We start from the raw sequence: 57,671 nt of genomic DNA, 5'->3' as shown, positions 1-57,671 counted from the left end.
GTAAGGCCACTTGGTTTAATTTAAGTAAAAAATCAAAAACCTTTTGTGGAGTTTCAGCCATACGGTTAGATAAAATAAATTCGGCATAGTCTTTAAAGCCCAGAATTTGTGCTTTTTGTTTTCTTAGGTTCACCATATTTTTTATGGTCTCTTGGTTGTCAAATTGATCTTTGTACGCACGATGAGCCATAGCCATAAATAGTTTCTGGCGGATCTCACGATTTTTAGCATACTTCATATAAGGGGAGTAACTAGGAAAATCTAACGTGACGACATATTGTCCTTGCAGACCACGGCTCTCGGCTTCAGCGGCTGCGGCTTCAATGGCGGACTCAGGAAGTCCTTCTAGGTCTTCTTTGTTTAAAGTCAGCACAAAAGCGTTTGTGGCATCTAAAACATTTTTTGAAAATTTAGGGCTCAGTTCAGAAAGATCACGGTCGATCTTTTTAAGCTCTTCTTTTTTTTCTGCACTTAAAAGTGCGCCGTTACGTACAAAGTCGTCATAAGATTTCTTAAGAAGCTGTTTCTGTTCGGCGTTGAGATTAAGGCTACCTTGGCTTTCATACAAAAACTTAACTCGTTTAAAGAGTTCGTCGCTTAAAGTGATGGAGTTCGAATATTCAGACAACAATGGCGAATACTCTTCCACAAGCTTTTGAATGTCATCACTGGTGTTCGCACTAAAGAAGTTGAAAACCACAGCAAGGACTTTTTCTAAATCCTCACCACAACTCTCAAGAGTTCCCATGGTGTTATCCCAACGGATTTCTGTTTGAGGCGCAATCAAAGCATCTCTTTGTTTTAAAGCCTTCTCAAAACTTTGTTTGAGGGACCCTGCTAAGTCTTTAGCTGTGAACTTGCTAAAATTAATGGCTTGGTCAAAAAGACTGGAATTTAAAATCGGATCAGACATGGGGCCTCCTAAAGAAAGGAAAATTATAGTATTGAATATGTGCCCTGCCAACGCTTTGACAAGTCCAGCATGGGGATTTTCCCTAGAGTTTTTCTTATTATTCACCTATCCATATAGAAGCAGACGCGCCCATCCATGGGCTCTGCCAGCATTTGCTCTTCGAGCAAAACGCGTCCCGCTTGCTGGAGGTCTGTTTCTATATGCCCGCTCACCCCCCTCCACCCCCCCCCAGGTGAATAATAAGAAAAACTCTAGGGAAAATCCCCATGCTGGACTTATAAAAAAAGCCCTCCAGAACCAAGGGGGGGAGGGAGAATTCTGGAAGGCTAGGGAACCAAAATAAAATGTGTTGCGGAACTTAGAGCGGATTAGGGATACAGCGTTTATCTCCAGCAAAAGCACCAGCACAGTTGCTGCTATTATGATGTTGGAAAAACACGTAATCCACATAAGAGCCACCAATATTGTCACAACGAGTATGAATCAGATTACCTTGGATGTGTTCGTAAACAGGCATTTGTCCTGGGGGACAAGCGTCGTTGTACTGAAGTCCAAAGTCGATTTCAAAACCTGCATTAAAATTGATCTGAGCAAAAGCCTCAACTTGGCCATTGATAGCCTGTCCTTGGTAAGGGCAATGAGGATTTCCTGGAATACCTACAAAAAACTGATTTTGCTGTTGGTATCTGCACGCCTCAATAGTACCCGCAGGTGGCAAATGAGGATGTTGGCTTGCGCTAAGTCCGCCTCCACCATCATCACAGGCAGTTAAAGATACGAATGATAAGACACATACAAGCTTTAAAAATAAAGATGCTGTCTTGCTTATACCTAGAGTTTTCATTGTCAAACCCTCCACAACATAGACATATCAAAAGCTAGGCCAACTTTTCGCCTAAAAATAAGGGGGCAAACTGTTTAACAAATTTATAGCAAAGCCCAAAAACGTCCCAGAAGCCCCTTCCGCCATTTTATATAGGGTTTTCTTATTTATTCCCTTTCTATATAGAAACAGACACGCCCATCCATGGGCTCTGCCAGCATTTGCTCTTCGAGCAAAACGCGTCCCGCTTGCTGGAGGTCTATCTCTATATAGAAAGGGAATAAATAAGAAAACCCTATATAAAATGGCGGAAGGGACGAGCCCTAGACCTGTTCGAGGCGGGCGTATTTGGTGACAAATTTACGGATGACATTGTCGTTAAAGAGGACACTGACCTTTTCAGAATCTCCCGCCCCCTCTATGTCATAGATAGAACCAAAGCCAAAGGTAGGATGTTTGACTCGCATGCCTTTTTTGTAGGAACTAGATGAGGACACATAACCACTGTCGCCACTTTCATAGTCAGGGAAAGGGTTATAGGAGGCCTTGGAAGGGGAGGCCCCTGCTTTTCTGGTGATAGACTTACGCCCATAAGCTACGCTGGATTTGCTATTTGCCGATTTCCCATACGAAGAGGACCCATACCCAGAAGATGAGGATTTGCCACCATAGTCCGAAGAGTAGGACCCCGAAGCACTACCGTAGCCAGCTTCAGAGCCATAACTCCCACTTCCATATTGATCCATAAACTTAGGTCGTAAACCTAATGAGGCTTTATTGGTAAACTCATCAGGGACTTCCGATAAAAAGCGGCTAGGGGGATGGAATTGATCCTGACCCCACACCTTACGTGTACGAGCGTGAAGCATAAAGAGCCTTTCACGAGCCCGAGTCATCCCCACATAACAAAGACGACGTTCTTCTTCCATTTCTGTGTCATCCGCGTCGTTGATCTTTTGATGTCCAGGAAAAAGCCCCTCTTCCATGCCGACAAGAAAGACGACAGGGAATTCTAATCCTTTTGAAATGTGTAATGTCATTAAGGTGACCGAGTTCCATTGGTCATCCACTTCGTCGATGTCAGACACCAGTGCCATTTCTTCTAAGAAGGTTTGCAAACTGGCTTCGCTTTGACGTTCTTTGCAGAACTGCACAATGGCGTTATTAAGTTCTTCTAAGTTCTCAATGCGACTTTTAGATTCTAGGGTGTTCTCTTCACGCAGTTTTTGAATGTAAAGGGTATCATCTAAAACAAGATGGTAGAGTTCATCTAAAGGCAGATCTTTTTTGTCTTGCAAACGCACAATAAGATTTAAAAAGCCTTCCAGCTTTTTTTGTGTTCCAGAATTAAAAACTTTATTTGTGATGCTAGTTTGCAGAGCTTTGATAAAAGAGCACTGATCTTGCACGGCTAAGTTTTCAATTTTTTGTAAAGTGGTCTTACCAATTCCTCTGGCTGGCACATTGATGATTCTTTTAATTGCAATGTCGTCCTCAGGATTCACGAGTGCTTTTAAGTAAGCAATGATGTCCTTGATCTCTTTACGTTCGTAGAACTTAGTGCCTCCCACAATCTTGTAGGGGATAGATTTTAAGCGCAGTTGCTCTTCGATCACACGAGATTGGGCGTTGGTTCTGTAAAACACAGCAATATCACTAGGGCTATAACTGGAGTTTAAAAACTTTTCCACATGATTAGCCACAAAGCGAGCCTCATCATACTCGGTATTAGACTCCGCAATGGTGATCTTTTCCCCTTCAGGGTTATCCGTAAATAGAGTTTTACTTTTGCGATAAGTGTTATTGGAGATCACGGCATTGGCCGCATTCACAATATTGGCTGAAGAGCGATAATTTTTTTCAAGCTTAACCACAGCCCCTTCAAAATCATTTTCAAAATCTAAAATGTTACGAATGTCTGCTCCACGCCAGCTATAAATGGACTGATCTTCATCCCCCACCACACAAAGATTACCAGACTTCGCCGCAAGCATTTTGATCAGCATATACTGAATACGATTGGTGTCTTGATACTCATCAACATGAATGTACTGAAAGCGATCTTGGTATTGGGATAAAATCTGTGGAAAGTTTTTAAACAGCTCGTAGGTCTTTAGCAGCAGGTCAGAAAAGTCTAAAGCGTTGGCCTGCTTCATAGAGCGTTCGTAGTTTTCATACACATCTAGGGTTCTGTCATCATAGCCGCCATAGTTGGCCTGTTTGGCTAAATCATCAGGGCTGAGCATTTGAGTTTTGGCATTGTTGATCTTGGATGCAAAACCTTTAGCAGGATAAATCTTGTCGTTGATATTGAGCTGGGTAAGAACCTGCTTGATCATCTTAAGCTGATCGTCACTGTCATAAATAGAAAATCCAGGTTGGTAACCTAAAAGAGGTAAATGCTGGCGCAGAATTCTTACTGCCATCGAGTGAAACGTGCTGACCCAAGGTTCAGAATAAATAGGAATCTCCAACTGAGTTAAAAGCTTCTGAATTCGTGCTCCCATTTCTTTGGCGGCCTTATTGGTAAAGGTCACTGCCAAAATTCCGTCAGGACTAGCCAGACCGCTGGAAATGATATGCGCAATACGGTGAGTGATCACACGGGTTTTGCCCGACCCCGCACCCGCTAGGATCAGTAAAGGCCCTTCAGTTTTAAGTACGGCTTCTTTTTGTTGGGGATTTAGTCCCTGAGTAAGATCAATTCCAGACATAGTTTAAAGTTTTTTAACAAAAGCTCCTTTAAACTTTTGCCCGATGCCACGACTTTGTTTAAAGGTAGCAGCAGCACCAGGTGAGTCAAAGGGACCGACATTCACGCGGTACCATGTATTGCCATTGATTTCTGTTTGATAAACAAAGTGAGGGTAGCGATTCTTCTCAAGGTCTAAAGCCAGACGCTGAGCCTCTTCATCAGTGCGAAATGCACCCACTTGAATACACCAGCCTTTTGGAGTGGTTGTTGTAGACGCTTTCTTCGAAGGTGAGGCTGTTTTTGGTACAGTAGAAGATACCGCCTTTGGAGGAGTAGAACTTGCTTTCGGAGCGTCAGACATCTTGGGCGCTGTCTTTGTTGCGTTCTTTTGTGGGGTGGGTGATTTCTTTTCACTCCCTTGTGATGTCGACTTTAATTTCTCTGTAGGTTTATTTTTGGATGAGGTCTGTGCTTTCTTTTCTTTAGCGAGCATCTCTGCAAATGTCAGATTCTCTTCGTCGACATCTGCCTCATCAGCAATGTCAGAGGTCTCTTCTTCTGTGGTTTCGTCGGCTAAATCCGTTTGAGTTTTCACTTCCACTTCTTCACCCGCAGTTAATTTTTGTATCAGAGCTTGCAGTTTTTGTGGAACTTCCACTTGTGGGGCAAAGTGATCAAAGGCGAAAATGCCAATAGAAAATATAAGAAGCAGAGAAAAAAGAGTTAAAAAGAATTTGGCCATGTCATAAAATCTATGGATATCAATATGAAGTCAAGCCCTTAGACTCGTCAGAATTCCGTCGATTTTACGACCTTGTACGTCAAAGCCTTGTCTCCTAGGACTCGCTCTTGGTGTGGATTTTGGGGGATTATCTTAGACTAAAGTGTCCGAAAAATTGACCATGGTCTGCTTGGCATCTCAATTGCTTTAACTAGGTTGTGTCAAAGTACAAAGCCTTACCACTTTATATCTTCAACTCGGCCATCTGCACACTAATTATGCTTGCGGGTTGCTCTCAGCAATCTCAAAAAGAAGCCGCGATACAGGCAACAGTAGAAGATGCACAAGATGTAAAACGCGCCACAGTCACTTTGAATCCTATCTATCTTAAAACAGGCACCACCCATGAAGAGATACTGCCTCTTCACATTGAGCTTTCTGTACAAGAAGCCACAAAGCCCTATGTTGAAGATCAATTAGATGAAATCAAAAGAATTCTGATCGTGTATTTTGCCGACAAAGATTTAAAAGACGTAAAAAACTCAACTCAGTTTTTGGCAGACAAAGATTTAACCGTCACTATCAATGATTTTTTAAAAAGCGGACATATTGAAGCATCAAGATACAAAGTGTCTACAGAGGTTTTATGAAGATTAAAGCAAGAGTGAAAGAAGTGGTTTTAGAGTGTGAATCCGAACAGCAAGCCCGCGAACTTTTTGAATCTTACAGAAAGCAAAATTTTCATTTAGTGAGCAAAAAGGTGTTAGATCCAAAAACAAACTCTATGGTGGTGAAATTGATTCGTTTTGCCGATGCCAAGCCTGATGAAAATTTAGATACAGTATGGGAGAACTTTGTCACTCAAATGCGTGAGATAGGCTTTTCAAGCCCGTACATCACTACAGTTTTAGAAAGCATTAAAGCTAAAGATGAGTTTTGGAAGACACACCCCGAAGACCATTTGCACAATGTGATCTTTGACATCACACGTTTCCAAGCTGCAAGTGAACTTTCACAAAGACTGTGCATGATTGCCAATCAAGAACCTTCAGAGTCCTTTTGGTGCAGCTTGCAAAAATCCTTAAAGTACTACGTGAAAGAAAAAGGCTTTTTTGTAATTGCTCCTGAAGGATGGGTGTCCAATATCAAAGACCTTAGTGTATCTGATAAAATTGTTGTTCAAGGCTACAATCCTGAAGATTTAAGTCTACAAAAACTCAGCTCTACGCTAGAGGGCGAAAGTGGCATTTGGTTGATTCCGCCAGATCAAGCTTTAGAACTGGGAGCCGACTTTATCAATGGAGTCACGTCCGCTTTTGATTTCAGTGTGCTTTTAGACAGTGCTTTGGATTTGGATCAGTTTAAAGATTTTTATGATATCCCATGCAGTCTGGTGGGGGAGTATAGAGAGGGCTATCTGGGGTTGATACATACCCTGGAAGAGTCTTACTTCAGACAATTACCTATTAGTTTTTTTTGGAATGGCGAAGCTTTAGGAGAGGTTCAAAACCCAGAAAGGCAGACTATTTTAGCGCTTGAAGAGGTCTTTGATGACCTTCATCACACTATAGCAACAGTTGCATAACTTTTTAACAGGTCTAATGGGTAGGGACTAAAATCGTCGTTTTTTGAGAAAAATAAGGGATTTAGGGAGTTTAAAGTTTAAAATTACAAAACAAGTTTAAAAAAATATAGGGGAAAAATTTTTTTAAACTATCTCGATTTGATAAACTTAAAGATGGCACAGGGGAGGGGTCTTAATGTCAGAACAATCAATGGTAAAAAAGTTAAAAACGGAAAATAAAGTCTTAACTCTAGAGCAAAAGAGTCGGCTCATCACAGAATATGCACCTTTGATTAAATTTATTGCTCAAAAAATTGCAATTCGTTTGCCCGCCAATATTGAATTGGATGATCTCATTTCAAGTGGTGTGATCGGGTTGATGGATGCTATTGATAAATATGATCCTACCCGTGATAACAAATTTAAAACTTACGCAGAGTTTAGAATTCGTGGAGCGATCCTAGATGAATTGCGTGCTCAAGACTGGGTTCCTAGATCAGTCAGAGACAAGTCTAAAAAACTAGACAGAACCGTCAGTCGTTTAGAATCAGAGTTAGGCCGCAGCCCCACAGAAGAAGAAGTAGCTAAAGAACTTGAGATCTCAATGGATGAATACCACTCTTTAGTCAACCAAGTGAAACCTGTAAGCATCTTATCTGTTGATGAGCAGGCCACTTATAATAATGTGGACAAAAAATCCTTATTAAATATTTTGGATGCGTCTAAGACAAACAATCCCTTTGTGCAACTGAATGTGAAGAAAGTAAAAAAGACGATCGCTAAGTGCATTGAGTCTTTGCCAGAACGACAACGTTTGGTTCTTTCTTTATACTATTACGAGGACTTAAACTTAAAAGAGATTGGTAAAATTCTAAGAGTGACAGAAAGTCGTATTTCTCAACTTCATGCTCAAGCTGTGAACAAGCTAAAACAAAAACTACAACAGAAGTTCGACGAAGAAGAACTGCTCGCAGGGTAGTAAATTCTTAACCTAAATCTTAAATTCACGTGCGCCTTTAGAGTTATCTAAGGGCGTAAAACATTTGAAACATGGAACTCGTATTTGCAGTTTGAGTAGTAAAAAAGAGTTTCTAAATTTTTAGCTAAGATTCCAAAAAGGCTTTCTTGATCTTTTCAATCAGGCGGGTCTCGGCCTGTCTAGCGGCTTCTCTAGTCACACCCCACTTGTCACCCAGAGATTTGAGTGTGACGGGTTCGTCGTTTAAGAGCCGCTCGTTTAAAAGCTCGATCTCTCTTTCATTAAGCTCAGGCATCAAGCCGTCAATCTTTTCTTTAAGAAGAGAAAGCTGTTCGGCATTGATGAAACTTTCATCTAAGGATTCGCTATCATTTTCAGTTTGTCGGTCCAACCAGCTTTGATCATTATCTTCAGAAATCTTCTGATCTAAACTGAGATCGCCTCTTTCCAGCCGCTGTTCCATCTCGACCACATCTTTTTCGGTGACATCAAGGCGTTGGCTTAAAAGCTTAGGTGTGGAGTCTAAACCTTCTTGTAAGAGTCGATTTTTTTCTTTTTCCAGTTGGTAGAAAAGTTTGCGTTGCTTTTGATTGGTGCCAATTTTTACGATGGACTGCTGTTTCATTAAGTAGTCTTGAATGTACCCACGAATCCACCACACCGCATAGCTGATCAGACGCACACCTTTGTAAGGGTTGTACTCACGAACGGCGTGCATCAGCCCCATGTTGCCCTCTTGAATCAGGTCAATCACACGTGAGCCGAATTTCGAGTACTCCAATGCAATTTTAACCACAAATCTCAGGTTGGACTTCACCAAAGTCTCTGCAGCCTTGGCGTCGTTGTCCTCGTAGTACTTTTGGGCCAACGCTAGCTCTTGCTCTCGGGACAGCACGGGGTACTGACGAATCTGTTGTAAATACAAACTCAAGGTGTCTTTGGGGGACACCTCTTCGGTACTCCCTGTTCTTTCGATACTCCCTGAAGTCTTGGGCGTAAGAACCGCAGAAGAGGTTTTAGAATGTTTAGAGGGCAAAGCTTTTGTCGGGGGCATTTCTGAATCGGGAGTCAGGATTTCCACCTGCACAGGTGTTTCAGCTTTAAGGTCAGAAGGCAGTGCCTTCGCCTTAGACCTAGCGGTCTTTCTTAAGCTTTCGGGAGGTCCAGACTTTGACGTCGTTTTCTGAGTTTTTTTTGCACCTGTCGTCTTTGTCTTAGCCGTTGGGGTTTTCTTCCTGCTCTTAGACATGGGCGATTTCTAACATATTTTATCTAAATTTGCTTCAAGTTTTGATTGCACCAAGGATTTAAAGGGCGCCAGAGTCCATGGCAGGTCAAGTTCAAGCACGATATGGCATCCAGAACCGCTTTCTTGGACTTTGACGCTACCGCTTAGCTTTTTACCTTGCGCGGTGATGGTGCGGTTCCCATTATTCACATCCACTTGCAGGTTGGGCTCGACTTGTTTGAGGTCTTTGGAGTTGCGAAGCAGAGTTTCAATCTGCTTAAGGACATCGTCGGGTTTTAAAGAAAAATCTTTTTCAATCTTCACTTGTGGCATGAAAGTATTTAATATAAATATTCAGACTTTGTCTAGCCGTATAGGCAAAGATCTCAATCTCGCACGATATTGTATGAAGCCCTAGAATCAGGAGTCTAAAATATCGGCGTAGTCTCTCAACAAGAGCGGAAAATAGGAGCAAAAAAATGAGTCAAGTCGTCAATAGTTTAGATCAAACAAGAACCGATTATTGTGGTCGCATAGGTTTGAACTATAAAGATCAAGATGTAGTGGTCATGGGTTGGATTGACACTCGTCGCGATCATGGTGGACTTGTCTTTGTGGATTTGCGTGACCGCGAAGGTATTGTGCAGGCGGTTTTAGATCCCAAAGTGCTTGAGGCTGCAAAAAATATTAAAAATGAATATGTCGTGAGCATCAAAGGACAAGTCAAAGAACGTCCTGAAAATATGAAAAATCCTAAGGTCAGCACAGGGGACATAGAAATTCATGCTACCGAGCTTAGAATTTTATCCGAAGCAGAAACCTTACCTTTTTTACCTGAAGAAAAGAATGTCTCAGAATCTTTACGTCTAAAGTATCGCTATTTGGAGATGCGTTCAGCTCATCTGACAAACTTAATGAGACTGAGACACAAGGTCAGTCAAAAGCTGAGAGCGTTTTTAACAGACAACGACTTTTTTGAAGTGGAAACGCCTATTCTTTATAAAAGCACGCCCGAAGGCGCGCGGGACTTTCTAGTTCCCTCACGTATGCACCAGGGGCATTTCTATGCTTTGCCTCAAAGCCCTCAGACTTTAAAGCAACTTTTAATGGTGGGTGGAATTGACAGATACTTCCAGATTGCCAGATGTTTTCGTGATGAAGATTTAAGAGCTGACCGTCAACCAGAGTTCACTCAACTGGATATTGAAATGAGCTTCATCACACGAAAAGAGATCATGGCTCTGACAGAAAAACTGGCTCAAGCCATTTGGAAAGAGTTTCGTGGACAAGACGTGGGCGTGGTTCCTGTTTTGACTTATCAAGAGGCCATGGATCAATACGGTAACGATAAACCTGATTTACGTATTCCCAATAAAATTGTGGACATTTCAGATTTTGCGACGGAATTGGACTTCAATGTGTTCAAACAAGCCGTAGAGCAGGGTGGTGTGGTTAGAAGTTTAGGCTACTCAGGTGTTGAGTCTTTTTCACGCTCACGCTTAGACAAACTGACAGAACAAGTAAAGCGTCACGGAGTGAAAGGTTTAGTTTGGATTAAAATTGACGAGAAGGGTGATGTACAAAGCCCTATCAAAAAGTTTGTAACCGAGGAGTTCATAAGCAAGTTGCGCGCAGCTCACGGTCTTACTCAAGGTGCTGTTACATTTTTTGTGATCGCTGATGAGTGGAGGCTCACATGTGACAGCTTGGCTGGGTTACGACTGACTCTAGGTAAAGAAGAGGGCCTCATTGATGAGACCACAGATAAATTCTGTTGGGTTGTGGACTTCCCACTTCTTGAGTTTGATGCCAAAGAAGGGCGTTGGTTCAGTGTTCACCATCCCTTCACAGCTCCTCATGACACAGGATTTGCCATCTTGTCTGAAGGCCGAGAAAAAGAGTACGGTAAGGTTTTATCTCAAGCCTATGACTTTGTTTGCAACGGCAACGAAGTTGCGGGTGGCAGTTTAAGAATCTTTAATCCTAAAATTCAAAAGCAAGTGTTTAAAGCTCTTAATATTTCTGATGAAGAGGTGAAAGCTCGTTTTGGATTTTTTAACGATGCTCTGAAGTACGGAACTCCACCTCATGGGGGCATTGCTTGGGGACTTGATCGTTTGGTGATGATTTTGGGTCGCACCGAAGCCATTAGGGATGTGATTGCCTTTCCTAAAACAGCGCGTGGAAATTGCATGATGTCCGAAGCTCCAAGTTATGTCGACAACGAACAGTTGATCGAGTTAGGCATTAAACTTCGCAGTTCTGTCAAAGCTCAACAAGATTCTCCAGAAGGTACAGAAGCTTCTTTAAAGTAGTAGCGACTCTAAAGAAATATGTCCTTCTTCTAAACAGCTGACACGTTGGATATCTTGAACATGACGGCGACCTGTAATGTCTTTATTCAGTTGGATGACATAGTCTATACTTGAGTGCATCAGTTGGTGCACCACCTTTGTGGACCATTCGGGAGCCCCTTGTAAGATCAAACATTCTAAACGCAGTAAGGCTTCTTGCGGATGGGCGGCATGAATCGAAGCGATGCAGCCTCTGTGACCCGTGCTAAGAGCTTGAATGTAATCTTTGGCCTCTGATCCCCTGGCTTCCCCTAAAATCAATCGATCGGGACGCATACGCAAGGACTCTTTGACAAGGTCACTCATAGACATCGAAAGGCCGTACTGCTCTTCGCGAGTGGGGCACAGGAGGCGAGTGCTAAATGTATTGGGAAGGTCTAACTCTTGCGCGTCTTCAATAATCAAACAACGATCATGATTTAAGGTGTTTAACATACACTGGATGAATGTGGTTTTACCTGAGCTGGTGGCTCCAGAAACTAGGATGTTCTTTTTTTCCACTAAAAGCTGCTGTAAAACTTCAGACTGTGGGGGAGTCAGGGCTTGTCTTTCGATCAGCTGCTCTAATGATTTTATTTTTGTCGCCCCTTTTTTTCTAAGGGACAAATTGTAAACAGGTGACAGAGGTGGAGCAATGATGTGCACACGGTAGTGGTCCCAGTGGCCGTTGCCTGTAGGGTTTTCATAAGAGATGGCTTTAAAAAAAGATTTTGAGACCACATCCAGCACGCGCATAAAACTTCTCTCGCTTAAAAAAATATCAGAATGTGGATATAGAACTCCTTGTGCCTCATAGATGATCTTGTCGTGTCCCATCACAATGATCTCATCAATGTCAGGACGTTGCAGTAAGGACTCTAGGGGCCCCATACCGTTGAACTCACTCAGAATGCGGTTTTGCAGCTCTGGGGATTCTCCTTCTAAGGCGAGGGGGATCAGTTCTGCCACCTCAAGAGTCTTCCTCTCGGAGGAATAGAATTCATTTCTTGTTCCTAAAAAATCAGTGAATTTTTGATAGGCATGGGTATAGCCTATTGTGACATTTTCAAGCATTAAAAGGACTCCTTGATTAAAGCGGGGTATCAGTCAGAGTGAGGACAAGTACCAAGTCAGAATCCCCCGTGTTTTTACTTCGTCCTTGAAATAAAAACTTCAGCAGTGGGATGTATTTAAAGATGGAACTTCCTTGTTGTCCATGCAGGTGATGTTTAGTGAAACCACTTTTTAAAATGTAAGTGTGATTTTTTAAAATCCTAATCTTTTGCACCCAGCTGTCACTGGTTAGACTGGGGATCGAGCTTTCATTACTGCTGCTGACCACCATGGAAAGTTTAAAATTTAAATCTAAGATGCTGCTGGTTTCATCAAGGTCTTTACCAATAACATCTAAAAAAAGACCAAACTGTTTCCACGACACGTCCGACCGATGAAAGCTTTGATTCAGAATCGGAAATTCACCCCCTGAATGAATTTTAGCGGTCTGCTGATCAAAAAGTAAAATTTCTGTTTGGCTTCCTACACTGGAAAACAAGTGCTCGTTGGTGTGTTTGTATTCAGAGGTCAAAAGCTGTTCCAGAGCCAGAGGTTTAAGGGGATGAGTGGAGTTAAGGATAGGGGAAATCTGCTCCAGTTTATTCTTTTTTACTTCGGCAAAATAAATTTTTAATCGCCCCATGGGTTGAATGTCTACTTCGTCATAGGTGAATTTAAGATCAAACTGTTTCAGCCAAGCTCTGGCTTCTTTATTTGGTGGCGCTTTAAGTTTAAGAGATTCAATGGGACCTGTGGGCAGAGTCACAGCTTGTTTGAGTCTTTGCGAAAAGAGCACGCTGACTTCTGCCGTTAGAAACTCGGGACAAGTCACTTGCAAAACAACAGGTAACCCGAAGAGGAAAGCGTCTCGCCAGGTAAAAATATTTTCAAAGTCAAAGGCACTCAAGGCCTCTCCACGGATCAGAAGCCCCTCGTTATTAAGGTGAATGTGAATAGAAGGATGTTTAGAAAAAGTATTTTGCAAAGCTAAAAAAGAGGTACGGTCTTCTTCTGTCAGAACGAGGATCAGATGACTTTGTTCATCAACTTTCACAAGGGTCTGTCCTTGGTGTGTGGCAGTCAAAACCAGCCGACTTCCTGTTGTTTTAGGATTTAAAATTCGCTTTTGAATATAGATCTGCGACTGAGGCGTGACATCTAAAGTGGTACTTTCTCCGACAGTCAGAACAATAGGCGAAGGCAACGCTGTCGAAGCCGCACGTGCCTCAACAGTTGTATAAAGGAGTAGCCCTAAGGACCAGTAAATTAAAGAATTATAAATCCATAAGAGAATGAAGTTTTGCATAAAACGACGTATGCAAGCTCATGTCCGATTTTTATGGGTCAAAAATTGAGTTTAGCTGAAGTTGAGCTTTGAGGCGTCCATGTGAAGCGGACGCTTTCGGACAACAAATCTTGCGGTGAATCGTCCTTTATCGTAAGACAGCTCCAAGCTGCTCCCCACTTTTTTAAGTAAAACTTGAACGATAGGAAGACCTAGACCCAAGCCACCAGAGTGGTTCATAATATCACGATTAAGTTCAAAGGGTTCCGTGATTCGTTTTAAGTCCTTTTCATCAATAGGATCACTGAAGTTGCTGATCTCAAACAGTAAACCTTCGCCTTTATCGTGAATGCTTAAGTCCACCTGTCCTTGAGATTTAAATCGCAACGCATTTTGTGTGAGACGTTCGACCACATTTTTGAGAACCTTTTCGGCCATAGCAACCACACTCTCTTCGGTCTTGAGTGTCACCTTAAAGTTTTCATCTTGACGGTAGGGTCTGACAAGATCACTTAAATTGGTTTCTGCTAAGCCGTGATTGATGCGATTTAGAACTTCATTGTTGTCGCTCAGCAAGTACATCACTTCGTTAGTCAAAAACTTAAGCCTTGAGCAGCCTTCTTCAATTCTGGATAAATACTTTTTAGGTAAAACTCCAAGATCCTCTTCTTCTTTTAAAAGTTCTAAATAGCTAGAAATCGCTGTCAGAGGGGTTTTAAGCTCGTGATTGATCAAGACCATAAAATTAGTTTTGATTTTATCCATGGCCTGCACATCCACCAGAGCCTTTTCTAAAAGTTCATTTTTTTGTCGTAGTTCCAAAGACAGCTTGTATTTTTCAAAGCCTTCTTTAACCGTTAAAAGTAAATCCGCAGGCTCCCAAGGTTTGGTTAGATAGCGATAAATATGGGCTTTGTTGATCGCCTCAATGGTCACTTCAATATTGGAATATCCTGTAAAAAGAATACGTGCTGGCAGAGGATTGATTTCAATGGTTTTTTCTAAAAACTCAATACCACTGATCTCTGGCATGCGTTGGTCGCTAATAATAACAGAGTATTCATAGGGTGTTTTTTTTAAATGCTCTAGGGCTTGCAAACCAGACCTAAAGGGCTGAACATGGAAGTCGCGGCCCAATATAGTGGCCACGGCGTCCAAGTTGTCGCTGTCGTCATCAACGCATATTACCTTAGGTTTATCCATACAGGGGCCTTTCGGTTGTTTTAAAGGATTTGTTGGCTCTGCTAAAGTCCTGATTCTGCAACGAAAAAGTAAAGTTTTAAGCCTTCAGTGTCGAAAACATAATAGACTATAGGGGATGAGGCGCTTGGAAGTATTTATGAAAAGAATAATTTTATTTCTGATGGTTATGGCGATTGCACCCGTGGGGATGGCGCAAATGTATAACGCCAATATGTATGGGACAGGGCTCTCGGCAGCGTATCCACCGTGCTCTTACGAGCAGACCTCCATTGCTGGCAAAGTCACTAAAAAGAGTGAAAGATTTGAGGCGGCAGCCGCTAAAGTCCGACGAGAGCTTAAATCTATCCAGAAAAAATTAGATAAGTTAAGCACAGACAATTCTATTTCTAGTTGTGAAAGAGTCGTAAGTGCCGCCGTCAGAGGATATTGTGCAACAGGTTCTTCTGATAACGAAAAAAGAATCTCAGGTTCTAAAGCGTGGAATGACTTTAAAAATCACATGACAGGATCACCTGTTTTTGTGGGTGCAGGTATGAGTTTCACTCAAGAGTATTTATATACTATGAATGGCTTGTACAAAGAATTAGGTATGCAAAATCCCTATAGAATGCTTGCGAGCGCTGATGGTGGCGGTCCTGCGGATGCGACTCCTCTTACTCCAGGTTTTCAATCTTGTGACAACTATGCGGCTTCAGGAGGGGGAATTGATTCTACCTTGTGTGAGGCTGCCGCAAGAGGTGGGCATATTGCACAAAACGCTTATGAGCAGTGTGACGGTTGTCTTCGGGCAACACCCTCAAATCCCAGAGGAAGATACCCTTCTTTGGTTCGTGAAGTGTATGAACTTCAACAAAAAGAAGCTCAATATAAAAAAGACTTGGAAATCGCAGAGGCCAAAGTGGCTTGTGCGCAATCTTATATTGATGGCGAGATGGCCAACAAAAATAGTGAATTCAGAGAATGTATTTTGGATGCAGATGAGTACGCTACAGCTGCAGACTACTGTTTAACATGTGATGAGTCAGGTAAAGAGAAAAAGTCATCAGGTGTGGAGTGGAGCAAATGGTTGCCAGGTCTATTGACGGCAGGTCTTTGGACAGCGGGTGGAATCTTTGCTTACAATCAAATGGAAAAGACTCGTGAAGGAAATTGGGAAGCGGGTTACCCCAGCGATGATCGTCAGCCATGGGTGATGACTAATTATGTGATGAACGGTGCAAGCCAAGTGATAGACACCTTTAAGGCTTCGGGGGCTTTTGGTTGTGCTCCAACAGGTGGACTTAACGGCCAAGGTGTTTTAGGTGCCACAAATGTCGGTCCTTACGGGCAATATCAGTTTAACGGAAGCCCATTCTTAAATGTGGGCGGAGCTTTAGGCTATCCTCAAAATATGATTGTAGGTCCAAACGGTCAGTTGATGGTCGGTGGTGGTCTATATGCAAATAATCCTATGGGAATGCACGCTGGCGGTAATTTGCAAGCTCAACAAGCTGCTTTACAGCAGCAACAGCTGATTCTCCAAAACGCGATTGCGCAGGGTAACAGAGACCTTGCTACCTTACAGGCTGTGGCTCAGCTAGATGTGCAGTTGGCTCAAATCAATGCCCAAAGACAACAGATCTTTGCCTCTAATCCTGGCTTTGGCACAAGCTATGGGACTTACGGAGCGTACGGCACCTATGGCACTTCGGCGTATGGTGGTGGAACAAGTCTTTTTGGTTCTATACAAGGTAATATCAGTATAGGGGCCGTCGGCAGCTATGGTGCATACGGCACAACATACGGCACTCCTTATGGGACCACTTATGGAGCCTCTTATGGATATCCAGTGGTACCGCCTTATACTGGAGCAACGGTGCCCACGACTGGAACCACTGTGCCTTCAACAGGTACTACAGTGCCCAGCACAGGTGGAAACACGGGAAACGCAGTTCCTTCATTGGGTTTATAAGATCAAAGCTTAAGACCACACATTTGAATAAAGATATAAACAAGGCCCAGCTCACTGTGGCCTTTTTGCTTTTTGTGCAGGTGATGTGAACTTTACAGAAAAAAAGACGATCGTAGCTAAGCGGTTACCAAGGCGGAGTGATGAGCTGTGAAAGGAAAGTCTAGACTATTTTAAGAATGAAAAACTTTTTGAGCATAAATGCTAATACAAGGTTCATCGCCGCGCACCTCTTTAGCATGTCTAGTGTTAGAAGGAATTAGAATGCGATCTCCTGCACGGAGTAGGAGTTTATTGCCCGCAATGTTCATCAAAAGTTCCCCGCTAACAATCATGCGGACTTCGTCAAAGGGCTGCTTATGCTCTGTCACAGTCTGTTTGGGGAGATAGATCTCCTCTTCTGGCTGTAAGCCTTCTACTCGAAATATATGCACAATTTGCTCTTTTGTGGGCACCACAGGAGCCTGCCATCTAGTAACAATCATGCCTCCACACTAGGGCCAGCTCAGCACTTTCGCAACAGATTTTTATTTTGAGACACAAAAGTAGGGATTTGCCAGAATGTGTCTAAGTTTATCACAGGACAATCTGCCAAAAATTATTGAAAACCTAAATGTTTTCCCTGCTTTGGCGAAAAGCTATTAAAGAATGAGATAGGGCCGAATGGATTAACAAAGGTTCTTTTAAGGAAGCAGATGGGAAGTTTGGAAGATATCAAAATATTTTTGGAAACCGAGGGCAGTGGCCTACAATTGATCCATTCAATCAAAGGCGAGCACGTCTTAGTTCAAAAGACCGATGGCAAAACTTTAAAACTTAAACCTGAAACCGTAGAGGCCGTATTGAATCGCCAAGATTCTGAAGGCAACCCCTTTTTACAAGTGAACTTTTTGGATGGCCACAAAGTCCTTTTAACCAAACACCTTATTGGTTTTAAACCTTCTAGGGTTTATGGTCTAGATGACCAAAGATTACCTAAGGTTGTAACCACCCCCGATCTATTAAGCATCATTGATGTGATCACTGACGAAGACCACTTAGACACCCAAGAGTTTGATGTTCTGAGAAAGGTCTATCTGTCCATCGTTGACGGAGGGGAAGCCGTAGGCTTTGACCTTTCCAAAGAAAGAGAATGGCTAGCCCAAATGACTCTTTTCGCCGCCAACGCTTAATATTCATCTCACTTAAAAACAAAAACTGCATACTCTTTAAGCTGCAAAACATAGCCCCCCCTTAGAGGTGGGCTTTTTGTTCGTTAGGGGTGGCACTTTGGCGGCAATCCATAGAAAATAATCTTGACCTTTATCTAAAATTCAATGAAAAATAACGCTTCGACCTTTAGTGGGGGCATAGCTCAGCTGGGAGAGCATCTGATTTGCATTCAGAAGGTCGCAGGTTCGATCCCTGTTGCCTCCACCAATTTAATCCATCATTGATATGAGTAGTAAAAGCCGAGCCGTATGTAGATTTTTTTGAATTTAACGTACAATCTGTAACTCTGCTTTGACCGAATCCGAGCGCCCCAAATCATCAATAACAGTAAAAGTGTGTGTCCCTGATTTTAAGGCTTTATAAAGTAAGGGCTCACGGCTTTTGCTTTTGCCAATAAAACTTTTATCTATAAACCAATAAAGTTCAGAGCTATCACTGTCCGCAGTGGCTTCAAGGGTGAGGGTGTTCTGCCCTTCGGCGGTGGTTAAACTTTTTAAATACGTGATGTCTTTTTGCGGAGATGTGATCTGAGGTTTTTTACCCAAGTGAGCCGTATCACTCAACCCACATTCAGGAGAAAAAGCAGGTGCCAGTTTGCGATGTATCCCCGCTTGTTTAAAAAGTCTTTGCAAGTCTGTGGGCCAGAACTCATACACTTTGATTTCTGTTTGTGAGGTCATGCCCGTACAGCTTCTAAGTCCCGTGATGCGATCAATGGGTACAGGTCGATGCACGTCACAAGATGTGATCGGCGAAACTCCTGATTGAAACCATGTTGGGGTGGTATGGGGGCAGTGCTCATGCGGCAGATGCCCCGAGACCGAACAGACCTCGGCTCTTTGCAGATCCAAACCCGTGGGATTATTCCAAAAAGGCTTTTGAAAGTCAGTCTGGCTTAAACCGTCGGCAATCTGAAAAAACAGAGGTGCAGCCAGCTCAATCCCCACAAAGGCAGGATTAGGTGTGTTATCAAAGTTTCCTAACCACACCACAATTGTATAAGGCCCCATAACTCCCGCAGTCCATGCGTCCCTAAAACCAGGAGAGGTTCCCGTCTTCCACGCCACAGGAATGGGGTCAGACACCCACTGGGCTTGATAATTCTGATAAGGCTTAGGTGTACCTGCTAGAATGTCTAAGGTCACAAAACTGCTCTCTTCAGAAAGCAAAGTTTGAACTCTAGAACTTTGAGAAGTAGCAGAGGAATATACCTGGGTGGTCTTCTCGTCGGAGGTGGAGAGCCGTGAAGCATCTTCAAGGGGGGATGCCACTACGGTCTGTGCGTGTAAGGGGTTAGATGATGCGAAACTCTGCTCACCTTCCATGTCCCAGCGCAAAGGGGACCACTGCCCAAGGTTTGCCAGCATGCTGTACAGATGGGCCATCTCCCAAGGGGACACTTCGGTGCCACCTAAGACCAAACTTAAGCCATAGTGCTTTTCATCATAAGGAAAATGAATGTGCGCCTTTTTTAAAAACTGATACAGGTTGGGGTCCACAAGACGTTGATTCAGACTCACAGCAGGAATATTACGACTGAGCCTCAGAGCCTGCTCGGCGGTGATCGGTCCTAAAAATTTTTGGTCAAAGTTTTCAGGATGATAAGAGGCAAACACCGAGGGCGTATCTTTTAATAAAGTCCTTGGATGGATGAGCCCTTGTTCAAAAGCTAGGGCATACACAAAAGGTTTAAGGGTAGAACCAGGAGAACGTTTGGCCAGCACACCGTTGACCTGCCCTCCAATCTCATCATTAAAAAAATCTTTAGAGCCCACATAGGCAAGCACCTCTTGGGTTTCATGGTGAATCACCAAAGCCACAGCATTCTGCACCCCTAAAGCACTTTTGGAGTTTACAAAGTGACTTAACTTTTTTTCCACCAGTCTTTGAATTTGAAAATCTAGAGTGCTTTTCACCACAAGTTTTTCTGATTCCGATAAAACCATATTGGTAAAATGCGGCGCTAAGAAAGGGAGTTTTTTTAAACGAGTAACCATGTTGGGAATGTCTGGCAAGGTCGCCCATTCTTGGTCTTGCGGATGTTTTTCCAACCACATTTTAGAAAGTTTGGTGAAGGCCTGTTTTAAAACAGGGGACTGGGACGTTTTGTTTGCAAGTCGCCCTCTTTGTGTCGGATTTTGAGGAATAAGTGTCAGCCATAAACTTTCAGAAAGGTGCAGGTCTTTAGGAGCTTTGCCAAATAGCACACGGCTGGCGCTCCCAACGCCCTCTATAGGGCCCCCAAAGGGAATCAGGTTCAAATAGGTTTCTAAAATTTCTTTTTTGGAATGCTGAGCTTCTAATCTTAGTGCATATAAAATTTGTTTGATTTTTCCTTTAAGAGTTTGGGTTTTTAACCCGTATTTAATGCGGGCCAGCTGCATGGTGATGGTCGAAGCCCCTGGGCCTTTGGTGTTTTGCGTATAACTGAAGGCGGCTTTGAGAAGTGAAACGGGATTGACTCCAATATGGTAAAAGAAATATCGGTCCTCATAAAGTAAGACCGACTCCACATATTGGGGATGGATATCTTCTAAAGGAGTCCAAATGCGATACTTCTCATCACCAGACAGAGTCAAGCGCAGCAGTCGACCCTGCCGATCGTAAACTTCTCTGGAAAAAGAAATATGATCGCGCAAAGGGGAGGCAAGCCATCGCCCGCCTCCCACAGTCACAGCCAAGAGGATAAAAAACAAAAAAGCGATCTTATAAAACTTCAATCGTTTCACTCACTCCTCTGTACTGAATGCTCTTGTCATAAAGTGACTCGCCAAAAATAGCTGGCAAATTAAATTTACCTCTATGAGTGGCTCGCAGCTCGTATGTGGTTTGCCCCATCTCGGCGTTGGCATAACCATAAATCACCAAACGATCTTCACGTTTATCAATGTAGTCCACATAAGAGGCAGAGTTTTGATTGACACTTGAACTGACCAATTCAAATCCCGCAGGGAAAAGATCAACAATCACTAGGTGGGGGACTCCTTCGGACTTCAGTGTGCGCCAGCGCACCTTAATATAGATATTATCCCCCATTTTGACTTGTTTGATAGGTGTGCCACTTTGATTTTCCACCACACGACTGATTTCAATGCGCTTTTTGACTTCTTGAGTGGGCAATTCAGCGTCAAATCCACTTTGAGTTAAGCTATAAAAAAGAGGAGTTGGCGCAGTTCCTTTAAGTTGTAGCTTGGTGACACCTAAATCAATTTGAGTTTTAGACACCAACCCCGAAGCCAAGGTCAACTCGCTGGTCTTTCCATCTTGGAAGGTTTGCTCAGTTTTAAGTCCTTGAGGAAATCCATCCTTATTCTTTTCATTATCCAAAGAACTGAATGCCAATAGAATATGAGCTGCAGAGTTTGTATTGTACTGACCATTAAGAAGTGGGTTTAAAAGAGACTTCCATGTTTCATGGTTCAACACAGAAGCTAGTCGTTCTGGAAAATGTTGAGCAATGATTCTAAGATAAACTCCATTACGAATCGCAGAATCGTAGTAGTATTCATAATTACTGCTGATCTTCTCATTCATCTTAACACGTTTTAGAATATCCCACCCTTTGTTTTTATTTTGAATGATTTGATACAGGCCCGCCAGATATATGGCTGTTACATCTTGCTCCCACTGACCTTTAAAGTTCTTTTCTAAAAGTTGTTCTAGGTACACCAAGTCTGATTTTGGGTTTTCACCATAGCGTGCTCGCAGATAAAGCGATTGAGTGAACATGCGAACCTGATGGACATTGCCAAAGGCTCTGAGGTCTTGTGAATTTAAATACTCTTTAAGCTGTTCCTGCATCTCTTCTGGAACTTCAAGATTGTGCTTTTGGGCCTCTTGTAAGTAGGTGATCGCGTACAGAGTGGCTGGAGTGTGTGACGACCCCGAGCCTTCGTACAAAGCAAAACCGCCATCAGTTTTTTGTCGACGCTGTAGCATCGAGATCACGTGAGCATGGGTCGTAGAAGCGCGCTCAGTTCCTACGTCATAGGCATAGGTCAGTAATAAAGGCACAGCTTTAGAAACGATCTGCTCTGTGCATCCGTACGGGAAGCTCTCTAGGTACTGCACCAGTGCTGTGCCAATAGATAAAGGTAAGAAGGATAAACTTAAAGATTGAGAAGCCAGCTCAGGAGCTAAAACTCTTGGGTTTGCAATCGTAAGAGGTAAAGAGTCCTGAATGCCCGCTTGAATGGTCGTGATATAAGGTGTGGCGGGCCTGACACTGAGTTCGTGAGAGTACTTGGCACTTTCAGTTCCATTATGGACTTCAAACTTTAAGTTTGCGGCTCCAAACTCTCTACGGGCTTTGAATTTAAAAGATGTTCCTTCTTCTCTACCCACGGGTACATTAAGAGTCTGTTCCGAAGCCCCCGAGACACTCAGATGAGAAGAACTTACGACTTTCACAGTCAGTGAAGACGAGGCATTCGGATTTTCACTTTGATTAGAAACATTCACACCTACTTCAATTTCATCATCTGGGGTGACAAAGACAGGTGTAGTTGGAGAAATAATAAAATCCCCTCTAGAAATAGAGCCTGTTTCGCTAGCTCCTAAACCTTGTTTAGAACTTGCGACCGCCATTATTTTAATAGAGCCATTAAAATAATCAGGCACTTCGTAACTGAAAGTTTGTGGTTTTTGAGAGGCACTTAGCACTCCAGACCAAAAGACCACGGGCTTGAGGGACTTGGCTTTAAAGGGATTTAAGTTGCGTTGTAAGGCTTCGTTAAAATCATCACCTCCAGGAGAGGACGTGTTTTTAAGTACAGAGTACTCAGGCAGCAGTAAATCTAAAAGTTGAAAGGTTCTTACTTGTAAGGCCTGCTTTTTAAAAAAGTGTAAAATAGGGTTAGGCAGTGTGTACTTGGCCACCTGTAAAATACCCTCATCTGCCCCATATAAAATCAGTGAGGTCGGTCGGCTGGCAGAGTACTGAATGTTAAGAGCCTGTCCTGGTTTTACTTTTTCTGGTGCCTGTAAATTCACCTGAGTTTTATATTTATCAAGACTGATCGAAAAAGGCTGCACACCATAGCTTAAGGGACTGGTGTAAATTTCTGAAGAATCTATGGCTCGCAAGAAAGTGACATTGACATAGGCATTCCCAGATACGGTATTAGGAATGCGTATGCGCTCTATCGTAGTGTTTGATTGGGTGGTGAACCACTTTTGAGCAAAGACATTTTCTCTTTCAATGGTGATAAGACCCGAACCTTTATAAGGGGCAAGAATTTGCAGTTCAATCTCTTCCCCAGGCTGGTAGTCCTCTTTGTTTAACACAATTTGCAGTTCGGCATTTCTATCTAATGAACGGGTCAAATTGGTCGTACCCATCACTTTGAATTCAATGCGATTGATCTCTTGCCCCTCTTTATTTTTAACCAGATAAACAAAGTCCCCAGCTTTATCCGTGGGCAAGGTCAGTTTCAGGCCCGACGCAGGAATATTTTTTTGATCTTCGTTCAGAAGAACTTCTTTTTTGATGGACTGATATCGGTAGGTGCCATCGTTTTGTTTCATCAGTGCGGACACATACTGTGTCTCATGCAATTGCAAAGTGACATCCTCCGCCGAAGGCACAAGATCAGAGTTTAAGGCCACCAAATTGATACTTCGTGCAGAGTCTCTTTTAATATAGTTTAAAGACCCGTCCGTCTTATATCCCACAATGGTCTTCCAAGTGCTGGCAAAGACGGAAGCTGAAGCCTCCACACTGCGCCCAGCTCCTGTTTCATAACCTTGGGTACGCAAGATCACAGAGTAAAAGCCTTCGTATTTTTCAAGATCAATATCAAACTCTACTTCTCCATTTTTATCCGTGGTTTTATCCACCAAGTTTTCTTTTACAGTCTGTAAATGCTCTCGGGAGTATTTAAAGATGTAGTCACGGTATTTTTCTGTTCGTGGCACAGTGGGGATCAATTCCAGCTCGCTTTTAATCATTCGATTTTCAGCTGCGGTTCCAAATAAGTTCTTCAGACTGACGCGTGCAGTGAGTTTGGTCAGTGGCACCCAGCCCACAGTTTTAGCAGGGGTGAGCTGTGTATGAATCTTTAGTTTGTCAGGTTGAAACTCTTCAAGCACAACTTGAGTTGAAGAGATCAGCTGATCATAAGTGTAATTGTTGTTGGTCTTGGTCACATACAGTTGGACAACATAAGTTCCTGTAGGGCTGGTTTCTTGAGTGGTAAAGTGAAAGTCTTTTAAACCAAACAGAGGGATTTTTTGTTTTTCTTGTTTGATGTAGTTTCCTCTAGGATCAAGGACCTTCACAACAAGAGGAAGTTTTTCGATCTCAGAAGTGTTCTCCAGATGTGAGCGTAGGATCATTCCAATGTTGACCGTTTCTCCAGGGCGATAAAGTCCTCTATCCGAAAATAACATCGCCGAAAGCTCTTCAGATTGGGAAGGCTTGTGAATGCCTCCTGTATTAAATCTGGAATAGGCCAACTCACGATTGGGAATTTGATAAGGAAGATAAGAGACATCTGCTCCAGACCTTGCCACAATGGCCAAAGGTTTTTTCTCTCTTTGGAAATTAAATTTAGGGAAAACTACATGACCTTGGCTGTCCGTCATCTTGGTCAAAACTGGAATACCGTTTTGCCCCAAGATGTCCACTTTAGCTTGAGCCATAGGTTGACCTGTACGCAAATTTTGCACATACACATACAGTTCTTGGTCGGCGGTGTGTTTGGCAATCATGCCCAGATCAGTGATCAAAATCAGTCGTTCTGTGGAGGGCAGTTGGTAGTAACTGTTTCGCCCTTTTTGAACCCCTCCTGCTTGTAAAGCTTTGGACCTGACATACAGAAATCCAGATCGGGCCTTATGGCTTTTTAGATCCAGAGAAAAATATTGAGTTTCGGTTTCAGAATGAAAAGGAATATTTTGTTTTTCGACTTTTCTTTCTGAAATAAAATCCTCAATGTCTTGATGATAGGGATGGGTAAAGGAATTATTATAAACCATCCTGGAAATTAAAAAGTTAATATGCTCAGGAAGAACTCTGGATATCTCAAACTCCACTTGCTTTACGTTCCTAGCCAGCAAAGGCAGTTTACCGTCCCCTGACAAAGAAAGAATGGCCCCGTCGCTCATAAACATCAGCTCAGGAGTATAATTAGGAGAATAAACAACGTGCTGTACATCCTTCCCCAGTTCGTAATCTCCCATTGCTTTAATGCCTTTGGATAAAGAGAAGTACAAATAACGGTCTACTGGTACAATGATTTTAAAACTGTGAGTTTGGCTGTAGGGCGTAGGGGTGGGAATCGCAATGGGCGTGAGCACCTCGGCGTTATTGAGGGCCGTGCTGTTGATGTCTGATTCGTACCATTCTCGCACATCCTTAGCTGTCACTGTAGCTCCATGCTGCACTTGACGTACTCGATCGTGAGTTTCAGGCAACAAGTACAGCTTTAAGGACTTCAAAAGGTCTTCGGATTTTACTCCCACCTTAGTTTCTAGGGTGATGATCTGTTCAGGCTCAAACTTTTCATTGCGCGCAAAAATGATTTGAGGTTTTTCGACTTTAAAAGCACTGAATTTACCTGGTACATCGACGCTGGCACTTAAACTTTCTGTAGAACCTTGTCCTCCTCGTAAAGATTGTAGATTCTTTTCCAGCTTAAGTTCCACTTGCCTATCGGGCCCCACCATATCCAAGGCAGGAGATTCAATATAAGCTTGGGTGAGTTCGGGATTAAAAGATATGGTAGGTGTTAGACTTTGTGATCCCTTACCTATTAAAGCATTCTCTTTGGTACTAATTTTAAGAGAAACTTTCTTTTTAAAATCTTCAGCATCTAAAGGAATACTGCTGGTCACAGTAAACAGAGCCTTTCTGATTTTATTATTGTTAGGATGAATATAAAACTCACTATTCGTAGTTCTGGGGAAGAGGGCCGCCGTATTAAATTCATATTTGGTTTTTGAAAACAAAAGGTGAGAAGGAAACAGTTTAGTATTTAAAGAGACAGTATAGGTGCTTCCCACTAACCAGTCATTTTGAAAGGCGACAAGGTCTGCTTGGGGCGTAAACACCAAGGACTTATCACTTTCCCAATGCCACGTTCCAGAAAGTGCTGGGGATAGAGTAGGTGCATTTTCAGTGACCTCTTTGCCGATTTGATCCATTGGAGCCGCTGACTTTGAAAAATGAATGCGTAACCCATGAATCTCTTTGGTTTCAGGATTAGTATTTTGAGGGGCAGAGATGCTGACCCCTACATAATCGGGTTTAGGTAAGGACTCGAGGTACTTTTGGTACGCCGAATACCCCGCAACCAGCAGACCACTTAACACCATAGCTCCTAACCCCAAAAAGGCTAGGTATCTGGGTTGGGACAGTTTTGAAGACTGAGCTTTATTTTTAACATTGGCACAAGCGCGGCCTAAAAACGATGAGGTCAATTTATTACAAAGTTTGCTCAGCCAAGCAGGCTTGTCCCACGACAATGCCAACCTCCACTTCCCAAAGATCGCACGAAAAAAACTTAGGATGAACTTTAAAACACGCTTCACGTTTGCCCCCACAACTCTACTTATAGTTATATTTATAAATACGAATAAAGATAATGTTAGAACGCGAAACCCCAAGAGTCCAACAGCAATGCACAAGCATAAGAACTCCAACTTATAATGAATCCAATGCAAATGGCATAAAGTTCACGTACAGGTCTAATCAAAGACGCAAACAAGTTCGCGAACAAGTCTGATGAAAAGCATAAACAAGTTTATGCACTGAAGGAAACAAAATATCTCGTAAACAAAGAGTGTAAATATAAAACAGTTTCTACATAGAGGGAGCGGTAGTGTCTTTGTTAGTTTTTCGTTAAGCCATCAGTTCAACTTTAAGCCTTTTATCACATAAGAGAGGGGGAATGAGCTAATTAGAACCATCTTCCTTGCGTAGGCACATATGGAATGGTCTTTAAACGGAGATAAGGAGGGAGTAAAGCCCAGCAGATCGGGCTTTTTATTCAAAAACAGGTCAAAAAACAGACAAAATGATGTTCTTTTGATCTTTTTTAAAAAAAAGTTTGCTTATCTGGAAATACCAACGTACAAGCTGATCTCACTGAGTTGTGGTGGTTTTGACGATCGAAGGTAACTTCCCGAAATTGTTCAAAAAATAAGCTAAGGCTTTGGTCAAAAAGAAAAATGAAAAAAAAGTTCTTTTTCTTGTTTTTTTCTGTTGACCAAAAAGTTTTTGAGCCTTAGAACCATCCTTCTTGAGTTAATGTTCTTTGAAAACTGAATAGCGTATGGTTTTTGTGCCAAACCCGAAGAAATTTATTTCTTTGGATTTAACAATGATAATTTTAATGATTTTTTATAAAGATCAACTTTTCAATTTAAACTGAAGAGTTTGATTCTGGCTCAGAGCTAACGCTGGCGGCGTGCCTAATACATGCAAGTCGAACGAGGAAAGTACTTCGGTACGAGTATGAGTGGCGCACGGGTGAGTAACGCGTGGATAATCTGCCCTCTAGCGGGGAATAACTTACCGAAAGGTAAGCTAATACCGCATAAGACCACAGTTTCTGCGGAAACAGGGGTCAAAGATTTATCACTAGAGGATGAGTCCGCGTGAGATTAGCTAGTTGGTGGGGTAAAGGCCTACCAAGGCAACGATCTCTAACTGGTCTGAGAGGATGACCAGTCACACTGGGACTGAGACACGGCCCAGACTCCTACGGGAGGCAGCAGTAGGGAATATTGCACAATGGGGGAAACCCTGATGCAGCGACGCCGCGTGAGTGATGAAGGCCTTCGGGTCGTAAAACTCTGTCGTAAGGGAATAACAAAATGAACGTACCTTACAAGAAAGGACCGGCTAACTTCGTGCCAGCAGCCGCGGTAATACGAGGGGTCCTAGCGTTGCTCGGAATCATTGGGCGTAAAGCGGATGTAGGCGGACTGCCAAGTCAGATGTGAAAGCCCCGGGCTCAACCCGGGAAGTGCATTTGATACTAGCGGTCTTGAGTATAGTAGAGGAAGGTAGAATTCCAAGTGTAGTGGTGAAATACGTAGATATTTGGAGGAACACCGGTGGCGAAGGCGGCCTTCTGGACTATTACTGACGCTCAGATCCGAAAGCGTGGGGATCAAACAGGATTAGATACCCTGGTAGTCCACGCCGTAAACGATGGATACTTGGTGTTGGAGGTATTGACCCCTTCAGTGCCGAAGCTAACGCGTTAAGTATCCCGCCTGGGGAGTACGGTCGCAAGATTAAAACTCAAAGAAATTGACGGGGGCCCGCACAAGCGGTGGAGCATGTGGTTTAATTCGATGCAACGCGAAAAACCTTACCTGGGTTCGAAATGTACAGGAAGTCGCCAGAGATGGTGACGCCTTCGGGTCTGTATATAGGTGCTGCATGGCTGTCGTCAGCTCGTGTCGTGAGATGTTGGGTTAAGTCCCGCAACGAGCGCAACCCTTGCCTTTAGTTGCCAGCATTAAGTTGGGCACTCTAGAGGGACTGCCGACGTTAAGTCGGAGGAAGGCGGGGATGACGTCAAGTCCTCATGGCCCTTATGCCCAGGGCTACACACGTGCTACAATGGAGAGTACAGAAAGCTGCTTGACCGCAAGGTTTGGCTAATCTTTTAAAGCTCTTCTCAGTTCGGATTGGAGTCTGCAACTCGACTCCATGAAGCTGGAATCGCTAGTAATCGCGGATCAGCATGCCGCGGTGAATACGTTCCCGGGCCTTGTACACACCGCCCGTCACACCATGAAAGTTGGTTATACCAGAAGCCGCTGAGCTAACTTCGGAGGCAAGCGTCCAAGGTATGGTCGATGATTGGGGTGAAGTCGTAACAAGGTAGCCGTAGGGGAACCTGCGGCTGGATCACCTCCTTTCTAAGGATGATATTTCTGAAACCAATAAAATAACTGCGAAGTTAAATTATGGTGAATGAACATTCTAGGTCTTTCACAAAAACCAAGCTATTCAGCTTTGAAAGAGCGTAAGCTCAATCAAGGCGAGAGGGCCTGTAGCTCAGTTGGTTAGAGCACACGCTTGATAAGCGTGGGGTCGGAAGTTCAAGTCTTCCCAGGCCCACCAACTGTTACAAAGCTCTCGCTATGAAGTTGTTCTTTGAAAATTGAATAAAAGCTCTTACAAATATGTAAGATAAATTATTTTTAATAGTTTATTTTTATGTTTGTAATTGAAAGGTAAAATTTAATTTGAAATAGCCTAAATTTTTTTAACTGTAGTACAAAATGAAATAAAAAAATGCGGTTGTTTCGCTGGATTAAATTTTTACAATGACTGAATTTATGAAAATAAAATGTAAGCATTGTAAGCAATTAAAAATGTATCGATGAAAATCGATATACTTGAGAGAGAACATATCATTTAAGTAAAATTAAATGATTTTTCAAATTTGTTGAGTTGATTCTTAGCAGAGTTTAAGAATACCAATTTAAAGTTTTTAAGAGCTTACGGTGGATGCCTTGGCATCAAGAAGCGATGAAAGACGTGATAAGCTGCGATAAGCTTCGGGGAGTGGCACATACACTATGATCCGGAGATGTCTGAATGGGGAAACCCACCTGTTTTACAGGTATTTCTAAGTGAATACATAGCTTAGAAAAGCGAACCAGGAGAACTGAAACATCTAAGTACCCTGAGGAAAAGAAATCAAAAGAGATTCCCTTAGTAGTGGCGAGCGAACGGGGAAGAGCCCAAACCTAATTTATTTATTTGAATTAGGGGTTGTAGGACTCCAATGTGAGATTCATGATTGTTAGTAGAATAGTTTGAATGACTAGCCAAAGAAGGTGAAAGCCCTGTAAACGAAAACAAGAGTGACTCTAGGAGTATCCTGAGTACCATCGGACACGAGAAATCCGTTGGGAATCTGGGGAGACCACTCTCCAAGGCTAAATATTCCTTGATGACCGATAGTGAACTAGTACAGTGATGGAAAGGTGAAAAGAACCCCGGGAGGGGAGTGAAATAGAATCTGAAACCGTAAGCTTACAAGCAGTGGGAGCACTATTCTAAATGTGTGACCGCGTACCTTTTGCATAATGAGTCAGCGAGTTATCTTTGCAAGCAAGGTTAAGCCGTTAGGTGGAGCCGTAGCGAAAGCGAGTCTGAATAGGGCGATTTAGTTTGCAGGGATAGACCCGAAACCTGGTGATCTATCCATGGCCAGGGTGAAGCGGAGGTAACACTTCGTGGAGGCCCGAACAAGTGTGTGTTGAAAAATACTTTGATGAGCTGTGGATAGGGGTGAAAGGCCAATCAAACTGGGTGATAGCTGGTTCTCCCCGAAATATATTTAGGTATAGTCTCGGATAAATTGTATCATGGAGGTAGAGCACTGAATGGGCTAGGGGTCCTTACCGGATTACCAAACCCAATCAAACTCCGAATGCCATTGATATCTACTCCGGGAAACAGACTATGGGTGATAAGGTCCATAGTCGAGAGGGAAAGAGCCCAGACCGTCGTCTAAGGTCCCTAAATTTAAGCTAAGTGGAAAACGTTGTGAAGCTACTGAGACAACCAGGAGGTTGGCTTAGAAGCAGCAATCCTTTAAAGAAAGCGTAATAGCTCACTGGTCTAGTGGATTTGCGCGGAAGATTTAACGGGGCTAAAGCTTAATACCGAAGACACGGCTGTATAGAGTAATCTATACGGGGTAGGGGAGCGTTCTTATTGGGGTGAAGGTCGAACGTGAGTACGGCTGGACTGATAAGAAGTGATCATGCTGACACAAGTAGCGTGTTAATGTAGGTGAAAAACCTGCACGCCGTAAACTCAAGGGTTCCTGGGCCACGGTAATCGTCCCAGGGTTAGTCGGGTCCTAAGGCGAGGCCAATAGGCGTAGTCGATGGATAAAAGGTTAATATTCCTTTACCTTTCTTTATTTAAGCATAGGAGAGACGAATTAGGATATGCCAGCCTCTTATTGGATTGAGGTGTAAGCAAGTAGGTGGTGTAGTAGGTAAATCCGCTACACTTAACACTGAGATGCGAATGCGAGGGAATTTATTCCCAGAAGTGGCAGACTCCATGGTTCCAAGAAAATCTTCGATGTGTTGTAAAGAAAGCCCGTACCGTAAACCAACTCAGGTGAGTAGGATGAGTATTCTAAGGCGATTGGGTTAAACTTGGTTAAGGAACTCGGCAACTTGACACCGTAACTTCGGGATAAGGTGTGCCTTTGAGGGTGTAATCCTTGCGGATGAAGCCTTTGGAGGTCGCAGTGAAATGGGAGTAGCGACTGTTTATCAAAAACACAGGGCTGTGCTAAGTCACAAGACGACGTATACAGCCTGACGCCTGCCCGGTGCTGGAAGGTTAAGAGGATTTGTTAGCGCAAGCGAAGCTGAGAATCGAAGCCCCAGTAAACGGCGGCCGTAACTATAACGGTCCTAAGGTAGCGAAATTCCTTGTCGGGTAAGTTCCGACCTGCACGAATGGCGTAACGACTTCTCCGGTGTCTCAACCAAGTGCCCAGCGAAACTGAATTCTCGGTGAAAATGCCGGGTACCCGCAGAAGGACGGAAAGACCCCGTGAACCTTTACTCTAGCTTGGCAGTGATCTTTGAGGCAGCATGTGTAGGATAGGTGGGAGACTTTGAAGTTGGGACGCTAGTTCTGATGGAGTCATCCTTGAAATACCACCCTTGTTGTCTTAGAGATCTAACCTGCGCTCATTATCTGGGCGAGGGACACTGTCTGGTGGGGAGTTTGACTGGGGCGGTCGCCTCCTAAAAAGTAACGGAGGCGTGCGAAGGTTCCCTCAGCCTGATTGGAAACCAGGCGTCGAGTGCATTGGCATAAGGGAGCTTAACTGCAAGACCTACAAGTCGAGCAGGTGCGAAAGCAGGTCAAAGTGATCCGGTGGTCCCGCGTGGAAGGGCCATCGCTCAACGGATAAAAGGTACTCCGGGGATAACAGGCTGATACCCCCCAAGAGTTCACATCGACGGGGGTGTTTGGCACCTCGATGTCGGCTCATCTCATCCTGGGGCTGGAGCAGGTCCCAAGGGTTTGGCTGTTCGCCAATTAAAGAGGTACGCGAGCTGGGTTCAGAACGTCGTGAGACAGTTTGGTCCTTATCCTCTGTGGGCGTAGGAAAATTGAGTGGAGCTGTCCCTAGTACGAGAGGACCGGGATGGACAAACCTCTGGTGTTTCTGTTGTCGCGCCAGCGGCATTGCAGAGTAGCTATGTTTGGAACGGATAACCGCTGAAAGCATCTAAGCGGGAAGCCGACCACAAGATTAGTTTTCCCTTAAGACTCCTTCTAGACTAGGAGGTTGATAGGTTGGAGGTGTAAGTGTAGCAATACATTTAGCTGACCAATACTAATATGTCGTTTGACTTTAAATGTGGAGCAATTTTTAGACTTAAATTTTTAGCTTTGCTAAATCAGTGAACTAAAAATTCTATTCTTAAATTCCTCTGCTAAGAATGATTTGAACAAATTTAGAATTTGTTGGATCTCAAAATTTAATTGTCAATTTAATACGCGAAACAAATCGTAATCGTACAATGAGCTTACTTGATCTTTAAGTAGATCTGTATCACTCAAATTAAATTTACACTTCAAGGCTTAGAAGCTTTTAAGCGACTAGGTTGAGCTTTTATTCAAATTGTTTTAATGGCGTTGATAGCGACGGGGATACACCTGATTCCATTCCGAACTCAGCAGTTAAGTCCGTCAGCGGCGATGGTAATGCGGCTTGTCCGTGTGAGAGTAGCACGACGCCAACTTTTATTTTTAAACCTGATAAGGCAACTTATCAGGTTTTTTTTTGCCTTTTTATTCCGTAGCTTTTTAATTTTGAGAAACTTCTTATAGACTTCATTGTTGTATTAGTGTTTCTATGTGTGTGCTTGGGTGCACAGTTCATTAACCTAAACAGGAGTCATAAATCATGAGATTTCTAGTACTATTACTTTCAACACTATTGGTTTCAATCACAGCATGGGCGGGTGGTGTCTCTTTAGATGTGAATAATAAATCTCTTTCGACACAGATGAAGCTTTTAACAAAGATTTATAATAAGCCTGTTGTTGTGGCTTCTGGACTTTCCAATAAAACAATAAACATAAAAGCTGAAGATGTTAATGCAGATGCCGCTAAACATATTATTGCCAAAGCCTTATCTTTAGAAGGTGTTGCGGTGATTGAAACAGAAACTGAAGTGTCTTTAGTGGCGGCAAAAGAAGCTCTAAAATCTGGAATAGAAACTATCTATGATACAAAATTTTCTACAACACCAGAACGATTTGCCACTTTAGTTTTAAATGTTCCAAAGGGTAAAGCCTTCGATATGGAAAAGAGTATTCGTGCGCTTTATTCTCGTGATGGTGCAGTTGCCGTGTCTTCAGCTGGAGATAAATTGATCATCTCTGACTGGACTTCTAATTTGAGCCGCTTGCAACAAGTGATTCAGACTTTAAAATAAGATTGCGGTTACGCTAGTTTTCTTTTTGAGATGAAGTTTGCTTTTGCGCAATCAATGGGTAGTTTCTGTTTAACTCCCATACGGTGTTCTCGTGTTCGACGTCTAAGAGGTTATGTTGAAAGATCACATAGGTGTTGCCGTCATCACCGATGTGAGCCATGAGGGTCACCTCAAGAATATATCCACCATCAGCCTTTACGATAAGTGGAGGAATCAGTTTATCCACCAATTTGACTAAGGGTTTATCTAAAGGGATGAACCTTACTTCTCTTACTGAGCCCCATGCCTTTGGGATTTCGCCATCTTTAACAAGCTCTTCAAAGTCTTTTCTCCATCGGATATTCAAATCAAAAGGAGCAACAAATTCAGCTTTTTTATTTCCAAAGACAATTTTGGTTTTTGCTGTCTTTTTGCTATTCAGTGCACCACCTTGAAGAAGAGCAAATAAACCAAAAGCTGAAAGACCAATAATTAAAATACCAACGATTTTTTGTAACATTCCAAAATTCTAACTTAAAATTTAAAGTTTCCCTAGGAGATTTAGGCAAAGTTTGAGTGAAGTCAGACTTCAGTCCCAGTATTTAGGCTTAAGAAAGCTACAGGTACTAGGTCGATGTGATTTCCAGAAGGTAGAGGTGTGGTTTTGCTACTGTGTGTGGCAGAGGGAGGGAGAAGCGTTTGGGATAATCTTTAGAAACGGTGTGTGAGGGGCGCTTGGTCCGCAGGTTGGGCGTAAATTGTCACTGCTGTATTTTAGTTTATCAGTTTGGCCTTTTAGATAGGGGTTTCTGGATCATAAAAAAGACAAGTAAAATCAAATAGTTAGAGTTGGCATGGGAAAGGGCGTTTTACGGCATAAGTATTGGATTATCAGTGGTTAAGAGGAGAAGGTTATGGAAAAGTTAATAGTTGTTTTCCAAATCGTAGTTTTAGCTGCAATCGCATCAGTGGGTTGTACTGAGACTGAATTTTCACAAAAGCCACCTCGTACGGTAAAGCAAGAAGTGAACTCGGGAAAAGTAGATATTTTATTTGTAGTGGACAACTCAGGGTCCATGTATGTGGAGCAGACCAAAATGGCTGCCGCATTTCCTACTTTAGTGCACGGTTTAGACATCGCAGGGCTAGATTATAGAATCGGTATTACCACAACAGATGTGACATCCAGTCTTAATCCACAAAAGAGTTTAGGTGGATTAGAAAAAGGGGCCCTACAAGACGGAAGATTGATTAAATTTGGTAACGGTAAGTTGTATTTAGATAATACAGACTATGATAATGGAAATATTCAAGGGCTTTTTGCTAGCCGTATCCAACGTCAAGAGACTTTGGACTGTGAGGCGGCAGGGTTTGTGGAGTCTAAATGCCCATCAGGGGATGAGCGCGGGATTTATGCGGCTTTAAAAACGGTGGATCGTAATGAAGGTAAATTCTTTAGAACGGGAAGCCATATTGCTTTTATCTTTTTGACAGATGAAGATGTAAGAGGAAAAGGTTTAGCGGCTTTTAATATTCCTGGTTACCCAAGCAGTTTATTGCCTACTCGTGGGGATTATCCTGCCACTTTGATTGAATATGTTTTAGGACGCTTAGGTGACACTCACACTATGAGTGCCCATGCGATTGTGACAGATACAGCTCAATGTCGTTCGCAACAAGTAGGACAGAATAACAACTCTTATATAGATGCTAACATTGGTTACTTCTATATGGAGATGACAAATCCTAGTTCGCCAGCACGTGTGAGCCAAGAGACTTTGAGCCAAATTGCTAAAGGTAAGCTCATGGTGGGAACTGTGGGAAGCATCTGTTCTGCTAATTATACAACTCAAGCTGGTAATATTAAAAATGTGGTCAACCAAGCTTCATTCCGACATGTGGCGGTTCAAGATCTTGAGTGTGTTCCTGAGTCTGGTACATTCCAAATGGATTATATTCCTGCAGGAATCTCTTGGTCGTTTTCAGCTTCGCAAAATCAAATTGTATTTTCACCAGCACTACAAGCGCACCAAAAAGCTAAGTTCTCATATCTATGTCAATAGGGGTTTTAGGCGGATTGCTTTTGCTCTTCGCCGAACTCTTGTAGAGTGGCAGAGCTGAGCATGTAGCCTTTGCCGTAGATGTTCACTAGGGCTGGGCCGAGTTCAGGCACGATCTTTTTAAGTTTAGAAATATGAGCATCAATAGAACGATGAGAGATAGGGTTATCTTCCCAAATGTTTTCCTGTAGCCATTCTCGACTGAGTAGCTCATCGGTCTTGGTGAAAAATGAAAGCAAAAGTTTAAATTGAATAGGTGTGGTCTTTAAAGCTTTGCCGTGAGCGTGCACCAAGTAATCGTTAGGAAAGATTTCAATGGGGCCTAGAGTAATACGCGCTCGAGTGTCTTTTCTTGCTTCATTTTTGCGTTGATCTAGAGCTTGAGTGCGATCCAATCTCTTCTTTAATGCAAAGAGAGTAAGTTTAAGGCGAGGCTCAACGTTGCTGTTTCGATATTCGTAGTAATCACAGCCTGCTCTAAAAGCTTGTTCGATGGCTGATTTAGAAGGTTGGCCACATCCAATAAGAGCAATGTCATAACCAAAAGATTTTCTTAAAGTCTGAACGACGTTACCAATAGGTGTGTCAAAATCCACTAGGATTAAACGGATATTTGCTTCGCGAATAAGGAAGAAGGCCACTTGTTCGGAGTTTGCTCGTTGGATTTCAAAGCTCTGATTCAAATCAGATTGGATCTCACTTAAAAAGTGATTATTCAAAGACACAATGAGTAATTTCTCTTTATTTGGCCACATCAAAGTATCTATCGACATAAGCTCTTAAAGCTTTAACGCCCAAATTTGTTATGCACCGTCTTTTAGACCTTAGAAGTGATTGAATATCGAGGAAATAAAATTAAAATACTGGATTATGCCTATTTTAAACCAGAGCTTTTCATCTCTCGAATCTATGGTCCAAGAAGTGTTTCATACTGAGACAGCCATGCCCTTATTCATTATGCCTAGCCTGGAGTTTAAAAAGAGTATGGTGGAAAAACTGGCTTTACGGTTTGGAACAGTTCCCGACCAGAGCATTCTTAGGCTCAATGAGTTCTTTTCCAGACAGGTGCAAGAGCTAGCCCCTGAGATACAATTTTTAGATAAAGACCTTTTGAGCTTGGTGCTTAAGATGAATCTAAGCTCGCAAGGGGAGTTCAAAAAGTACACAGCATTTATTGATGTGGCACTAGATTATATCAGCATCTTTGCACCTATTTTGGGTCGGGATGTGTACCGAGAGGCCTTGGAAGAGTTTATACAGAACGATGATCTTTTTTTGAAAAACTATGGTGACATTTACGGTTTCTTAACTAGCGTTTGGGATAATCTTCTGCAAACCAAACAGGTGTTACCTGCGTGGTCGTTGGGGTGGCTGTTTCTGAATTTACCTGAGCTAGAGAAGCAGAATAAAACTCTGTACATTGTGGGTTATAAAAATCTTAAGGATATAGAAAAGGAGTTTTTTTCTGAGCTTGCTCACGCATGGACTATTGTAGATTTGGAATTTGAGAGTGATTTTTTGCATGTAAATCCTCCTTCTGAGTTTGCGTCAACACAGGTGCAGGTAGATGCACTGGCGCAAGTGCAAACGGAAAATAGAAATGCAATCGTTAAAGTGGTGAGTCCTATTGATGAGATTAAGGTGTGTTTGCAGATTTATAAGAAGAGTTTAGATTCACAGAGTATCAACATTGTCGCTCCTAAAACGAAATGGTTTTATAAAGATATTTTAGAAATTTTTTTTGAGTCAGAATTTAAATCTACGGCTACAGACGAAGAGAGTTTTAGAGAGCAAGTGAATGCGTTTTTAAGTCCTCTTAGGTTGCAAGAAGGTAGTTTTGAGCAGTCTGATGTGCAAAGAATTTGGAGTGATGAAAAAGACAAATTTAAAAACGAGGTGGAGTTCCAAAGAGCCACTTCAGAACTTTTTGACAGTCAAAAACTTTTAGAACTCAATGAGCACTTGCGGAGTTTTATGGTTCCAGAGACGGCAATTGGTTTTTTGACATTTTTGGATGTCACCCTATCCTCACACAAAGATCCAGATCGTTTCAGTAAGGTTCTTCGAAAGCTCTATCCCATTGCCTTACAAATACCTAAAAATATAAAAATGGATGTAAGTTCATGGTTGCAATTTGTTTCTTTGAAGCTAGATAAGGTCTCTCCTGAGCTACGGAGTCAGAAGATCAACTTCTACACTCTAGAGGAAGCCAGATGGGTACAAGGAGAAACAAATATATTTTTAAGTTGTACAAGGCAAGATTACGATAAATCTTTATTTGCGTATCTTTCTGATTATGAGGTGGAGAAGATTTATTCTGACTTAGGATTTAACTTAGAAGGTATGAGTCCTATGAAGGCCTTTGAGGAAGCCCTACGAACTCATGCACACAAAGGATTAACGAATTATTTTATGGTTCCAGAATTTGATTTTATTGGTACCTCTCAGCAGCCTTCTCAGATCATTCAAAATTTGGAAAAACAAGGTGCTAGAGTGCAAAGTCTGAATGATTTGGAAGTGCAGAATCCAAAAGTTGTCGACACACGTAGGGAAGTCAACTTATGTAAGATGACAAGCTTTAAACTTAAGAGTCTGTCGGCCTCTTCTTTGGAAATGTATATAGAGAGACCCTATGAGTACTTTTTATCTTATGTGCTAGGAATCAAAGATGAAGATCCTTTGGGAGTGGACCCTTCGCCCAAACATTCAGGAATTGTTTTCCATGAAATTTTAGCTAAGTTTTTGGATCAGAAAAATATTACGAAAGAGACCATTCAAAGCCTTATTGAAGAAAAATCTAAGGATGAGTACCAGTACTGGTCTAACACCAAGGCAGTGGAATTACAGATTGCCAGATATGCCGAAGACATCTGTACGTATATTGAGGCCGATCGCGAACGTAAGAATAGAACAGGTGCAAAAACAATTGGTTTAGAAAAAAAGTTTGAAGCTTATTTTGATTTGAAAGATTTACGATTTTATAAAGAACATGACGAAGGACGAATCAAATTTCGAGGCACCATAGATCGCGTTGATGAGTGTGAGGGAAGTCTATACATACTTGACTACAAAAGTGGTAAAGCAGATTCTTTGCCCAGTAATGTGGTGTCCAGTCCTGAGGTGCAAATGCCTCTTTATGCCATGATCGTTCAAGATGGGATTTTGGATTTACCTGGAGAACTTGCGGGCCTGTTATATGTGTCCATTAAATCTCAATTTAAAGAAGTCCCAGCGTTAATCTTGAAAGGTCAGGATGAAAAATATCTGGAACGAAAGTTACATCATCAGGTGAAAGCGAGTGTTACTGAAGAAAAGTTCACACAGATCATTGAGGAGTATCGAGTGTATTTTAAAAAGATCATCACAGATATTATGGATAACAAATTTGGAAGTTGGGTGAAGGATAGAGACGGAAATCTTTATCAAATTAACGTGGATTTTTAAAAAATAGGGAAAAGCTTTTAGCTAAGTTTGTTGGAAAATAGATAAGATAGATAGTTAGTTAGTTAGTTAGTTAGTTAGTTAGTTAGTTAGTTAGTTAGTTGGTTGGTGGTGGTGTAAGAAGTGAATGGGGCCAACGTAGAGTGGACGAAGATAGTGGGTTTAAAAAGGTGAGAGTGTGTTAAATCAAGGTGTAGAAGATAAAAAACAAATTCCTGCGCAGTTTACGTTTGTCAATGCGGGGGCGGGAGCAGGGAAGACCACTAACCTTGTGGGACATATTTTAGAGACTTTTGCGAGATATCAGCAGGAGTTGGGACGGCCGCCAAGAGTCATTGGCACCACTTTTACTCGTAAAGCGGCTAACGAAATCAAAGACAGAGTGGCATTGCAATATCAAAGGTATCAACCCGAGAATCAACACCAGCTAGCCGAGTTTGAAAAGAAAAGCCCATATAAATCGTATATAGAAACCCACCTTGAAGACCTCTTACGATTTGCCTATTCGGAAAATCTAAATATCACGACCATTCATGGAATTTGTGTGCAGATCATTTTAAGAAAGGCTCATTTATTGGGATATTCCCCTAACCTGCGGATAGTCTCAGAAAGTCATTTGGGTTTTTATCAAAAAAGGCTTTTATTTAAATTTCTATCAGAAGAACCTTACTCTAAGCTCTATGATCATTTTTCTTTTTCTGAAGTTTTAGATCTGTGTAATCAATTATCTGTTCACCGAGAAAGTTTAAAGCGACCTGCAACACTGGATGATTTAAATGAAATCTATCAGATGTTTATGGAGGAATTTTCAGAATCAGTGAAATTTATTTTAAACTTTTCTGAAAGTAGCCTTGTTGGTCTTGGTAGTCATGAAGATAAAGCCAGAGTCTATGTGCAAGGGATCAAGGTGGCACTCAACGCGGCATTGATGAAGAATGACCTAGGAGAGTTTTTTAAAATTTTAGAGACATTTGATAAAACTCCTTCTATTCGAGGGGCAAAGTTGGATCAAGAGGCTTTGCAGAGTTTTAATAATTTTAAGCAAGCCTTTGCAGACATTAAAGATGTATATTTAAAACCTGAACATTTTAGCAAATATTTTGATAAGAGTTTTTTTCCTAAAGTATGCGAGGTGAACGCCTTGCTATTTGAGCTTTATCAAAAATACGAATCAGAGTTACGAGAGTACAAGATTCAAAATTCCATCGTGTTGATGAATGAAGTTGAAGAGTTAGCGTTAGAAATTTTGACACGATTTAAAGATGACTGCCAAGACTATATTGATATGTGGGACTGTTGGTATATTGATGAATATCAGGACACCAGTCCTATACAAAATAAAATCTTTGAAATTTTACTTAAAGGTAAAAGTTATTATAAAGTGGGTGACCCACAACAGAGCATTTACTTATTTAGAGGAGCCGAAGCCTCTTTATTCACTCAAGAGTGGGAGTCCGCCCAAAATGACGAAGGTATTGAAGATCGAGTGTTAGATATAAATTATCGTTCACATCCTAATCTGATGGCTGGGATGAATGAGTTTTTTAAGCACCTTGAAGAGGTGTCCTCAGAGTTTCGTGAATCCTTCAATCCGATGAAATCCGCTGAAGAAGTGAATAAGAATGAGCCCGCAAGGTTTAATTTGCGTTACTTTACAGAACCAGATGCTGAGAAGAATTTTGTTATCTCTGAAATAAAAAAATTAGAGGATTCAGGAGTGTTACCTCAAGATATTTGTATCTTAGCAAGATCTAGAAATGTATTACAAGAGTATGAGCAGGAATTGACCTTAAACAACATTCCGTGCTTAGCGCAGTTCTCTGGTGGATTTTTGTCTCGACCAGAGATTGAAGGCGTTTTATGTTTTGCGCAGGTGATGCACAATCCTCATAACGATTTGGAAATGATTAAACTCCTACGGACACAAGATTTTAAAGTGGAGGACGAGATTTTAAAAACTTGGTGTGATGAGTATGACCAAAGGCAAGAATGGAGTTTGTGGAGTTCGGTGCTACAAACCAAGTCCCATCCTGCGGTACAAAAGCTCCAAGACTTCTATGCTTTTTTTAAATCTAAAGACTATGTGGAAGGATTTAAGAGATACTTTCATGAACTTAAAGTTATAAATTCGGGCTATGATGGGATAGATCAGGCTCGACGTATGGCCAATCTGATGAAGCTTTACAGTTATATATGTAAACGCTCAGAGAGTAACGCCTACACTTTAGAAAACTTGATTTCGGATTTGAACTCGGCAGAAAACGAAGAGCTGCAATCAGAAGCTGTATTTTCAGAGTCTCAATCTGGAGTGCGACTCTTTACTATTCATGGCTCAAAAGGGTTAGAATTTAAATATGTGTTTTTAGTGGGTGGGGGTAAAAAAGGTGCGTTAAGCCATGTTGCAGATTTTGAAAAGATTAAAGACACAGGTGTTTTTGTGGTTCCAGTTTTGGACATCAAGGATGCAGAAAAGAAGGCCACTGTTATTCGTTATTTTTCTCATAAAGAAAGAATTCTTGCAGAAAAAAAAGAGATTAGGCGTGTGATCTATGTGGCGGCTACTCGTGCTAAAGAGCAGCTGTATATATCTGGTGTGGTGAAGAAAAGTGTGGATAAAAAAACAGGGGAAGAAAAGATATTTGCATCCACTGAGAGTCTATTTCATATTATTGATATCAATAGTTTTGCGCTCACCTCTTGGCAATATATAGGAGTGCAAGAGGGTAATAGTGTTGGGATGGGAGGGACCATCAAAGACTCCGACGTAGAGATTCAGTGCTTGCAGTTTGAAGTCGGGGAGGATGTGGAGATTTTGCATAGAGACAAGTTGGTCTATGATAAATCTGTTTTGAATGTGAAGGCGAGCCGAGATACGGAGTTAAGAGCTTATAGTGTATCTGCTTTAGTAGAGGCTATGGCTCAAAATCAATTTCAAGGTTTTGATTTTAAGGAAAAGAAAAGACTGAATATATCCAAGGTGGATTTTGGTAAAATACTTACCGATAACAAAACTTATTCTTCTCTTCTTGCGGATCAGTTTTTAAAACCCTATATAGGAGATATTTTTCACAAAGCTATTGAACTTCATAGTAAAAATATCAGTGACGAAGACCTGAGATCCTACTTGGCTCACTATGTGGTGAGTGATCCAGAAGTTATTTATAATATGATCTTAGAGATCTCATCTATATCTGAACCGAATATGCGGCAGATATTGAAACACTGTCAGCCTGAATGGGGATTTAACTCTATATTGGATAAGCAGATTTTACTTTCAGGAAAGATTGATCTTTGGGGTTTTGATGAAAATCATAATATTCATATTTTTGATTATAAAACAGGAAGCTCCTATCATCTCAAGAAAGCGGCATTTCAGTTGGGACTTTATAAGGAAGTTCTCAAGTTGATTTACCCACAAAGTGAGATCCACACCCACGTGATTTATCCAGCCGAAGGAGTTTGGCTCAGTTTAGACGTGGGCCCCATTAGCTTAGCCCCTTAATATTGAAAGACAGCTTCGCCGTAGGGGTTGGAAAACTTCACTTGGAATGATTTGCCCATAAGTTCTTTGGCAGGTACGGGGAAGGTAAGGATAAAGCCTTTGCTCCAAATGTTATGGTCAGGGTAATAAAGTTTTAAGGAGTGGGCGTTTTTTGATGTGGCTTGAAAATGTCCATCAAAACGTTCTCCGTCAAAGTACAGTATGGCCACCCAGCCTGCGGATTTCATATCAAGCTTGTTATCGTCGGACTTAGGTGTAAAGACACTGACGAAAAACTTAGACTCGTGATTTAGAGATTCATCAAGAGCTTTTAATTTTTTGTTGGCCTGTTCGGGCTTCCATTGGGATTTGTGGGCTTCGAGTTTTAATTGTTTGATCAAAATATTTTCAGTGAGATTTGTGATGGAAAGATCAAATTGGTTGTAAAAGCCATTGTATTTTTGTTGGCGATGGGTCTGCTTGCGCACGGATTTGTAGTAATCTTTAAATGTGGGAGGTTGCCAAGATTCATCAAGATGTTGGTTATAAGGTTCATTGTGGGCACACCCAGAGAGACCTACGCCTAAAAGTAGAATACTGCATAAGATGATTTTGTAGGGTGATAAAGAAAAGCTCATGATTGTACTCCTAAAACAAATGACGAGATGGTATCGAATGCTCTTTCTTTGCTTAAATCATTTACAATCTCGTGTCCAGACTGCGGAAAAAGTTCAATTTGAGCAAACTCTTGATCGGTGAAAAAATCTTGGGTTTTTTCAGCATTGCAGACTTTATCTGAGGGCGAAAGCAGCACTAGAGTGGGTAAATTAAAATTAGGTGTCTGGTATTCCAAGTCACTGAGTTGCTCTTGCATCTCTACAAAAAGGCGCGCGCTGATTTTGGTGTGTCGTAGCGGGTCACTGGTGTAGACATCTTGCATCTGTGGGTCTTTGGAAAGGTCACTAGGGTCGATCTCGTTGAACATTGCCAGTCGAGGTAAAAAATGAGCCATATTTTTGGCCACAGTGATCTTCCAAGGTGGGATGTCGACATTGATTCCTAGTAATGGATTAGAAAAAATGGCTGAAACCTGATTTTTAAAACCCGAACCTGATTGCAATTTGGTCAGATGGATCAAACCTCCTAGAGAGTGAGAAAAGACATGGAGTTTGTCTATTTGAAAGTTCTCTACAATATGGTCAGTGACATGTTCAAGTAGTCTTACGAATTCATTAAGGCTAGGAGTGTAGCCTCTTTGCCCAGAGCTTTGACCGTGACCAATCAGGTCGGCCGCAAAGCAAGTGATGCCTCGCTCGTTGAGAGCTTTGCAAGCGCTGTCATAAGACCCACTGTGTTCACCAAGACCGTGAATCAGAAACAGGGTCGCTTTAGGATGAGGAGCCGCCCACTCTTTGATATAAATAGAGTGTTTATTAAAAGAAACAAAAGTTTCTCGCTGTTGCGACATGAGGTTCTCCTGGTTAGTGCACTCAGTTTCTATCATAGTTTAAATCTCAATGTATTCAATCGCCTTGCCCTTTTGTTGGATGCTTTTTTGAACTTTTGCCTTTTTTTTGGGAAAATTATGATCAAAATGGCAACCTCGGCTTTCGTGGCGCGATAAGGCGGCTTCTATCATAAGAGCCGAAATTTGGGCGATATGACTGAGCTCCATAAAGTGAGGGTCGTAGATGAGAGCTGGGGATTCGGTTTGCAGCTCAGAAATTTCTTCTAAAATATGACCAATTTTTCTTTGGGCTCGTTTCATCAATTTTTGTGAGCGGATGATCCCCATATTGAGCCACATCATTTGTCGCGTCTCATCCCAGAGGCTGGTGATATGAATCTTAACATCCTCTGGAAGATGGGGTTTGTGTGAGTCGCCATCGGGGGGAAGTGATGCGTGGTCTTGGTCCATCTTGTCGGAGTTTTGAAAGGTGATTTGTAAAGATTCTTTTGGATGTGTTGGGCGGTGATCTAGTTTGTTGTGATCCGTAAGAGAGAACTGTGAAGGGATGGGAAGTTGGTGCTTTTGAGAACTGTGGGGTCTTGCGGGGGAGTTGAACTGCTTGGCGATATGTTTGTAGGCAAATTCGGCGGTCACCAAACATTCTAAGAGGGAATTGCTCGCTAAGCGATTGGCTCCATGTAAGCCTGTTTCGGCGCATTCGCCAATGGCGTAGAGCCCTTCAATAGAAGACTGGCAGTGCTCATCGACTAAGATCCCCCCACACATATAGTGAGCGGCGGGAACAACAGGAATGGGTTGCTCTAAAAAGTTTATACCCAACTCAAGACAGCGTTCATATATTTTGGGGAATCGTTGTTGGAGGGCAGGATTCTTAAGATAAGCCAGGTCCAACCAAACACAATCACTCCCTGTGGATTTCATTTCGTGGTCGATGGCACGAGCAACGATGTCTCTGGGAGCTAAGTCTTTAAGAGGATGGTATTTAGACATGAAGGCTTCATTTTTACTGTTAAGTAGTCGTCCGCCCTCACCACGCAAGGCTTCAGAGATCAAAAAGTTACGAGCCATGGGGTGATACAAACATGTGGGATGGAATTGGGTGAACTCTAGATTGCTGACTTGGGCGCCGAGGTTGTAGGCCATGATGATGCCATCGCCTGTGGCGCCACTCCAGTTCGAGGTGTAAAGGAAACATTTACCTGTGCCGCCAGTGGCTAAAATAACATAAGGGGCTCTGAAGTGAAATTCGTGTTCGGAGTTAAAGGCTTTAACACCTGTGCAGCGATGAGAATCGCTAGTGGGTTCAGTGACAAATGGGCTTTCAGGATGAGAATCGCGGGTGGGTTCAGTGGCAAATGGGTTTTTAGAATGAGAACCGTTAGTGAGTTCAGTGGCAAGTGGGTTTTCAGGATGGGGCTCGCTGATGAGTTCAGAGACAAATAGGTTTTCAAAAAGAGTGATCTGGGGATGCTCTTGAGCGAGTCTAATAAAGTGAGAGTGGAGAGCCTGGCCCGTGTGATCATCCACATGCAGAATGCGCCGATGACTATGGCCTCCTTCTTGGGCCAATTCAAAATGCCCATTCACGGAGTCAAATTCTACGCCCAGATCTTTGAGTTCTGTGATCCTATCGGGCGCATTTTCGATAATGCGTTTGACGTTGGGGATGTCACACAGTCCATCACCCGCAATTAAGGTATCTTGAATGTGCTTTTCAAAAGAGTCAGTGTGCGAGATCACCGCAGCTAGACCCCCTTGTGCTCTCCATGAATTGGTCTGCATGAGCTGAGACTTACTGATCACGGCGACCTTGCCCAAAGAACTTGCTTTAAGGGCGAAGCTGAGCCCCGCTAGACCACTCCCGACAACAATAAAGTCAAAATTATTCATGAGACATAAATATTCTGATCCTCGAGTAAGCACAAGAAATTGTCGGTAGAGACTGAAAAAAGCCCAGTGCTATAGATATAAGCGTGTCGATAAGGTCTGGGCGAAGGCGCGTTATATATTAAAGAAAGACTGCGCTGCATTATGCCCTTAGCCAAGGGTGTCGGTAAGCTTAAGAGGGTTAAGGGGCAATAATTATGAGCATAAAAACATACAAAATTTTATTGTGGGGATTAGCTTTAGCATGGGCAACGGTGTCTTTTGCGTTTTTTGGCCATCAGCTGCTAAATAAAACAACTTTTAACGAAGCCAAGACTTCGGTGACACTGACGCAATCCTTTTTTGAAGAGTATTCTAAACAAATAAAATTTAAACTTGGACAGTGGTCTTACAACTACCAACTTAAAAGTAATAAAGGTGTAGAGTTTGATCATGCTGCGTTTATGGAAGCAGAGTTTGATCTGATAGGATTTTACTCGGTAACAGATGATGAAAATACACCTTATGAAAAGCAGTGGTTAAAGTCCAAGGACTTTGCCTCTAATGAACTGTCTGAAAATATAGTGACAAGAATGCAAACACTATCTTATGAAGCGGTCAAATCTTCTTCGTACGTATGGATGGCAGGGCTTGATGAGTCAGGTCAGTCCGTAGTGATGATGGCCTCGGCCGTGAATGACGCCGCTATTGGGACGGGACTTCTTGTGGGGGTTTTGGATCTTGAGCGCGTGCCTTATGGAAGAATCTCACCTGATGTTGTTGTATTAGATGGTGAAGGTCGTTTCATTTTACATCCTCGCAAGGAGTACATGGCGCAAAAGGCGTCGTCAGTGATCAAAACCATTCCTGAAGGAGAGCTGTACACTCATGAGGGTGAAGCATGGTTGCATCATCGTCAAAATGGTTATGACTATGTTTTTAGAGCAGAACAAAAAAGTTTGGTAGGAATGGCTGTGTGGCCCTTGATTTTAATGCTTCTAGGTTTGGGATTCTTGGTGGCCTTACCTATGCTTTTACAAGAAGAACCAGAGGCCTTTGAGGATGTAAAAGCTTTTGAACCTAAAACTGCTGAACAAAGTGAAATTGATTTTGCGGGATATGAGTCAGTTTTAAAAGTACAGAACCTAAGAGATAAATTAAATAAGATGAGTCTTATCAGTTCTTCATTGAAAGGACGATTGGATCTTGTGTCTTTGGGCGAGATAGATCAAAAGCTGCTCAAAGACATCGTTACCGATTTTAACACTTTAGATCATGCAATTGATGAAGCTTTTAATGAGGCTTCTGAATTCAATACACAGGACGAGCCTCAAGCAGAGAGCCCTTCGCATGTGATGTCAGGTTTACCAGCCCTACCTAGTCTGGAAAATCAAAACCCAGAGCCAGAAGTAAAAACAATAGCGCCTCCAATGTCAGCCAAACAAGTGACACCAGAAGTGCCGAAGGCCTCAGGCACAACGATTAAGGCCGAGACTTTTGCTTTTGAAATCGAAGAAGAAGATATTGATGTGGACTTCGCTCAAAGCTTAAGCCTCACGCCAGTAGTTGAGGATGCAGGGCAAGATTCAAGCACGGCAAAGAGTTCTTTGGGTGATGCCGCCGCCGTTGAATTACAAAGCACAGAGAGGGCTGTCAAGGCCACAGGCCAGAGTGCAGTAAGTCGTGTGGATGAAGTGGCCAGTGTAGTTAAAACTCCTGCGAGCCAATACGGTTCGACTTTGGTTTCAGAGAGCTTAGAAGAGGCCAAGTCGGCCTTTGGTAGCTTTGCTGATGATCTTGAAGGCGACGTTGAGGATCTTTTTGGAGATCTCAATGATTTAGAAGAGATTGAGGTTGTGGTTGCTGAAGAGACAGAAAGAGAATTCAGACCTGTATCATCGAAAAATGATTGGACCAAGGTGATCGAAGAGTTGACCGAAGAGTTGAATAATCTGGATTTGGATATGTCTGATATGGAAATGGATCAGGCTGATGAAGATCTAAAGAATGAACTGAAAGCCAACGAAGAAAGTGGAGCTATTAAGCCTCCCAGAGTAGAATTGTAAGTTATAAAAAAGTGGATCATTGAGAGTGCCTCTAGGTGCTCTTAATGGTTAGAAATATAAAGAAGAGAGCTGCGTAACCCCCACCATGAATGTAGAGATAGCAGGATACAGACCGTCATTTAATATCGCGATACTTTCCAGTGACGCCAGTGTGTCGCATCGGTTTATGACGGTCATGGCGGTGGAAGGGTATACAGTAAAAGTATTTGTAGGACTAGAACAGCTGCAAGCTACAGGAAAAGAATTTCCACCACATATCATTTTATTGGATCACACTCTGGTGACCCTGCATGGACTTTTGCCAACCTTAAATCAAGTTTTCCCTGAAACCTTCTTTTATCTTTTAGGTTTGCCTGAAGATTTAGATCAAACAGTGACACATTTAAAGAATTTTAAGGGAGTCATTCCGCAAGGGAAGATCACCACACGAGTTTTAACGGCCCTATTGGATAATGGCATTGAACAGCTCTTATTGCGCTATCAGGTAGAGAAAAGTGTGGCGGGGGCCTCCACTTTGGAAGATGAGCCCCTTAGATTTAAAAATGAAGAACAGATCATTGACATCAATGATTTTTCTGGTGGGGGCAATAACGATGTGCTTAATCGTTTTGTCAATTGGGTGGATCGACTTACAGCCATTGAACATTATGATGAGGCAATCAAATTATACACCAACGAGCTTTATGATTTTTTTGAATGTGATGCGGTCATTTATTTTAAATACATGTCAGCTTATGCGTCCCTAGTGGCCACCCACTCTGAAGGAGTGGCATTTCAAAAGGTCAGAGGTTTGGGGCTCAACTTTTCAGAAGATCGTCTATTTGATCCGCAAAAGGATTTATTAAGGATGGATGAGTACCGTCCTTTTGTGCAGATGGTGCAAAATGCGGTGGATGAAAAGAAAATTGCGACATCAGTTTTGAAGGTGGATGGCCAAGTGCGAGGTCTTTTTGCTTTAGTGGGTGTTTCACCCTCCGTAAAAGAAGAGTCTTATTTTCGCGCTTGTGAGGCAGTGATTGTACGCTGGCTTTCGGAAGTGTTATTAAAAGAAAAGATTCATAATCTGGAAAGACATGATGAACTTACAGGGTGTCTAAATAAAAGAACGTTTTCTGAACAAGTGTTTTTAGAAGTGGCTAGAGCAAGAAGAATTAAACTCCCAGCCTCTTACGTATATATCAGTGTGGATCATCTGCAAAACATCAAAAAAGAACTTAATGCCGACAGGTACAGAACATTGCTTAAGATGGTAGCCAAAGTGATTGATCAGGCTATTCGTAAAACAGACTTTGCGGGAAGAATGGGAGAAGCGGAGTTTGCAGTCCTTTTCCCTCATATGAATTTTGAAAACTTAAAAGTGAAGGCCACACGTTTAAAAAGAATGTTAGAAACAGCAAAGTACTTTAATGATTTAAAGAAAGAATTTGCTTTAACAACAACAATTTGTATCTCTGAATATCCGTCCTCAGCCTATGATGCAGAGGATTTGATGTTAGCGGCCTCGCAGAAGGTGTTAGCAGAAGAAAACTCCTCGCAACTTTTTGTGATGTCCAAAGGTGATAACTTCGTTCCTGATTTTGAGCCTGGGCAAGGGGGATGAAGATGCAGTATGCTGAGTCGATCATTTACATCTGTTATGAAAGTTTAAAATACAATATGGATTGGATCAGATCAAAGACCCAAAGTTCTTTTATTTGTCCTATGGTGAAGGCAAACTCTTATGGGGGTGGCGCGGTACACATTGCCCACGCGTTACAGTGTATGGGTGTGCAATATTTTGGGGTGGCTCGTTTGTCAGAGGCCATTGAATTGCGACAAAATGGAATAGATCGCGACATTTTACTTTTTAATCATTTTACTGAAGATGAATTGCCAGAAATCTTTAAACAAAATGTGACCTATGTGGTTTCTTCTATAGCTCAGTTAGTATTATTGGGAGATTTTCTGCGATCAAAAAAAACATCTGCTAAAATTCATTTGGAATTTGATACAGGGATGAGCCGTTTAGGGTTTCAAAAAGAACAGGTCAGTGTTGTAAAAGAGAAGCTACTTGAGTACCCAGAGTTAAAGTTAGAGGGAGTGTTCACTCACTTTTTAGATGCCAGCAATTGGCCACAACAAGGCGCGAGCAGTGCCCAGCAGTATGCCGTCTTTCATGAAATTGCTGAGGCCTTCCCTGACGCTCTTGCTCATATTGCCAGTTCAAAGGCTTTGGAAAATGAACCTGCAAAGATGAAGTTTGGTCTTCGACCAGGCCTGTGGTTGCTGGGTATTCAGGCAGAAAAAATTGGTTTGCGACCCGTTCTCAGGTTGGCGTCCCCTGTGATTTCTTTGCGGAATATTCCTGCGGGGCAGACGGTATCTTATAGTGGACTATGGACGGCAGAGCGTCCTTCTGTCATTGCGACCTTGCCTGTGGGGTATGCAGATGGGTACTCGCGCAGGCTGACGGGACAAAGTCATGTCATCTTAAAGGGCCATCGTGTTCCCACAGTGGGCGCAATTTGTATGGATTATATGATGGTAGATGTGACTGACATTCAAGATGAGGTGCAGATCGGAGATGAGGCTACGGTGATGGGCCAAGACCCTTCGGGATTAAATATCAGTCTAGAGTCCTTGGCAGAAAAGTGTGGTGTCATTGTCTATGAATTTGTAGTAAGATTGAGCCGTCGACTAAGAAGAGAGATTTTAGGGGGAACCGCTGAGGTACATAGGTCATCTGATTCAATTGTTAAAGATTGAGGCCTTTTTGTATGGCTTAGGTCATTTCTTTATCTTTGCGGGTTCTGCATTCAAAACCATCCCTGCCCGACCTTACAGAGTGGAAGAGTTTTTTAAGCACATGGATTTTGTGGGAACAGGATCAGTGAGTATCATCTTTTTAACGGGGATGTTCACGGGCATGGCCTTATCACTCCAAATTTGGTTGGGTTTTAGCATGGTGGGCATGTCTGACTTGGTGGGACCTACTGTGGCTCTTGGTATTTTTAGAGAGTTGGGTCCTGTGCTGACAGGGCTTCTGGTTTCAGCAAGAGCAGGTGGAGCAATGGCAGCACAACTTGGGACCATGCGTGTCTCTGAACAAATAGATGCTCTGAGAGTTATGGGAGTGGACCCCATTCAATACTTGGTGATGCCAAGAATTTTAGCTTCGATTGTGGTGCTGCCTCTTTTGTGTGGATTTTTTGATTTTATCGCCATGTTAGGCTCATACGGTTTATCCGTGTATGTTTTAGAAGTCGATGGGGCTCTATTTATTGATAAGATCCAATCATGGATTAAACCTAGTGATGTGTATCAAGGGATGTTTAAGGCCGCTATCTTTGGACTCATTTTTTCTTTGATTTGTACACACAGAGGCTTTTATACAAAAGGTGGAGCAAGAGGAGTGGGTGAGGCCACCAATCGTGGTGTGGTTGTCAGTATGGTGACCATCATTATCGCCAGTTATGTTTTAACAAATTTCATTCGTTTATATTTTCATTTTGTGGAATAGGTGGGGCAAAGATGAGTACAGAAAACGTAGATGTAGCCCCTTATAATGATAACATTGCGATTAAAATTCGTGATTTGAAAAAACGCTTTAGTGAAGACGGTGAGTATATCCTGAATGGGATGGATATAGATATTCCTCGTGGTAAAATCACAATGATCATTGGGTTTAGTGGTACGGGAAAAAGCGTGCTTTTAAAGCACATTTTAGGACTGCTAAAACCTACATCAGGCTCTATTGAAGTGTTAGGACAAGATTTAAATGCGATGACGCCTAAGCAGTCGGCCGAATTTCTGAAAAACTTTGGAGTGATGTTTCAATACGCGGCCCTTTTTGATGATATGACGGCCCTTGAAAATGCCTGTTTCCCCTTAAAAGAGCATCGTAGGGAACTCAGCCTTTTACAAAGAGAACAGATTGCACGAAAAAAGTTAGAAATGTGTGGTCTAGACCCTAAACATTATGCCAAACTTCCTGCAGAATTAAGTGGTGGGATGAGGAAAAGAGTGGGGTTAGCCCGAGCCATTGCTTTGGACCCTAAAATTCTTTTGTATGATGAGCCCACAACGGGATTGGACCCTGTTTTAACTGAAATGGTGGATGATTTGATTAAAAACACCCATGAAGGAATTGAGGATGCGACTACAGTGGTGATTTCTCATGACTTGCACGCTGCGTTTAGAATTGGAGATATAATCATAATGCTGCACGAGGGCAAAGTGATTATGAGAGGGACACCTGCTGAATTTTTAAGTACTGATCATCCTTTGGTCAGTCGATTTGTGTCTAAAGGGGTTAAGAAATGAGACTGAATACTCCAGAACTCAAGGTCGGTCTTTTTGTTTTGGTATCGCTTTCTTTTGTTTTGTATTTGAGTGTGAAGCTCTCAAAAAGTCCCACTGTATTAGGCTCCACCCAAGGCTTCTCGTTTATGCTAGAAGACGCTGGTGGTTTGATTAAAAATACAGCAGTGAAGGTCGCTGGTGTTAAGGTCGGTATCATCAACGATATTCGTTTAGTCAATGGCAGAGCACAGATTGATATTTTAGTGCAGAGCGATTTGGGCCTTACCGAGAGTGCTGTGATTGAAATCAAATCCAATGGTATTTTGGGTGATAAGTTTGTGGCCATATACGGGGGGGACCTCAACGATCCTCTTTTAGAAAATGGAGCCATGATTAAAAACGTGCAAATGGCAGGGTCTTTAGACACTGTGATGAACGAAGTGGGCAAAGTGTCTTCAGCCTTGCAAGAAGTGGCTGCTGCTCTTAAACAAGCCACAGTAGAAGGGACCGACGAGACTCCTATTGGAAGAATTGTATCTAACCTTGAAAAACTGACAGCAGACCTAGCGTCTGTATCTTCTGAAAACAAAGAAAGTATTAACCGCATTATTGATAGCATCGAAGAAGTCACAGACACTCTTAAGATTGCTTTTGGTGAAAATGGCAGAGAAGAATTCCAAAAAGCTTGGGGCAATGTCACAGGTGGTATGGAAAAACTGGATCGTTCTTTAGCTAACATCGAAGAGGTCACCACAAAAATCAATGAGGGTGAGGGAACCATAGGTAAACTCTTAAACGATGAAGAGACTGTGGAAGGGATCAACAAAGCCATTGGCAACTTAAACCGTGTACTGGGTGGGGCTTTAAATCTAGAAACCACATTTGACTTTAAAACAGAGTATATGGCTGAAGCTGGAGAGATGCAGACCTATTTTGGTTTAAAGATTCAGCCAGGTTTAGATCGCTATTATTATTTGGGGATTGTTCAAGATCCGTATGGAAGCATTAAATCTAAAACTGTAGAGACCACAACAACAACGGGGGCTCCGCCAGTGTCTACGGATGCCACAGTCAGAGAAGTTGTGAATTATGATAATAAAATTAAAATTACGGCTTTGTTTGCAAAGAACTTTTATAACTTTACCCTTAGAGGGGGATTGATCCAGTCCTCGGGTGGTTTTGGGTTTGATTACAGTCTTTTTAACAATTCATTAAAACTTTCTTTGGAAATGTTTGATTTTGATGACCCCAATTTAAGAGCCTTTGCTCGTTGGGATATCTTTAAAGGAATTTATTTAGTCGGTGGTGGTGATTCTATCTTAGAAAGAGAGGGACGTGAGTTTAATCCTTTCTTTGGTGGTGGGATTTATTTAACCAATGATGATATCAATATTTTTGCGGCACAGTTCCTAAGGTAAGCAAAGACCCAGTGATCTTTTTGTTTCAACGATGCTGAGCCGTATAGGGGTGCAATATGGCCAAGAGACGCAAAGTTTTAGTCAGTCTTTATAACAAATCAGGTTTAGAACAGTTAGCTGAGATTTTTAACACACATCAAGATGAAGTTTACAGCACGGGTGGAACAGCCAAAGCCCTTCGAGAGTTGGGCGTTGAGGTGAAAGACGTCAGTGCACTTACGCAATTTCCTGAAGTGATGGACGGCAGGGTTAAGACTTTGCATCCCAATATTCACATGGGACTTCTTGCCAGAAAAGACCACGAAGGGGACGCGCAGACATTAAAAGAGTTTGGCGTAAGCGTTTTTGATATTGTTGTGGGAAACTTATATGACTTTGAGGCGGGGATTGCTAAAGGCTTAGCCTTTCATGAACAGATCGAGCTTGTGGATGTAGGTGGACCGTCTTTTTTAAGAGCTGCGGCCAAGTCCTTTGATCGCATCAATGTGATGTGTGATCCTGCGGATTACGAATTATTAAAAACTGAAACCACTTTAGAACAAAGAAAGTATTTAGCGGCCAAAGTTTTTAAACATACGTCCTATTACGACAGTCAGATTGCGGCTTGGTTGAGTGAAGGCACTGATTTTTTTGCGGATCAAGAATGGGCTCTTGGGGCTCATAAAGTGTCTGAGCTTCGGTATGGAGAGAACCCTAGCCAAAAGGCCAGTTGGTACAAAACAGATATTAAGGGCCTGCACAATGCTCGTGTTCTTCAGGGTAAAGAACTTTCTTATAATAATATTTTAGATCTTCAGTCGGCTATTGATGCTCTGAAAGAATTTGAAAAGCCCACAGTAGTGAGCTTAAAGCACACCAATCCTTGTGGAGTGAGCCAAAGTGAGGATTTGACCCAAGCCTTGCAAGAATCACTAGCTGCGGACCCTATGAGTGTTTTTGGTGGAATCATTGCCTTAAACCAAACTGTAGACAAAGACCAAGCAGAACTGCTGGCTGGTATTTTTGTTGAGTGTATTGTTGCGCCTCAATTTAGTGATGAGGCACAAAAGGTCTTTGCGAAGAAAAAAAATTTACGTCTTTTAGAGTGGCCTGAAATGATGGAGTTTAAAAAAACACGACCAATGTCCAGATCGGTAATGGGAGGACTCTTGGTGCAAACTCCTGATCTAGTAGGTGTAGATGAAAAAACTTGGGTGGTGCATGGAGAAACTCCTTCAGTTGCAATTTTAGACAGCTTAAAATTTGCATGGAGAGTGTGTGCTCATTTAAAGAGCAATGCGATTGCCGTTTGTTCTGGCACCAAGACGGTGGGCTTAGGTATGGGACAGGTCAGTCGCATTGATGCTATGGAACAGGCTTTTATGAGAGCTAAAAAATTTCATCCTGAGGCAAAGGACTTGGTTTTAGCTAGTGATGCGTTTTTCCCGTTCAGTGACTCGATAGAATTGGCGGCACAGAATAATGTGAAGTGGATTATTCAGCCTGGAGGGTCCATAAAAGATGCAGAAGTTATTTCCAAAGCGAGGGAATTAAGTGTTAATATGATCTTTACAGGAGTGAGACATTTTAAACACTAGGAGAGAATTGTGAATCCTTCTTTTGGGCCAGATGAAAAAGTATGGATTGTAAAATCATCGACATATATCACGGGACCTTACTCGCAAAACGAAGTCTTTGAACAGATCAAGCAAAGACAAGTGGTTGCTATTGATGAAATTGCTGCGGCTTTTGGAAATTGGGCCTTTGTCAGAGACATTGAACTTTTTCGCAATGAGCTTCTCAAAGCTAATGCGGCTTCAGCTGGTGAAATCACTAAGACGATGTCTTCTAATACTCAGGATGCGACAGATCAACTGACGAGTACGAACTTAATGGATGACACCGAAGAGCTGTCAGCCCTGAATGCCATTGATAAAACCAATCCCAATCCTGATATTGCTCCTCTTAATTTTAAAACTCCACCCGCTAGAAGGCCAGTACATCCTAATGCGCGTGCCAACAGTTTTAATTTCCCTAAATTTGTAATGTCTATGCTGGCGTTCATTAGCTTGGCCGTGGGAACTTACTACGCCTACATGATGATCATGGAAAGACGGTCTCCAGAGATCAATGTGGCAGAGAGTTTAGCAAAGGGACATGCTGGCTTTTTAAAAGGAGATTTGAGCGAAGCCTATGTGCATTTTCAGAATGTAGTAAAAAGTGGTACGGCCTCAGAACAGGCTCCAGGATTTTTTATTCAAATGGCAGCCCTTGTATTGAATCAAGAGCGTCAGACAGTATATGCCAGAGACCTGTTAAGTCAGGCTCCGACAGACATTCAAAGTTCACCAGAATGGTTGACGGTTCAGGGGTTAAGCTTTCTGATTGATCAGAACTACCAAATGGCAGAAAGTTTTTTTGTTCAAAGCATTCGTAAAAATCCTAACTTTTTAGCAGCGTGGGTGAACCTTGGACATTTGTATTTAGCACAAAAAAAGTTTCAAGAGGCTTGGGACTATTTTTTTGGAGCCTATGTGAGAGGTTACTATGAGGGGCATATTCCTTTATTTATGGCCTTATCTTTGATTGAGCAGTGGCAGATCAACTCAGACTCTTTGTTGCTGTTAAGAGCTCAGCAACTTTTAGAAAACTATATGTTGACCAATTCGGATCGTAAGGACCAGTTGAGTATTATTAGTATTTGGCTGGCCTTAAAGATTCCTGATTTAAAAAAGACAGTTCCAGCAAGAATTGAAGCTTTCATTGAACGAGATCCTTACGGTTATTCGCAAATCCGTAGAAGTGCCTACGAATATGTCTATGACTCTAAAAACTTAGAGGCCTATTGTGCGCAAGTTTTTCGTGAACTTCCTAAAGATAAGATGAACACCTTACTGTATTCATCGCTTTGTTATCAAAGAATAGGTTTTATGGGAGATATTGTTGAGGCTCCTATTAAGAAGGCCGCAGAGAAGTTTTCTACTGAGCCCTTGGTTTATGGAGCGCAAGCTGTGGTCTTAAGTCAAATGGGTGAACAGTATCAAAAGAGTCTACTGATTGGACGAGCATTAAGCTCAGACGCTAAGTCCTTACATAATTTGCCTTTGATTCTGCAAGCTCATTTTTGTGAAGAGAAAGGGGATTTGAATTGCTCTTTAAAGTATTGGAGACAGGTCAACGAACGGGATCCTTTTGAAGTGGGTGCCTATTCGGGAATTGCCAAATCCTTACTTTCGCAGCGTAAAACTACAGAAGCCCAACAGTGGGTGCAAAGTGGTCTGCTAATCGCACCATCCTATAAACCTTTGATTGAACTACAGTTAAAGATCATGTAGTTCTAATCATTATGTTAGATTTTTTAAAAGCCTATAGAAAATTTGATCCAAGTGCCAAAAGCTTGTTTGAAATCGCCTTGCTGTATCCAGGCCCACGAGCGATCTTTTGTCATAGAATCGCCCACTTTTTCTATACATACCGTTTGTATTTTATTGCACGCTTGATTGCTGAAATTTCAAGATGGCTGACTTTAATTGAAATTCATCCAGGAGCCAAAATTGGAAGAAGATTTGTGATCGACCACGGCGCAGGAGTAGTGATTGGTGAAACCGCCGTCATCGGCAACGACTGCAAAATCTATCACGGAGTTACCCTTGGTGGCACATCCACAAATGGTGGAAGGCGCCACCCGATGTTGGCTAATAATGTCCTTATCGGTGCTGGAGCAAAAGTTCTGGGCCCTATCCAAGTCGGCTCAGACGTAAAAATCGGCGCAAACTCTGTCGTCGTCAAAGACTGCATCGCAGAAGGCACCTACGTCGGCATCCCCGCCCAAAGAATCCGCTAGTAAGGCCTGGAGTAGGTCGGGTTTCATTTCTTGTCTCTTTATCTTTATATATACTCAAAATGCTCAGACAGTGACGTTTGGCATGATTTTGCGTTTGCAAAATCACGCCAAGCCGAACTCGCATTTTGACCATATATAATAAAAATCCCCAAAGACATTCACGCCCAAAGGGAGGGCGCAGAGGTCTTTTTGTAAGGGGGTGGAACAAGGGCAGTATCGAGATGTAGGTGGTGATTTAATTAAGGTTTACGTCTGAATTTATGTAGGAGAGAGCTACATATAGCCCTCTGGCAAGAAGGCACAACTTAGCGTTACATGGGGTGAGTGTCAGACACAACGATAACCACGCGGCGGTTTTGGTCTTGGTTTTTTG

At 42.3% G+C, this 57,671-nt stretch carries 36 protein-coding genes, 2 tRNA genes and 3 rRNA genes (1 of these 41 running past the window's edge); 24 read left to right on the top strand and 17 right to left on the bottom strand.

The genetic code is table 11. The annotated features are described in order from the left end of the window. From M9899_10355 to M9899_10340, 4 genes are all read right to left on the bottom strand, one after another. Positions 1–913, bottom strand: partial view of a M3 family metallopeptidase gene (locus M9899_10355; GenBank protein MCO5114557.1) — the 5' end (the start) only. 1,109 nt of this gene lie to the left of the window's left edge; the window shows 913 of its 2,022 coding nt (coding positions 1–913); the start codon lies at positions 911–913; its stop codon lies beyond the left edge, outside the window. A gap of 358 nt (positions 914–1,271) precedes the next feature. Further along, complete coding sequence (locus M9899_10350; GenBank protein MCO5114556.1) at positions 1,272–1,757, bottom strand: hypothetical protein; 486 nt, start codon at positions 1,755–1,757, stop codon at positions 1,272–1,274. Between the two features lie 302 nt (positions 1,758–2,059). After that, complete coding sequence (locus M9899_10345) at positions 2,060–4,450, bottom strand: UvrD-helicase domain-containing protein (protein MCO5114555.1); 2,391 nt, start codon at positions 4,448–4,450, stop codon at positions 2,060–2,062. A gap of 3 nt (positions 4,451–4,453) precedes the next feature. Continuing rightward, on the bottom strand, positions 4,454–5,173 hold the full coding sequence (locus M9899_10340) for an SPOR domain-containing protein (protein MCO5114554.1): 720 nt from the start codon (positions 5,171–5,173) through the stop codon (positions 4,454–4,456). 197 nt (positions 5,174–5,370) lie between these two features. On the opposite strand from M9899_10340, the gene M9899_10335 reads away from it, so the two are divergent. The 3 genes from M9899_10335 to M9899_10325 all read left to right on the top strand — a co-directional run bounded on the left by M9899_10335 (position 5,371) and on the right by M9899_10325 (position 7,695). Then, entirely contained in the window at positions 5,371–5,802 is a 432-nt protein-coding gene (locus M9899_10335; protein MCO5114553.1) for a hypothetical protein, read from the top strand. Beyond that, positions 5,799–6,737 carry a hypothetical protein gene (locus M9899_10330; protein MCO5114552.1) on the top strand — a complete coding sequence of 313 codons (939 nt, stop codon included), beginning with the start codon at positions 5,799–5,801 and terminating at the stop codon, positions 6,735–6,737. Before M9899_10335 ends, M9899_10330 begins: the two co-directional genes overlap by 4 nt. 175 nt (positions 6,738–6,912) lie before the next feature. Beyond that, positions 6,913–7,695, top strand: a complete 783-nt coding sequence (locus M9899_10325) for a FliA/WhiG family RNA polymerase sigma factor (GenBank protein MCO5114551.1) — start codon at positions 6,913–6,915, stop codon at positions 7,693–7,695. Between the two features lie 124 nt (positions 7,696–7,819). On the opposite strand, the gene M9899_10320 is transcribed toward M9899_10325, so the two are convergent. Together M9899_10320 and M9899_10315 are read right to left on the bottom strand one after the other, a co-directional pair. Further along, on the bottom strand, positions 7,820–8,944 hold the full coding sequence (locus tag M9899_10320; protein MCO5114550.1) for an RNA polymerase factor sigma-32: 1,125 nt from the start codon (positions 8,942–8,944) through the stop codon (positions 7,820–7,822). Positions 8,945–8,953: 9 nt separating this feature from the next. Then, a complete protein-coding gene (locus M9899_10315; GenBank protein ID MCO5114549.1) occupies positions 8,954–9,256 on the bottom strand; it encodes a polyhydroxyalkanoic acid system family protein in 303 nt (100 codons plus the stop codon). Between the two features lie 146 nt (positions 9,257–9,402). On the opposite strand from M9899_10315, the gene aspS reads away from it, so the two are divergent. Further along, the gene (gene aspS / locus M9899_10310; protein MCO5114548.1) at positions 9,403–11,238 is read left to right on the top strand and encodes an aspartate--tRNA ligase; all 1,836 of its coding nucleotides are present in this window, start codon (positions 9,403–9,405) and stop codon (positions 11,236–11,238) included. On the opposite strand, the gene tadA is transcribed toward aspS, so the two are convergent. From tadA to M9899_10295, 3 genes are read right to left on the bottom strand one after another with little or no spacing between them, the layout of a single operon-like run. Then, entirely contained in the window at positions 11,230–12,330 is a 1,101-nt protein-coding gene (tadA, locus tag M9899_10305) for a Flp pilus assembly complex ATPase component TadA (protein MCO5114547.1), read from the bottom strand. The two genes, aspS and tadA, sit on opposite strands and share 9 nt — an antisense overlap. A 16-nt stretch (positions 12,331–12,346) precedes the next feature. Further along, positions 12,347–13,615, bottom strand: coding sequence for a type II and III secretion system protein (locus M9899_10300; GenBank protein MCO5114546.1), 1,269 nt, complete (start codon positions 13,613–13,615; stop codon positions 12,347–12,349). Positions 13,616–13,666: 51 nt separating this feature from the next. After that, the gene (locus M9899_10295; GenBank protein ID MCO5114545.1) at positions 13,667–14,797 is read right to left on the bottom strand and encodes a hybrid sensor histidine kinase/response regulator; all 1,131 of its coding nucleotides are present in this window, start codon (positions 14,795–14,797) and stop codon (positions 13,667–13,669) included. A gap of 136 nt (positions 14,798–14,933) precedes the next feature. On the opposite strand from M9899_10295, the gene M9899_10290 reads away from it, so the two are divergent. Further along, on the top strand, positions 14,934–16,748 hold the full coding sequence (locus M9899_10290; GenBank protein MCO5114544.1) for a hypothetical protein: 1,815 nt from the start codon (positions 14,934–14,936) through the stop codon (positions 16,746–16,748). 170 nt (positions 16,749–16,918) lie between these two features. Here M9899_10290 and M9899_10285 read toward each other — a convergent pair whose 3' ends face one another. Continuing rightward, positions 16,919–17,230 carry a cupin domain-containing protein gene (locus M9899_10285; GenBank protein MCO5114543.1) on the bottom strand — a complete coding sequence of 104 codons (312 nt, stop codon included), beginning with the start codon at positions 17,228–17,230 and terminating at the stop codon, positions 16,919–16,921. A 210-nt stretch (positions 17,231–17,440) separates the two neighbouring features. Between M9899_10285 and M9899_10280 the strand changes: the two genes are divergently transcribed. Both M9899_10280 and M9899_10275 read left to right on the top strand, forming a co-directional pair. Continuing rightward, positions 17,441–17,917 carry a hypothetical protein gene (locus M9899_10280; protein MCO5114542.1) on the top strand — a complete coding sequence of 159 codons (477 nt, stop codon included), beginning with the start codon at positions 17,441–17,443 and terminating at the stop codon, positions 17,915–17,917. Between the two features lie 171 nt (positions 17,918–18,088). Next, positions 18,089–18,164 (top strand) — tRNA-Ala (locus M9899_10275). Between the two features lie 59 nt (positions 18,165–18,223). Here M9899_10275 and pbpC read toward each other — a convergent pair. Together pbpC and M9899_10265 are read right to left on the bottom strand one after the other, a co-directional pair. Beyond that, on the bottom strand, positions 18,224–20,686 hold the full coding sequence (gene pbpC / locus M9899_10270; protein ID MCO5114541.1) for a penicillin-binding protein 1C: 2,463 nt from the start codon (positions 20,684–20,686) through the stop codon (positions 18,224–18,226). Next, on the bottom strand, positions 20,664–26,489 hold the full coding sequence (locus tag M9899_10265; GenBank protein MCO5114540.1) for an alpha-2-macroglobulin family protein: 5,826 nt from the start codon (positions 26,487–26,489) through the stop codon (positions 20,664–20,666). The genes pbpC and M9899_10265 overlap by 23 nt, the downstream gene beginning before the upstream one ends. Before the next feature lie 835 nt (positions 26,490–27,324). Here M9899_10265 and M9899_10260 point away from each other — a divergent pair. The 5 genes from M9899_10260 to M9899_10240 all read left to right on the top strand — a co-directional run bounded on the left by M9899_10260 (position 27,325) and on the right by M9899_10240 (position 33,412). After that, positions 27,325–28,835, top strand: a 16S ribosomal RNA gene (locus M9899_10260). 128 nt (positions 28,836–28,963) lie between these two features. Next, positions 28,964–29,040, top strand: a tRNA-Ile gene (locus M9899_10255). Positions 29,041–29,403: 363 nt separating this feature from the next. Beyond that, positions 29,404–32,330 (top strand): 23S ribosomal RNA (locus M9899_10250). Between the two features lie 270 nt (positions 32,331–32,600). Continuing rightward, positions 32,601–32,714, top strand: a 5S ribosomal RNA gene (rrf, locus tag M9899_10245). Together the 16S, 23S and 5S rRNA genes with 1 tRNA gene alongside form the textbook arrangement of a ribosomal RNA operon. Before the next feature lie 164 nt (positions 32,715–32,878). Then, positions 32,879–33,412, top strand: coding sequence for a hypothetical protein (locus tag M9899_10240; protein MCO5114539.1), 534 nt, complete (start codon positions 32,879–32,881; stop codon positions 33,410–33,412). A gap of 13 nt (positions 33,413–33,425) precedes the next feature. Here M9899_10240 and M9899_10235 read toward each other — a convergent pair whose 3' ends face one another. Then, on the bottom strand, positions 33,426–33,911 hold the full coding sequence (locus M9899_10235) for a hypothetical protein (GenBank protein ID MCO5114538.1): 486 nt from the start codon (positions 33,909–33,911) through the stop codon (positions 33,426–33,428). A gap of 394 nt (positions 33,912–34,305) precedes the next feature. On the opposite strand from M9899_10235, the gene M9899_10230 reads away from it, so the two are divergent. Then, a complete protein-coding gene (locus tag M9899_10230; GenBank protein ID MCO5114537.1) occupies positions 34,306–35,454 on the top strand; it encodes a VWA domain-containing protein in 1,149 nt (382 codons plus the stop codon). Between the two features lie 5 nt (positions 35,455–35,459). Here the strand turns inward: M9899_10230 and M9899_10225 are convergent, their stop codons facing one another. Next, on the bottom strand, positions 35,460–36,224 hold the full coding sequence (locus M9899_10225) for a winged helix-turn-helix domain-containing protein (GenBank protein MCO5114536.1): 765 nt from the start codon (positions 36,222–36,224) through the stop codon (positions 35,460–35,462). Positions 36,225–36,435: 211 nt separating this feature from the next. Here M9899_10225 and M9899_10220 point away from each other — a divergent pair, with 211 nt between their 5' ends. Together M9899_10220 and M9899_10215 are read left to right on the top strand one after the other, a co-directional pair. Further along, positions 36,436–38,895 (top strand): PD-(D/E)XK nuclease family protein, encoded by a 2,460-nt coding sequence (locus M9899_10220; GenBank protein ID MCO5114535.1) that lies wholly within the window; start codon positions 36,436–36,438, stop codon positions 38,893–38,895. Between the two features lie 175 nt (positions 38,896–39,070). Further along, positions 39,071–42,394, top strand: coding sequence for a UvrD-helicase domain-containing protein (locus M9899_10215; protein ID MCO5114534.1), 3,324 nt, complete (start codon positions 39,071–39,073; stop codon positions 42,392–42,394). On the opposite strand, the gene M9899_10210 is transcribed toward M9899_10215, so the two are convergent. Genes M9899_10210 through nadB form a run of 3 tightly spaced genes read right to left on the bottom strand, consistent with a single transcriptional unit; the run spans position 42,391 to position 45,734 of the window. Further along, a complete protein-coding gene (locus M9899_10210) occupies positions 42,391–43,011 on the bottom strand; it encodes a hypothetical protein (protein ID MCO5114533.1) in 621 nt (206 codons plus the stop codon). The genes M9899_10215 and M9899_10210 overlap by 4 nt on opposite strands. Further along, positions 43,008–43,841: a lysophospholipase gene (locus M9899_10205; GenBank protein MCO5114532.1), complete on the bottom strand. Its 834-nt coding sequence runs from the start codon at positions 43,839–43,841 to the stop codon at positions 43,008–43,010. The genes M9899_10210 and M9899_10205 overlap by 4 nt, the downstream gene beginning before the upstream one ends. 39 nt (positions 43,842–43,880) lie before the next feature. After that, a complete protein-coding gene (gene nadB, locus M9899_10200) occupies positions 43,881–45,734 on the bottom strand; it encodes an L-aspartate oxidase (GenBank protein MCO5114531.1) in 1,854 nt (617 codons plus the stop codon). Positions 45,735–45,928: 194 nt separating this feature from the next. Between nadB and M9899_10195 the strand changes: the two genes are divergently transcribed. The 9 genes from M9899_10195 (at position 45,929) to cysE (ending at position 57,298) form a co-directional block, all read left to right on the top strand. Further along, the gene (locus M9899_10195; GenBank protein ID MCO5114530.1) at positions 45,929–47,776 is read left to right on the top strand and encodes a hypothetical protein; all 1,848 of its coding nucleotides are present in this window, start codon (positions 45,929–45,931) and stop codon (positions 47,774–47,776) included. A gap of 85 nt (positions 47,777–47,861) precedes the next feature. Beyond that, on the top strand, positions 47,862–49,376 hold the full coding sequence (locus M9899_10190; GenBank protein ID MCO5114529.1) for a GGDEF domain-containing protein: 1,515 nt from the start codon (positions 47,862–47,864) through the stop codon (positions 49,374–49,376). Beyond that, entirely contained in the window at positions 49,373–50,521 is a 1,149-nt protein-coding gene (alr, locus tag M9899_10185) for an alanine racemase (protein ID MCO5114528.1), read from the top strand. Before M9899_10190 ends, alr begins: the two co-directional genes overlap by 4 nt. Beyond that, a complete protein-coding gene (locus M9899_10180) occupies positions 50,508–51,275 on the top strand; it encodes an ABC transporter permease (GenBank protein ID MCO5114527.1) in 768 nt (255 codons plus the stop codon). The genes alr and M9899_10180 overlap by 14 nt, the downstream gene beginning before the upstream one ends. A gap of 11 nt (positions 51,276–51,286) precedes the next feature. After that, the gene (locus M9899_10175; GenBank protein ID MCO5114526.1) at positions 51,287–52,078 is read left to right on the top strand and encodes an ATP-binding cassette domain-containing protein; all 792 of its coding nucleotides are present in this window, start codon (positions 51,287–51,289) and stop codon (positions 52,076–52,078) included. Further along, positions 52,075–53,475: an MlaD family protein gene (locus M9899_10170; GenBank protein ID MCO5114525.1), complete on the top strand. Its 1,401-nt coding sequence runs from the start codon at positions 52,075–52,077 to the stop codon at positions 53,473–53,475. Before M9899_10175 ends, M9899_10170 begins: the two co-directional genes overlap by 4 nt. Before the next feature lie 56 nt (positions 53,476–53,531). Further along, entirely contained in the window at positions 53,532–55,052 is a 1,521-nt protein-coding gene (gene purH, locus M9899_10165) for a bifunctional phosphoribosylaminoimidazolecarboxamide formyltransferase/IMP cyclohydrolase (protein MCO5114524.1), read from the top strand. A 9-nt stretch (positions 55,053–55,061) separates the two neighbouring features. Continuing rightward, the gene (locus M9899_10160) at positions 55,062–56,789 is read left to right on the top strand and encodes a hypothetical protein (GenBank protein MCO5114523.1); all 1,728 of its coding nucleotides are present in this window, start codon (positions 55,062–55,064) and stop codon (positions 56,787–56,789) included. Positions 56,790–56,800: 11 nt separating this feature from the next. Then, complete coding sequence (gene cysE / locus M9899_10155) at positions 56,801–57,298, top strand: serine O-acetyltransferase (GenBank protein MCO5114522.1); 498 nt, start codon at positions 56,801–56,803, stop codon at positions 57,296–57,298. The last annotated feature ends 373 nt before the right edge of the window (positions 57,299–57,671 follow it).

Source organism: Pseudobdellovibrionaceae bacterium (genome assembly GCA_023954155.1).
Taxonomy (GTDB): Bacteria; Bdellovibrionota; Bdellovibrionia; order Bdellovibrionales; family UBA1609; genus JAMLIO01.
The sequence above is the reverse complement of the archived record's forward strand: the minus strand, read 5'-3'. Positions and strand labels throughout refer to the sequence as shown.

Coding starts and splice junctions, on each gene's coding strand:
- M9899_10350 (MCO5114556.1), bottom strand. CDS start 1,757: ATGAAAACTCTAGGTATAAGCAAGACAGCATCTTTATTTTTAAAGCTT.
- M9899_10345 (MCO5114555.1), bottom strand. CDS start 4,450: ATGTCTGGAATTGATCTTACTCAGGGACTAAATCCCCAACAAAAAGAA.
- M9899_10340 (MCO5114554.1), bottom strand. CDS start 5,173: ATGGCCAAATTCTTTTTAACTCTTTTTTCTCTGCTTCTTATATTTTCT.
- M9899_10330 (MCO5114552.1), top strand. CDS start 5,799: ATGAAGATTAAAGCAAGAGTGAAAGAAGTGGTTTTAGAGTGTGAATCC.
- M9899_10325 (MCO5114551.1), top strand. CDS start 6,913: ATGTCAGAACAATCAATGGTAAAAAAGTTAAAAACGGAAAATAAAGTC.
- M9899_10320 (MCO5114550.1), bottom strand. CDS start 8,944: ATGTCTAAGAGCAGGAAGAAAACCCCAACGGCTAAGACAAAGACGACA.
- M9899_10315 (MCO5114549.1), bottom strand. CDS start 9,256: ATGCCACAAGTGAAGATTGAAAAAGATTTTTCTTTAAAACCCGACGAT.
- aspS (MCO5114548.1), top strand. CDS start 9,403: ATGAGTCAAGTCGTCAATAGTTTAGATCAAACAAGAACCGATTATTGT.
- tadA (MCO5114547.1), bottom strand. CDS start 12,330: ATGCTTGAAAATGTCACAATAGGCTATACCCATGCCTATCAAAAATTC.
- M9899_10300 (MCO5114546.1), bottom strand. CDS start 13,615: ATGCAAAACTTCATTCTCTTATGGATTTATAATTCTTTAATTTACTGG.
- M9899_10295 (MCO5114545.1), bottom strand. CDS start 14,797: ATGGATAAACCTAAGGTAATATGCGTTGATGACGACAGCGACAACTTG.
- M9899_10290 (MCO5114544.1), top strand. CDS start 14,934: ATGAAAAGAATAATTTTATTTCTGATGGTTATGGCGATTGCACCCGTG.
- M9899_10285 (MCO5114543.1), bottom strand. CDS start 17,230: ATGATTGTTACTAGATGGCAGGCTCCTGTGGTGCCCACAAAAGAGCAA.
- M9899_10280 (MCO5114542.1), top strand. CDS start 17,441: ATGGGAAGTTTGGAAGATATCAAAATATTTTTGGAAACCGAGGGCAGT.
- M9899_10240 (MCO5114539.1), top strand. CDS start 32,879: ATGAGATTTCTAGTACTATTACTTTCAACACTATTGGTTTCAATCACA.
- M9899_10235 (MCO5114538.1), bottom strand. CDS start 33,911: ATGTTACAAAAAATCGTTGGTATTTTAATTATTGGTCTTTCAGCTTTT.
- M9899_10230 (MCO5114537.1), top strand. CDS start 34,306: ATGGAAAAGTTAATAGTTGTTTTCCAAATCGTAGTTTTAGCTGCAATC.
- M9899_10225 (MCO5114536.1), bottom strand. CDS start 36,224: ATGTCGATAGATACTTTGATGTGGCCAAATAAAGAGAAATTACTCATT.
- M9899_10220 (MCO5114535.1), top strand. CDS start 36,436: ATGGTGGAAAAACTGGCTTTACGGTTTGGAACAGTTCCCGACCAGAGC.
- M9899_10210 (MCO5114533.1), bottom strand. CDS start 43,011: ATGAGCTTTTCTTTATCACCCTACAAAATCATCTTATGCAGTATTCTA.
- M9899_10205 (MCO5114532.1), bottom strand. CDS start 43,841: ATGTCGCAACAGCGAGAAACTTTTGTTTCTTTTAATAAACACTCTATT.
- nadB (MCO5114531.1), bottom strand. CDS start 45,734: ATGAATAATTTTGACTTTATTGTTGTCGGGAGTGGTCTAGCGGGGCTC.
- M9899_10195 (MCO5114530.1), top strand. CDS start 45,929: ATGAGCATAAAAACATACAAAATTTTATTGTGGGGATTAGCTTTAGCA.
- M9899_10190 (MCO5114529.1), top strand. CDS start 47,862: ATGAATGTAGAGATAGCAGGATACAGACCGTCATTTAATATCGCGATA.
- alr (MCO5114528.1), top strand. CDS start 49,373: ATGAAGATGCAGTATGCTGAGTCGATCATTTACATCTGTTATGAAAGT.
- M9899_10175 (MCO5114526.1), top strand. CDS start 51,287: ATGAGTACAGAAAACGTAGATGTAGCCCCTTATAATGATAACATTGCG.
- M9899_10170 (MCO5114525.1), top strand. CDS start 52,075: ATGAGACTGAATACTCCAGAACTCAAGGTCGGTCTTTTTGTTTTGGTA.
- purH (MCO5114524.1), top strand. CDS start 53,532: ATGGCCAAGAGACGCAAAGTTTTAGTCAGTCTTTATAACAAATCAGGT.
- cysE (MCO5114522.1), top strand. CDS start 56,801: ATGTTAGATTTTTTAAAAGCCTATAGAAAATTTGATCCAAGTGCCAAA.